Origin of the sequence: Vibrio sp. 2CM40D, assembly GCF_023161825.1 — a bacterium.
Lineage (GTDB): Bacteria > Pseudomonadota > Gammaproteobacteria > Enterobacterales > Vibrionaceae > Vibrio > Vibrio alginolyticus.
The window spans coordinates 517,494-571,478 of the sequence record NZ_JALNTL010000004.1 but is presented as its reverse complement, the minus strand read 5'-3'; the positions used below and the strand labels follow the sequence as shown (position 1 = coordinate 571,478).

General features: G+C 42.9%; 45 protein-coding genes, 1 pseudogene and 1 riboswitch (1 of these 47 cut by a window edge). Of the genes and pseudogenes, 19 read left to right on the top strand and 27 right to left on the bottom strand.

Going from position 1 to position 53,985, the window contains the following annotated elements:
• Positions 1–887 (bottom strand): hypothetical protein (locus MTF70_RS12340; RefSeq protein WP_248394033.1); only part of this gene is annotated, 887 nt, incomplete at its 3' end.
• Positions 888–1,039: 152 nt separating this feature from the next.
• The gene (locus MTF70_RS12335) at positions 1,040–2,476 is read right to left on the bottom strand and encodes an arylsulfatase (protein WP_248394031.1); all 1,437 of its coding nucleotides are present in this window, start codon (positions 2,474–2,476) and stop codon (positions 1,040–1,042) included.
• Positions 2,477–2,722: 246 nt separating this feature from the next.
• Between MTF70_RS12335 and MTF70_RS12330 the strand changes: the two are divergent.
• A pseudogene (locus MTF70_RS12330) lies at positions 2,723–4,239 on the top strand (arylsulfatase).
• A gap of 107 nt (positions 4,240–4,346) precedes the next feature.
• On the opposite strand, the gene MTF70_RS12325 reads toward MTF70_RS12330, so the two are convergent.
• The 3 genes from MTF70_RS12325 to MTF70_RS12315 all read right to left on the bottom strand — a co-directional run bounded on the left by MTF70_RS12325 (position 4,347) and on the right by MTF70_RS12315 (position 7,984).
• Positions 4,347–5,345 (bottom strand): HAD family hydrolase, encoded by a 999-nt coding sequence (locus MTF70_RS12325; protein ID WP_053306484.1) that lies wholly within the window; start codon positions 5,343–5,345, stop codon positions 4,347–4,349.
• 162 nt (positions 5,346–5,507) lie between these two features.
• Entirely contained in the window at positions 5,508–6,605 is a 1,098-nt protein-coding gene (locus tag MTF70_RS12320; RefSeq protein WP_053306483.1) for a hypothetical protein, read from the bottom strand.
• 53 nt (positions 6,606–6,658) lie between these two features.
• Positions 6,659–7,984 carry an anaerobic sulfatase maturase gene (locus tag MTF70_RS12315; RefSeq protein WP_053306482.1) on the bottom strand — a complete coding sequence of 442 codons (1,326 nt, stop codon included), beginning with the start codon at positions 7,982–7,984 and terminating at the stop codon, positions 6,659–6,661.
• 178 nt (positions 7,985–8,162) lie between these two features.
• Here MTF70_RS12315 and MTF70_RS12310 point away from each other — a divergent pair, with 178 nt between their 5' ends.
• Positions 8,163–8,951, top strand: coding sequence for an SUMF1/EgtB/PvdO family nonheme iron enzyme (locus MTF70_RS12310; protein ID WP_053306481.1), 789 nt, complete (start codon positions 8,163–8,165; stop codon positions 8,949–8,951).
• Between the two features lie 46 nt (positions 8,952–8,997).
• Here MTF70_RS12310 and MTF70_RS12305 read toward each other — a convergent pair whose 3' ends face one another.
• Positions 8,998–11,328: a tetratricopeptide repeat protein gene (locus tag MTF70_RS12305; protein ID WP_033905215.1), complete on the bottom strand. Its 2,331-nt coding sequence runs from the start codon at positions 11,326–11,328 to the stop codon at positions 8,998–9,000.
• A gap of 389 nt (positions 11,329–11,717) precedes the next feature.
• Between MTF70_RS12305 and MTF70_RS12300 the strand changes: the two genes are divergently transcribed.
• A complete protein-coding gene (locus MTF70_RS12300) occupies positions 11,718–13,283 on the top strand; it encodes an arylsulfatase (RefSeq protein WP_005377767.1) in 1,566 nt (521 codons plus the stop codon).
• A 176-nt stretch (positions 13,284–13,459) separates the two neighbouring features.
• Here MTF70_RS12300 and MTF70_RS12295 read toward each other — a convergent pair whose 3' ends face one another.
• The 7 genes from MTF70_RS12295 to MTF70_RS12265 form a co-directional block, all read right to left on the bottom strand.
• Positions 13,460–14,881: an aspartate kinase gene (locus tag MTF70_RS12295; RefSeq protein WP_005377768.1), complete on the bottom strand. Its 1,422-nt coding sequence runs from the start codon at positions 14,879–14,881 to the stop codon at positions 13,460–13,462.
• A gap of 86 nt (positions 14,882–14,967) precedes the next feature.
• Positions 14,968–15,354: an ectoine synthase gene (locus MTF70_RS12290; protein ID WP_047100662.1), complete on the bottom strand. Its 387-nt coding sequence runs from the start codon at positions 15,352–15,354 to the stop codon at positions 14,968–14,970.
• Positions 15,355–15,368: 14 nt separating this feature from the next.
• On the bottom strand, positions 15,369–16,634 hold the full coding sequence (gene ectB, locus MTF70_RS12285) for a diaminobutyrate--2-oxoglutarate transaminase (protein WP_017820939.1): 1,266 nt from the start codon (positions 16,632–16,634) through the stop codon (positions 15,369–15,371).
• A 34-nt stretch (positions 16,635–16,668) separates the two neighbouring features.
• Positions 16,669–17,202: a diaminobutyrate acetyltransferase gene (gene ectA, locus MTF70_RS12280; protein WP_047100663.1), complete on the bottom strand. Its 534-nt coding sequence runs from the start codon at positions 17,200–17,202 to the stop codon at positions 16,669–16,671.
• Positions 17,203–17,516: 314 nt separating this feature from the next.
• A complete protein-coding gene (locus MTF70_RS12275) occupies positions 17,517–19,175 on the bottom strand; it encodes a BCCT family transporter (protein WP_005377772.1) in 1,659 nt (552 codons plus the stop codon).
• A gap of 192 nt (positions 19,176–19,367) precedes the next feature.
• Complete coding sequence (locus tag MTF70_RS12270; RefSeq protein ID WP_196363362.1) at positions 19,368–20,114, bottom strand: 3'-5' exonuclease; 747 nt, start codon at positions 20,112–20,114, stop codon at positions 19,368–19,370.
• Positions 20,114–21,994: a DUF294 nucleotidyltransferase-like domain-containing protein gene (locus tag MTF70_RS12265; protein ID WP_005377775.1), complete on the bottom strand. Its 1,881-nt coding sequence runs from the start codon at positions 21,992–21,994 to the stop codon at positions 20,114–20,116. Before MTF70_RS12265 ends, MTF70_RS12270 begins: the two co-directional genes overlap by 1 nt.
• A gap of 438 nt (positions 21,995–22,432) precedes the next feature.
• Between MTF70_RS12265 and proV the strand changes: the two genes are divergently transcribed.
• The 6 genes from proV (at position 22,433) to MTF70_RS12235 (ending at position 28,849) form a co-directional block, all read left to right on the top strand.
• Positions 22,433–23,620 carry a glycine betaine/L-proline ABC transporter ATP-binding protein ProV gene (gene proV, locus MTF70_RS12260; protein WP_005377777.1) on the top strand — a complete coding sequence of 396 codons (1,188 nt, stop codon included), beginning with the start codon at positions 22,433–22,435 and terminating at the stop codon, positions 23,618–23,620.
• Positions 23,621–23,624: 4 nt separating this feature from the next.
• Positions 23,625–24,710, top strand: a complete 1,086-nt coding sequence (gene proW / locus MTF70_RS12255; protein ID WP_005377778.1) for a glycine betaine/L-proline ABC transporter permease ProW — start codon at positions 23,625–23,627, stop codon at positions 24,708–24,710.
• Positions 24,703–25,710 (top strand): glycine betaine/L-proline ABC transporter substrate-binding protein ProX, encoded by a 1,008-nt coding sequence (proX, locus tag MTF70_RS12250; RefSeq protein ID WP_005385703.1) that lies wholly within the window; start codon positions 24,703–24,705, stop codon positions 25,708–25,710. Before proW ends, proX begins: the two co-directional genes overlap by 8 nt.
• A gap of 194 nt (positions 25,711–25,904) precedes the next feature.
• Positions 25,905–27,854, top strand: a complete 1,950-nt coding sequence (locus MTF70_RS12245) for an LTA synthase family protein (protein ID WP_205460933.1) — start codon at positions 25,905–25,907, stop codon at positions 27,852–27,854.
• 146 nt (positions 27,855–28,000) lie between these two features.
• Positions 28,001–28,366, top strand: a complete 366-nt coding sequence (locus MTF70_RS12240) for a VOC family protein (protein WP_017820936.1) — start codon at positions 28,001–28,003, stop codon at positions 28,364–28,366.
• Positions 28,367–28,465: 99 nt separating this feature from the next.
• A complete protein-coding gene (locus MTF70_RS12235; protein ID WP_005377782.1) occupies positions 28,466–28,849 on the top strand; it encodes a hypothetical protein in 384 nt (127 codons plus the stop codon).
• Between the two features lie 90 nt (positions 28,850–28,939).
• On the opposite strand, the gene MTF70_RS12230 is transcribed toward MTF70_RS12235, so the two are convergent.
• Positions 28,940–29,674: a chromosome partitioning protein ParA gene (locus MTF70_RS12230; RefSeq protein ID WP_025998562.1), complete on the bottom strand. Its 735-nt coding sequence runs from the start codon at positions 29,672–29,674 to the stop codon at positions 28,940–28,942.
• A 31-nt stretch (positions 29,675–29,705) separates the two neighbouring features.
• Entirely contained in the window at positions 29,706–29,864 is a 159-nt protein-coding gene (locus MTF70_RS12225) for a hypothetical protein (protein ID WP_005377784.1), read from the bottom strand.
• A gap of 527 nt (positions 29,865–30,391) precedes the next feature.
• A riboswitch (glycine riboswitch) is annotated at positions 30,392–30,491 on the top strand.
• 122 nt (positions 30,492–30,613) lie between these two features.
• Here MTF70_RS12225 and MTF70_RS12220 point away from each other — a divergent pair.
• On the top strand, positions 30,614–31,984 hold the full coding sequence (locus MTF70_RS12220) for a sodium:alanine symporter family protein (protein ID WP_047100667.1): 1,371 nt from the start codon (positions 30,614–30,616) through the stop codon (positions 31,982–31,984).
• Positions 31,985–32,102: 118 nt separating this feature from the next.
• On the opposite strand, the gene MTF70_RS12215 is transcribed toward MTF70_RS12220, so the two are convergent.
• Positions 32,103–32,669 carry a hypothetical protein gene (locus tag MTF70_RS12215; protein WP_005385713.1) on the bottom strand — a complete coding sequence of 189 codons (567 nt, stop codon included), beginning with the start codon at positions 32,667–32,669 and terminating at the stop codon, positions 32,103–32,105.
• Positions 32,669–33,304: a LysE family translocator gene (locus tag MTF70_RS12210; protein WP_017820932.1), complete on the bottom strand. Its 636-nt coding sequence runs from the start codon at positions 33,302–33,304 to the stop codon at positions 32,669–32,671. Before MTF70_RS12210 ends, MTF70_RS12215 begins: the two co-directional genes overlap by 1 nt.
• A 223-nt stretch (positions 33,305–33,527) precedes the next feature.
• Here MTF70_RS12210 and MTF70_RS12205 point away from each other — a divergent pair, with 223 nt between their 5' ends.
• Positions 33,528–35,000 carry a carboxypeptidase M32 gene (locus MTF70_RS12205; RefSeq protein ID WP_005377788.1) on the top strand — a complete coding sequence of 491 codons (1,473 nt, stop codon included), beginning with the start codon at positions 33,528–33,530 and terminating at the stop codon, positions 34,998–35,000.
• Positions 35,001–35,070: 70 nt separating this feature from the next.
• On the opposite strand, the gene MTF70_RS12200 is transcribed toward MTF70_RS12205, so the two are convergent.
• From MTF70_RS12200 to MTF70_RS12190, 3 genes are all read right to left on the bottom strand, one after another.
• A complete protein-coding gene (locus tag MTF70_RS12200) occupies positions 35,071–36,021 on the bottom strand; it encodes an LpxL/LpxP family Kdo(2)-lipid IV(A) lauroyl/palmitoleoyl acyltransferase (protein WP_064369089.1) in 951 nt (316 codons plus the stop codon).
• A gap of 420 nt (positions 36,022–36,441) precedes the next feature.
• Positions 36,442–36,798, bottom strand: a complete 357-nt coding sequence (locus tag MTF70_RS12195) for an SMR family transporter (protein WP_033905208.1) — start codon at positions 36,796–36,798, stop codon at positions 36,442–36,444.
• Positions 36,799–36,900: 102 nt separating this feature from the next.
• The gene (locus MTF70_RS12190) at positions 36,901–37,287 is read right to left on the bottom strand and encodes a DUF6559 family protein (RefSeq protein ID WP_042522536.1); all 387 of its coding nucleotides are present in this window, start codon (positions 37,285–37,287) and stop codon (positions 36,901–36,903) included.
• Between the two features lie 340 nt (positions 37,288–37,627).
• Here MTF70_RS12190 and metA point away from each other — a divergent pair, with 340 nt between their 5' ends.
• The 7 genes from metA (at position 37,628) to MTF70_RS12155 (ending at position 47,739) form a co-directional block, all read left to right on the top strand.
• Positions 37,628–38,569 (top strand): homoserine O-succinyltransferase, encoded by a 942-nt coding sequence (gene metA, locus MTF70_RS12185; RefSeq protein ID WP_005377792.1) that lies wholly within the window; start codon positions 37,628–37,630, stop codon positions 38,567–38,569.
• Between the two features lie 179 nt (positions 38,570–38,748).
• Positions 38,749–39,474, top strand: a complete 726-nt coding sequence (pilW, locus tag MTF70_RS12180) for a type IV pilus biogenesis/stability protein PilW (RefSeq protein ID WP_017820928.1) — start codon at positions 38,749–38,751, stop codon at positions 39,472–39,474.
• A 267-nt stretch (positions 39,475–39,741) separates the two neighbouring features.
• The gene (locus MTF70_RS12175) at positions 39,742–40,671 is read left to right on the top strand and encodes a phosphate/phosphite/phosphonate ABC transporter substrate-binding protein (RefSeq protein ID WP_205460932.1); all 930 of its coding nucleotides are present in this window, start codon (positions 39,742–39,744) and stop codon (positions 40,669–40,671) included.
• Positions 40,671–42,827 (top strand): GGDEF domain-containing phosphodiesterase, encoded by a 2,157-nt coding sequence (locus tag MTF70_RS12170; RefSeq protein ID WP_025766724.1) that lies wholly within the window; start codon positions 40,671–40,673, stop codon positions 42,825–42,827. Before MTF70_RS12175 ends, MTF70_RS12170 begins: the two co-directional genes overlap by 1 nt.
• Before the next feature lie 156 nt (positions 42,828–42,983).
• Positions 42,984–46,160 (top strand): response regulator, encoded by a 3,177-nt coding sequence (locus MTF70_RS12165; protein WP_080773706.1) that lies wholly within the window; start codon positions 42,984–42,986, stop codon positions 46,158–46,160.
• Positions 46,161–46,169: 9 nt separating this feature from the next.
• A complete protein-coding gene (locus MTF70_RS12160) occupies positions 46,170–46,646 on the top strand; it encodes a hypothetical protein (protein ID WP_017633987.1) in 477 nt (158 codons plus the stop codon).
• A gap of 1 nt (position 46,647) precedes the next feature.
• Positions 46,648–47,739: a hypothetical protein gene (locus MTF70_RS12155; RefSeq protein WP_033905204.1), complete on the top strand. Its 1,092-nt coding sequence runs from the start codon at positions 46,648–46,650 to the stop codon at positions 47,737–47,739.
• A gap of 146 nt (positions 47,740–47,885) precedes the next feature.
• Here the strand turns inward: MTF70_RS12155 and MTF70_RS12150 are convergent, their stop codons facing one another.
• The 4 genes from MTF70_RS12150 to MTF70_RS12135 all read right to left on the bottom strand — a co-directional run bounded on the left by MTF70_RS12150 (position 47,886) and on the right by MTF70_RS12135 (position 49,813).
• Positions 47,886–48,197 carry a hypothetical protein gene (locus tag MTF70_RS12150; protein WP_005377799.1) on the bottom strand — a complete coding sequence of 104 codons (312 nt, stop codon included), beginning with the start codon at positions 48,195–48,197 and terminating at the stop codon, positions 47,886–47,888.
• Positions 48,198–48,399: 202 nt separating this feature from the next.
• On the bottom strand, positions 48,400–48,834 hold the full coding sequence (locus MTF70_RS12145; RefSeq protein ID WP_033905203.1) for an Mpo1-like protein: 435 nt from the start codon (positions 48,832–48,834) through the stop codon (positions 48,400–48,402).
• 119 nt (positions 48,835–48,953) lie between these two features.
• Complete coding sequence (locus MTF70_RS12140) at positions 48,954–49,307, bottom strand: MmcQ/YjbR family DNA-binding protein (protein ID WP_017633985.1); 354 nt, start codon at positions 49,305–49,307, stop codon at positions 48,954–48,956.
• A gap of 23 nt (positions 49,308–49,330) precedes the next feature.
• A complete protein-coding gene (locus MTF70_RS12135) occupies positions 49,331–49,813 on the bottom strand; it encodes a MarR family transcriptional regulator (RefSeq protein ID WP_205460931.1) in 483 nt (160 codons plus the stop codon).
• A gap of 110 nt (positions 49,814–49,923) precedes the next feature.
• Between MTF70_RS12135 and MTF70_RS12130 the strand changes: the two genes are divergently transcribed.
• Positions 49,924–50,808: a DMT family transporter gene (locus MTF70_RS12130; protein ID WP_025766728.1), complete on the top strand. Its 885-nt coding sequence runs from the start codon at positions 49,924–49,926 to the stop codon at positions 50,806–50,808.
• A 43-nt stretch (positions 50,809–50,851) separates the two neighbouring features.
• On the opposite strand, the gene MTF70_RS12125 is transcribed toward MTF70_RS12130, so the two are convergent.
• The 3 genes from MTF70_RS12125 to MTF70_RS12115 all read right to left on the bottom strand — a co-directional run.
• The gene (locus MTF70_RS12125; protein ID WP_025766729.1) at positions 50,852–52,348 is read right to left on the bottom strand and encodes an EAL domain-containing protein; all 1,497 of its coding nucleotides are present in this window, start codon (positions 52,346–52,348) and stop codon (positions 50,852–50,854) included.
• Positions 52,349–52,693: 345 nt separating this feature from the next.
• Entirely contained in the window at positions 52,694–53,965 is a 1,272-nt protein-coding gene (gene gabT, locus MTF70_RS12120) for a 4-aminobutyrate--2-oxoglutarate transaminase (RefSeq protein ID WP_025766730.1), read from the bottom strand.
• 14 nt (positions 53,966–53,979) lie between these two features.
• Positions 53,980–53,985, bottom strand: the 3' portion of a protein-coding gene (locus tag MTF70_RS12115; RefSeq protein ID WP_017633980.1) for an NAD-dependent succinate-semialdehyde dehydrogenase. 1,422 nt of this gene lie beyond the right edge of the window; only the last 6 of its 1,428 coding nucleotides appear in the window; its start codon lies off the right edge, out of view; the stop codon is at positions 53,980–53,982.

Genomic DNA, 53,985 nt, shown 5'->3' with positions numbered 1-53,985 from the left:
CAACTTCCACCAGTCACCACCGTTTCTAAGTTTATGACCGCTCCTAACGAGTCGGTTACCGTAACTTGGATACGCTGGCCATCTTCAATGTTTTCAATCGTCCCTTCGAGGCGAGTAGTCGCGATTTCGTACTGATTTAAATACTCATCCCCTCCACCATCAAAATTGACGTTCACCGTTGCAAGCGTATCTTTAATGGTCGTATCGACGGCGTGCAGGTTATTGCCATAAATGTCAGAAACCACAGAAGTCACCGTAAGCGGCCCTTCAGCAAGAGAAGACAGATCAACGCCTGATAGGGTATAAGCCTCATTCTCTACGGTCGTTGTAACAGTAATGGAATTATTGAGGCTGTCGGTAATGGTGATAGTAACAAGCCACTCATCGCTTATCTTGAGTGCGTCACCTTGAATCGTGACACTAGGAACTTCAAACTGGTTTTCGTATCCATCGCCGCCATCAAGAATATCCACCGTTAATATAGCATCGGGATTCAACCGCTCAGGAGCCTGAGTCTCAGAAGTTGGGTTTTCTCTTTCTTGCACTGCTGGCCTAGTAACATAGCCATTAGAAACGAGTTGCTCAGGTAAAACAGCGCGAATATAGGCAACAAAACTTAACCCACCAGAAGACTCACTAAAATCTCGAACGCTCTGATTAAAAGTGGATTCAATACCGTTTTGAGAAGCAATTAAAAGATCATTCGAACTCGATTCATCCTCACTTGTTGTATCTTCATTAAATGCAATATCGAGAATGTCAGTATTAAGAACAACCACCTCTACTTCTGGAACTAATTGTTCGTTAGGCAACATTTGGATCCAAGAACCGTCACTTAAAACCGCCCAAAGAACATTACCGACTTGAATGTAGAGTATTGGCTGCATAATTCGCCCCATATGAAACAACGAACTTTAAGTATGGTCGACGAATGTGACTGTTCAAATGAAACTAGAAAAAACATGGCCCTAAATGGCTCTAATGAGATATTGAACCAAAAACATACCTCATGTATGCGAGAAAGAGCCATTGGGGTAAACTACTTCTGGCGTAACCCATCCACTGGAAATTGATTGAAATTCCCCTTGCTACAATCGGGCTTATATCCAAATGGAGCAGGGAAAGGAATCGTATCGCAGCTTGTTGCAACGGAAGATTCAAACTTTACTCTCTTTCCTATCATGATAGGAAATAACCATGTGGCATTATTTCTTAAATCAAACTCCTCTTTAGGGTCATCAATCAAATTGTATATTTCAGGGATCTGTAATGGGCGCCCTTTCTCCGGCATGATATCTTGATCAATAAAGTGCATCTTGTAATTTTCCCACTTATAAGCGTAGGTTTCAGAGCCATTGTTAACGATAAAACCATCTCGATTAGACTTTTCACTATCTCCCTTTAAAAAGGCCCACTGATCAATACTATCTATTGTTCTATCGCTTGGTAATTTGTATCCACCGACATGAGAAAGTGAGGCAAATAGATCCACAACATGGATAATTTCATCACTCACTCTACCCGGTTTGATGTGGTTAGGCCAAGAGGCAATAAATGGTGTTCGGAGAGACCCTTCAAGAGCCGTAAAGTACGCACCACGCCATGGCCCGCTAGAGCCTTGGTATGGCATATGCCACTCTGGACCGTTGTCAGAAAACCAAATCACTAGTGTATTGTCTTTAATTCCTGCTTTTTCTATTGCACCAATAACTTGCCCAGCTCGAAAATCTATCTCAGCTAACACATCTGAGTAATTTCCTTTGCCTGTTTTACCAATAAAATCAGGATGAGGTAGCGTCGGTAAATGTGGTTGAGTAAAAGTAATTACAGAGAAAAATGGCTTATTCTCTTTCACATTTCGATTTATAAAATCTGTGGCATGTTCAACTAGCTCACTGTCAATCGTTCTACGTGAGTCCAAATTATATTCTTTGACCCCTTTAGGGTCCTGCCCTGCTCTAGCTGAAAGGATTTGAGGTTTAGGTAATATAGCTTTATAACCGGGTTGAGAGCTATATTCTGACTCATCCGTCGTATTTGCAATGCCATACCATTCATCAAAGCCTTGATCCGTTGGAAAGCGCCCTTTTTGGTCTCCCAAATGCCATTTCCCGTAAAGGCTCGTGTTATATCCTTGTTCCTTAAACTTCTCTGCAATGGTTATTTCCCAGTTCACCATACCGTAATGCACTCCCCAAACAACCTTATCTGTCCCAGATCTAAGCGCTCGCCTCCCCGTCATGAATGAGGAGCGAGTTGGCGTGCATTGCGGTTCCACATTAAAATTAGTAAGGCGTACACCTTCTCTAGCAAGTTGATCTAAGTTTTTAGTTTCAACACCTCTGGTACTCCCATAGGAACTTAGTTCCCCCCACCCAAGGTTATCAACCAACATTACCACGACATTTGGTGTCTCTTCCGCAACCACTTCTAACGGGATACATAGAAACAGGATAGTTGCTATTTTATTTTTCATAGTGTCGCCTTTCATTGAAATTCAATCCTGTAAGTGCGTCTTATCACACTTAAAACACACTAAAGTCTAGTCCATGTTAGTTAACATTTTTGAAAAACAGGGATTACTTGGAAGCAACAAAAACCTCTACTATATTCAACTGACTACATTGTCTCATTTGGTGTCATCTCACTCGACTTCGCCATGATGAACACAATTAGTAACGTTATATAACGATAATGGATTCATTTATCGCGGAGGATTTTCATGCGAAACTCGATTAAAAAGGTAATGGCATTGGTCGGTACATTAGCTGCGTCCACAGCCTTTGCTGCCGATAAGCCCAACATCCTTGTGTTCTGGGGTGACGATGTAGGTGTATACAACATTAGTGCGTATCACAATGGTATGATGGAAGGAAGACTCCTAACATTGATAAAATCGCCAATGAAGGTGCCATTTTCACAGACGCTTACGCACAACAGAGTTGTACTGCCGGACGAGCCTCATTTATTCTGGGCCAACATCCGTTTCGTACCGGTCTATTGACTATTGGTATGCCCGGCGCAAAAGAGGGTATTCAATCGAAAGATCCTACTATCGCGGAGTTACTTAAAAATCACGGCTATGTGTCTGGTCAGTTTGGAAAAAACCACCTTGGTGACCAAGATGAGCACCTACCAACTAACCATGGGTTTGATGAGTTCTTTGGTAACCTATACCATTTAAACGCGGAAGAAGAGCCTGAGTCTGAGTTTTATCCAAAAGATCCAGAGTTTCGTAAAAAATTCGGACCTCGAGGCGTGTTGAAGGCGACTGCGGATGGCAAAATCGAGGACACAGGTCCCCTTACTCGTAAGCGTATGGAAAACGTAGACCGAGAGTTCATGGATGCTAGCTTGGCATTTATGGAAAAAGCAGTAAAAGAAGACAAACCATTCTTTATTTGGCATAACTCAACCCGTATGCACGTCTGGACACATTTGAGTGAAGAATATCAAGGGAAGTCAGGTTACGGCTTATACGCCGATGGCATGATGGACCTAGATGATCAAGTAGGTGTGATGCTTGATAAACTTGAAGAGCTAGGCGTAGCAGATAACACCATTGTTGTTTTTAGTACCGATAATGGCGCTGAGAAATTTACCTGGCCAGATGGTGGTACTACACCGTTCAAGGGCGAAAAAGGTACGACTTGGGAAGGCGGATTCCGCGTTCCGATGATGGTACGCTGGCCTGGAAACATTAAACCAGGAACGGTTATCAACGATATCTTTTCACAAGAAGACTGGATGCCAACTCTACTCGCAGCTGTGGGCGAACCAGATGTGAAAGAAAAACTATTGAAGGGTCATAAAGCAGCGGGCAAAACCTTTAAAGCACATTTAGATGGCTACAACCAACTTGATCTGCTGACTGGTAAAGCTGATGAAGGCGCACGCAAAGAAATCTTTTACTTCGATGCTGGTGGTAATTTAAACGCCGTTCGTTATAAAGACTGGAAGATCCACTTCAGTAATATGGAGGGTGCCATTAATGAGGCATACCGCAAAACACCTAGTTGGCCCTTGATTGTAAACCTTCGTATGGATCCATTTGAGGTCGGTCCAGATGCAGCACTTTACGTCAGACATTTTTACGCTGATCAAATGTGGATGTTCGTTCCTGCTCAAGCTATCGTGCGTAAGTTCCTAGAGACATTTAAGGAGTTCCCTGCAACGAAAGGTAGCTCGTTAAGTATTGAAAAAGTGGTAGAAACAATGACACAGCAACCTAGAAACTAGACCCTAGGTATCGAAGCTACTGTGGAATTAACTAAGGCCTCAATTGTGAGGCCTTTTATTTCGTTGCAATTGTTTGGTTGCAGCAATTTATGGTCAAACAAAGATTATCATTTAGTGCTCTCTTTAAACACTTGATTCCAATCTTGTTTCATATCGACAAATAGCCAACCTTGCTCTTCACCTACTTTAAACGATTTATCTAACTTACCAACATGAGAATCTTTATCATACGCCCATTCGCGCTTGTCATCCGTGTGATGGATAATCGCAGAAAATCTTGGACCTGAACCTGCTTTCGTCCACTCTAACATCTGTAAATCACCATCAGAATTACCAAACGCCATGACCGGACGTTTGCCAATGAAGTTTTGGATCGTCACAGGCTTTACTGCTTTGTCATTGACAAAGTCTATTTCCGGCATACGTTGGATGGTAGGTTTTCCATCAACACTTTGATATTCCGCCTTTAACGTCGTTCCCACGATGTTTTGCGTTGGAATGCCGTATACTTCCGGCGCCCAAACGCGCATAAATTCAATTCCGCCTCCAGAAACGATGTAGGTCTGATAGTCGTTAGCTCTTAAATAGTCGAGCAGTTCGAGCATAGGTTGATAGACCATTTCAGTGTATGGTCTACCCGTTGTTGGATGGACAGCCGTTTTCAACCATTCCTTAACTTCTTGATGAAACTGTTCAGTAGACATTCCAGAATGGGTTGCCATAACAAGCTTCATTACACCTTCGAGTCCTTGTTTACCAATCCCCTCCATGTCACCTTTTAATGCGGAAGCAAAGGGTTCGGTTGTCTTCCAATCAGGATGCTCAGAGGCCATTTCTTTTACTCTATCGATCGCAAAAAACAACTGTAGATAAACAGGCTTTTCTGCCCAAAGTGTTCCATCATTATCAAACGTCGCGATTCGTTGGCTTTCAGGCACATAGGAATCCGAACCTTGGGTCGTTGTTTTCGTAACAAACGCCATAATAGCTTGCTTAGCGTCAGTGTTGTTCCATGACGGAAGTGGATCTTGCATATCAGCAGCAACAGAGTAACTAGACAGAGCAAAACCTGTTGCTAAGACAATCGCCTTTAACTTTATAGCCATCTTAATTCCTTATATTGAGGTGCTAGGTGCGAATCCAATCAAAAGTATAGTTCAATTGAAACAGGCGCATATTGAACTGAAATATGCAACGGCCACCAAAAAGTGACAATGTCACTAATCTAGTCCACTATTTTATTAAAATAGAAACATGGAATTTAACGATTAGAGTTTAAATTCATTGGCTTCAACTGATGTAGGGGCACTTTTACGTCCCTTTTTCTGATTGAGCTCTTCAATAACATAGTCGGGAGCGACCTTCGTTAGCTCTGTTAAACAGTCATCCGTTTTAGGGTTGCCGTATCTAACATAGATGTCACACACGGCATACAATTGTTCTGGAGCACCGGATATCAAATACGCTTGCTCAAAAGCGTTGACAGACTTCTTCAAGTCTAACTCTTCTTGCAGAACACCATTTAAGTACCAAAAGTAACTGTTCGTCTTTGCCATCGTCGCAGCTTTGTCTATTTCAAACGCCGCTTCTTTCTTTTTGTCTAATCTAACCAAAGCGAGAGATTTAGAATAATGCAGCGAGGCATCTTCTGAATTTAGCTTGATACCCTCGTCAAGCACGTTGATAGCTTTTTTGTCTAGCTGTTGCGTTCGGAAGTTGTCTGCGTAGCTTAACCAAACTTGAGGGTTGTTTGGCTCAAGCTTAGTTAACTCTGGGTATATCAGCGCCGCTTTATCCCAATCACGATGCCAACGGTAAACGTCTGCAAGTAATAACTTGGAAACATTATCGTTCTTACTGGACAAGTGTGCTGTCAGCTCTGAAACAGGCCCCTCAAGTGACTGCTGTTGCTCCGAACTCAAATTGGCGTAATCTCGAACGAGGTTAATCGCTGCTGTAATTCGCACCATGGCGGCGTCATCACTCAATAATGGTGAAATCAAACGCCAACGGTGCTCAATCATATATGGCTGTGCTCCCACGATCGCAGCTTCGCGAATACCTGCATCTTCATCCTGCAACCCACGCGCAACTGCAACCAATGCATTTTGGCTTGGATAGTTGGCTAACTCACGTAAAGCATCAATACGTTTTTCTGAAGACAACTTTTTATTTTGCGAATCATAAGACAGCTTTTCGACTCGTTGCGCCGGTGTCATTTGAGCTTCTCGTGGAGTGACAACCGCTGTCGGCGATACCTGGTCAGGGTCTAGCAATGTTGTTTCTTGTGCCACTGCTGTTTGACTCGCAGCAATGCCGATCGAGATCACGAGTAATGATTTAGAGAGCAGCTTAATTTTTTGCATTCAATAACCTATATTCTTTCATTTCCGGGCCTGTAGCAGGCGTAGTGACTATCTTAAAACTTCGCTTCAAACACAGACTGTGTTTGAGTAGCTTGCTGGCGTAGAATCTGGTCACTGTATTTACCGTGAACCACTGGGTTACCTGTCGCTCGTAAGACGTACGCCATCGACTGATCAACATGGGCAAAAAACTTCTTCCAACCCGCGCAGAGATAATTAAGACCAGGCTCACCTTGCCTAGTACGGATAAAACGGTTTTTGGGACATTCTCCAAAACATGCAAATTGATAATCACATTGAAGGCACTGTTGGGGCAGCGTACGACTTTTAGCAAACCCAAATTTCTGCTGCTCAGAGCTATAAGCGAGCGTATCGAGCTTTTCGTGATGAATGTTTCCAACCTTATATTCTGGGTACACGTAATGATCACACGCAAACACATCACCATTAGGCTCCATTGCTAAGCCTTTCCCGCAGATTTCACCTAACGTACACAGTGGGTTTTTTCTGCCCATCCAGGTTTCGATACTGGCTTCAAAGTACTGCACAAACACGTTGCCGATATCGTGTAAAACCCATTCATTGAAAATCGCGATCAGAAAATTTCCCCATGCTTCATCCGCAACGCAAAAAGGCTCAACAACGGCATCTTTATGACCTGGGATCAACCGTTTATCTCCTTGCTTTAGTTGCTCGTTTGGCTCCCAAGTTTGAGGGGCGGTTGTTCTGAATGTTTTCTGCTCAACTATTGGAATAAACTGCATTTGAGGGGAGCGTACTTCATCTCGCAAGAATCGGTACACTTCAAGTGGGTTACGGCCGGTCAAGTTGTTAACACAAGTGAGCGTAGCAAACTTTACTTCGTGCTTATGTAATAATTCAACCGCATTCATAACTTGCCGGAATGTGTCTCTACCAGCTCGGTTTGTTCGGTAAGCGTTGTGCATCATTTCTGGGCCATCAATGCTTAAACCGACGAGAAAGTTGTTCGCCTTTAAAAACTCACACCATTCATCGTTAAGCAGTGTGCCATTAGTCTGGAGATCATTGGAGATCGTAATGCCATCGGGACGGTATTTATTCTGTAGCTCAACAATTGTCTTGAAATAATCCAAACCTAGCATTGTCGGCTCACCACCCTGCCAAGAGAAAATGATTTCAGGTGTATTCTGTCCCGCTATATATTGACGGATATAGGTCTCGAGCGTTTCCTCATCCATGACTGGTGAGCAGCCTGGCTTGTACTCAAGTAAATCTTGTTTGCTTAGGTAGTAACAATAGGTGCAATCGATATTGCACACTGCACCGATAGGTTTCGCCATGACATGTAATCGCTTGGATGCTTTTCCATTGAACTGCGGACCTTGAGTTATGTGCATTCATCACCTTCTTAGTTGCTAGCCTGCGCCCAACGGCGTTAAGACTAATCATTAAGTTAATCGCCTAGTGTGATGATAATGTTCAATTATTCGTGGCGCTTGTTATAGTGTGTATAACTGTTTTTCATAGACTTGCCTGATAAAATTTTTTGATCATAAATGTTGATGGAGCTCCCCTATGAAGCATTCCAAAAGTAATACTCTTTACCTTGGTGCCACTATTTCGATTTCGCTAATTATGACTGGATGTGCAACAACACAACCTAGCCCTCTTGCTCAAAAAATCGATCAAGATATGGTTCTTATTGAAGGTGGACCATTTACGATGGGCTCGGATAATCCATCAGCAAATAAATCCGAGCACCCGGCTCGCACCGTTCGCGTGGATGATTTCTATTTGGCAAAATTTGAGGTAACCCAAGAGTTATTCGAATCGGTTACAGGCTCTTCTCTGAGTTATTTTAGAAACCCAAATACGCCCGTGAATAACATTAGCTGGCAACAAGCCAATTATTTTATAAAGAAATTGAATGAAAAAACGGGAGAGCACTATCGTTTACCCACCGAAGCAGAATGGGAGTTTGCAGCGAAAGGGGGGAATCTAAGTCAAGGATTCACTTACGCGGGGTCTGATGATATTAACGACGTTGCCTGGTATGCCAGTAACTCAAACAATAAGGCACACAAGGTAGGTCAGAAAAAACCGAATGAGCTTGGCTTATACGATATGACGGGTAATGTTGGTGAGTTTGTTATTGATGCGTTTGATGAAGGCTATTACAAATCAGCACCAAGTGATAATCCGGTAAACGCAAAAGATGAAAAAGAAAGCCTTGCACACAAGTCTGTACGAGGTGGTAGCTTTGCCTATAATGCTGACGAATCCGAAAACTATCGTCGCGATTTTGCTAGCCAGTCAGTCATCATGTCCGACATGGGGCTGAGATTAGCGAAAGACGCTGATTAAACTAAGTAAGAAAAAAGTGGAGCGATAAAAGCTCCACTTTTGGTAATTAGCTCCTATTGACCCCAACAATAGAGGCTTTAAGCTGATCAATAGCTTGCTTAGGTGCATAGTGACTAAGCTCTTGTATGCACCTATCGAAAGCAAAAGCGACAGCACCTTTTTTATGATTTCTCGCTAGAACCTCGCATTGAGCAAACAAGTGTTGTGGATTGCCACCGACTTCAAATGCTGTATGCAACGCTTTACTGGCTTCTAGAACATCGCTTTTTTCTAGAGCTAGACCGTACACGTACCAATAATGAGCATTAGTTTCACCAATTTCTGCGGCGCGTCTAAGTAGCTTTTTCGCATCATCAGCTTTGCCTTGACGCAACAAAGAAAGACCTGCGCTGTATGGTAACGTGCTGGATTTAGGTTGAGCTTTCATCCCTTGTTGTAGCACCGTGAGCGCAGCTTCTTCTTTACCTAGGTGACGATACAAATCTGCTAGGTTAACGTAGCTATTTTCGAAATAGGGTTCGATGCTGATCGCTTGTTTATACAGCTCGGCCGCTTTGTCGATTTCACCTAAGCTGCGGTACACATTCGCCAAATTGGTTCTTCCGAAACCACGATCGGCATTAAACTCTTGAATTTCCATGTACTCTTCTAAAGGCGATTTAATGATATCTTTTTGTAAAGGGGTCATTTGTGCGTAGTTCGCTACCAGCACCGAGGCAGCTTCCGCTCTCACTGAAAGCACCGGGTCACCAAGCAATGGCTCTAGAATCCGCCACCGATCATGAAATTCATAACCAGACGAGCCTGAAATTGCCCCTAATCGAACCATTTCATTCTCATTCTTAACGGCCCTAGCCAAAGATACTGTTGTATTTTGGTCAGTATTGCCCCCCATTCTCTCCAGGGCTGAAGCACGAATAATGTCTTTTAACGACGAATCCTGAGCAGAGTATGCCAACGCATTTGCTGCTCCTTGATGACCAATTGAATCCGCATAAAATGCGACAGCAAAATGTTGCTGATTACGATACTTCGAATTCGGGTACCATTTTGCTATCTGTTCATCGGCCCATTGATTGCTTTTATCTTCATGGCATGACATGCAAACATTGGGCGTTCCAATATGTTTGCTCAAATCCGGTCGTGGAATATGCCAACTGTGGTCTCTACGAGGATCGACTTGCATGTAAGTCGTTTCTGGCATGTGACAAGTCGTACATTGCGATGCTTCAGATCCAGCCTTATGAAAGGTATGCTTTTCAGGTGTATATTCCGATGCAATATGGCATTGCGAACATACTGCCTCTTCTGGGATCGTCAATTCTGCCGTGTGTGGATCATGACAATTAGTGCACGTGACCCCCTTCTCCGCCATTTCAGATTGAAGAAACGAACCATAAACATAATCTTCGTCGTAAATCTGTCCATCATGATAGTAGAGTTCAGGTGTTATAAGACTTAAGCGATATTTATCAAAAAAGGAACCTTTAACATGATCACCTGTTTCATTTAACTGGGTTCGGCGACTATGGCATTGAGCGCATGTTTGCACTTGATTGGTTGCTTCAATTGATTTCGGCTGTAACGTACTATGGCCTTCCTCAAACACCCAATCCGACACTGCTTTAGACAAATTTCGATCAAAGCCATAATGGCTGTCATGCTCAAAAGACGTGCCAGCATTTTTGTATTTCTTGGCCAGTTCTATGTGCTGACTAGCGGGACCATGGCATGCTTCGCATCCCACATTAATCTCTGACCATGAGCTGTTGTAAGTGTTTTTGTCTACGTCGTAATTCTTCTTTAGGTTCGTTGAATGGCAATCAGCACACATGAAGTTCCAATTTTGCCCGGTATTGGTCCAATAGAATTCATCCGTTGTTGTCGTTTCTGGATAAAGATGAAACCAACGCTGTCCCCCTTCAACTTTAGCTCTTGTGTCCCAAGCAAAAGGAATAAGCTGCACGCGTCCATCTTCAAACTCGACCATGTACTGCTGTAATGGCTCCCAGCCAAATGTATAGCTGATCTTATAGTCATGCCATTGCCCGTCAGCACCTTGAATATTGACCCAAAATTCGTCGCCTTTTTTAAAAAAACGATTAGGCATTCCTTTGTGCGTTACAACATGGTTATCAAAATCACCACGTACAGAGGTTGTACTTGCATGCTTCATGGCCATATCGTGATGTGACCCTTTCCAGGCCGCTACCTCGTTTTGGTGGCAATCTATACAAGCTTGTGTGCCAGCATATTCCGGATTTAAGCCTGAAGGAATATTTGGTTTCTCTATTAATAACTCTTGAGAAAAAGCCATAAAACTGACAACAACGTTGACCAGCAATAAAATGCGAATCCGGCCTGCCCACTGACTCATAGATATCCTTATATTTATAATGTACAACCTAAATCAATATAGACACTAAATCACTGGTTATACAAATAATTACAAGCAATACATAACGACTTTAGTATTGCTTTAGGACCGTAAAACAAGCTAGCATCCTATTGTTTTTCATTTCCATCCCCTCTTCTACTACGCAATAAAAATAAGGCTCTTAAGTGATCTAAATCTACTTTACGAATCTCTACAAACTAACAGGACAACCCTATTTCTTCTTAATTAACAAATGGTTACTACCTAGCAATAACTTATGGTTATATCGAGTATAAGAGGATTTTTTCTATATACATCATTAACTTATGCAGCAACTAAGCATAAGGCTCACTTGTGCTTATCTTTACTCTCAACAATCTGGAGTTTTTATGGCAAATCAATTGAGCAAAATCGCTGTAGGCGCAGGACTGTTAGCGGCGTCCAGTGCTGCTATGGCAGCCGACAAACCGAATATTCTGGCAATTTTTGGTGACGATATCGGCTACTGGAATATCAGCGCATACAACCAAGGTATGATGAGTTACAAAACGCCAAACATCGACCGTATCGCGAATGAAGGTGCGTTGTTCACAGATCACTACGGACAACAGTCTTGTACTGCTGGTCGCGCTGCCTTTATTACGGGTGAAGAGCCATTTCGTACGGGTTTGTTAACAATTGGTATGCCAGGATCTGACCACGGCATACCTGATTGGGCGCCAACCATTGCAGACCTGTTAAAAGAACAAGGTTACATGACGGGTCAATTTGGTAAAAACCATTTAGGTGACCAAGATAAGCACTTACCGACAAAACACGGCTTTGACGAATTCTTCGGTAACTTATACCACCTAAACGCAGAAGAAGAGCCTGAAACTTATTACTACCCTAAAGACCCAGAGTTTCGTAAAAACTATGGCCCTCGTGGTGTCATTAAGTCTTATGCCGACGGTAAGATTGAAGACACTGGCCCGATGACACGAAAACGTATGGAGCACGCAGATGAAGAGTTCCTAGAGAGCTCTTTGGCATTTATGGAAAAAGCAGTTAAGGCGGATAAACCCTTCTTTATTTGGCATAACGCCACTCGTATGCACGTTTGGACTCGCTTGCAGGAAAAATACCAAGGTAAATCAGGTGTAAGCATTTATGCCGATGGTATGCTGGAACATGATGATCATGTAGGTGTTTTACTCGACAAGCTGGATGAGCTAGGTGTTGCAGACAACACTATCGTTATCTACTCAACGGACAACGGCGCAGAAACCATGACTTGGCCAGATGGTGGCGCAACACCATTCCATGGTGAAAAAGGTACAACTTGGGAAGGCGGTATGCGTGTTCCTCAACTGGTTCGTTGGCCAGGCGTCATTAAGCCAGGAACCAAGATCAATGAAATGATGGCACACCAAGACTGGTTGCCTACATTATTGGCAGCTGCTGGCGTACCTGATGTAAAAGAAAAACTGGCAGAAGGCTACAAAGCAAATGGCAAAGAGTGGCGTGTACATTTAGATGGTTATAACTTCATGCCATACTTTGAAGGTAAGGAAGAAAAAGGCCCTCGTGAGTCGCTGCTTTACTTTACGTCTAATGGTGAATTAAACGCTGTCCGCTGGAATGACTGGAAACTTCACTTTGCAACGCTTGAAGGGAACCTAAGTAACGCAGTTCGTTTTGCTCCGAACTGGCCTAAAATCATCCACCTACGCGCTGACCCATTCGAAAAAGGCCCAAGCGAATCACAAATGTACTTGCGTTGGATGGCTGACAACATGTGGCTATTTGTACCTGTTCAAGACGTTGTGGGAGAGTTCTTTAAAACACTTCCAGAATACCCAATGCAACGTGGCACAGCGATGAACCCTGCTTCACTAAACTACGACTCTCTAAAAATGCAAGAGAAGCTGCAGCAACTAGACAAAGTTGAACAAGAAATCAGCAAGTTTAAGTAAACTAAGTTAACGTTAGTTAATCAGTAACATTAAGCCAGCAGACCATTCTGCTGGCTTATGTGTATCGCCACATAGGAACTTACTTAAATCGTCTGTTTAGACTATGCAAAAGTACAAACTGAAAAACAAAAAAGGAGAGCTAACCTGCTCTCCTTTGTATTTTAACCGTGGATAAACTAAGCCACATTAACCGATTTAGCTAAACTGCTACTTTGGAAAAACTCATCATGCAATGCGCAAATCGCGTGCTGGTATTCCTTATCACCGACAACAAATTGAACATTTACATTTCTCAATGATGAGTGCAGTGCAACTGGCGTAACGCCATTATTCATCAATGCAAGCACACCTTTCGCCAACGTCTTGTTGGTATCAATTTGAGAACCGATGGCTGAGATAAGCGCGACCATACGACCTTTAATCGAGGCATTCGGATAACGTTTCTCGGCTTTATACAATACTTTGTTTAAGCTATCTGTACTGCCACCTAGATAGTAAGTAATAGAGTTAGCGTTCATCTCTTTACCAACCAAACTTACACGAGCATCGGAGATGATTTCCATCAATTCGTAACTAACGTTATCGGCTTTTCCTACCATTGCTTGGTCAAACAAATGCAGTGCAAATACTTTCTCTTTACCTGCGATGATCTCGACTTTGTCTTCTTCTGGGCGGTAGCTTGAAGAGATCAAAGTACCTTCGTGTTCAGGTTCGAATGTATTTTTAATCTGTAGCTCAATACCACTTTCACGCAAACCCGCAGCGGCATTTGGGTGAATCGCTTCCATGCCAAGGTTGGCAAGTTGGTCTGCTACGTCATAGTTTGTACTACCAATTGGTAATACTTTTTCAGGGCCAACAACGCGTGGGTCCGCTGAGCTCAAGTGGTACTCTTTGTGAATTACTGCTAAATCCGCTTTTGTTATTGCTGCAATTCGGCTAAATGTCATCTCACTATAACCCCGGTCATAAGTGTGCATTAGGCCCTCTTTACAGTAAGCATAACCTGTCACGATTGGCAGTTCTTTTGATACATCGATATCAGCAAACGCGTCACTGATCGACTCATCAAGGCTTCTTGGCGCTTGATTATCCCAACCAGACAGGTCAACGAACTTAGCGTTAATACCCATATTTTTTAGTTTTAGTGCTGTGTTGTAAGCACTATGTGCCTCACCGATAGACGAGAGAAACTCTCGAATTTGAGGCAAGTACTGGCGCAACGAAAATTGACCGTACTGACAGGTTTCTAAAATATTCGCGATACAGTTTTTCGCTTCAGCAATGCGGGAGCGAATGAATTTATCCGCACGGATACGATTCATTGGGTCCGCAAAAATATTTTCATTGGTCAGCAACATACGGCTTTCAACGTACGCTAACGCTTCTTCCCATTTGTCGTCGCGTTTCGCGATAAGCTGATAAACGCCTGGTTTACTGGTTTTTTTACACTCGAGCAGCGCATCGGTCATGCCACCGTATGCAGATACGACAAAAATACGATTGTATGGTGTTTTGGGACGAAGAATAATATTGTCGAGAACAGCATCAAATGCTGTCATTGATGTACCGCCGATTTTTTCTACGGTAAATGTCATGATAAGCCTTTTTTGATTGGTAACTTTAAAAAGAAAAAAGAAGAGATAGTAAAGTGTGGGGTGGCAAAGCACCCCACCATCATCTTTTAGTCAACGAGAGGATAAACACCGTTTTCATCGTGCACTTCAGCGCCAGTAATCGGTGGGTTAAACACACACGCCATTACCATTTCTTTATTCTTATAAGCTCTCAAGTAGTGCTCATCGTGTTTATCAAGGATGTATAATGTACCTGGTTTGATTGGGTACGTTTCTCCACCTACAACTTCAATCTCACCTTCACCACTCATACAAAACACCGATTCAAGGTGGTTTTGATAGTGAATATGAGTTTCTGTATCTTCATAAATCGTTGTGACGTGGAAAGAGAAACCCATGTTGTCGTCTTTCAACAACATGCGGACACTTTCCCAGTTATCTGAAACAACACGTCGTTCGCTGTTGCGGCATTCATCTAGAGTTCTGACGATCATAATTAAAATCCTTATTAAGATGCTTGTTTGAAATGTTTCGCAGCGATAGTCTCTACTGCATTTTCAAAGATGCTTAGTCCTTGATCTAGCTCTGATTCGCTGATGGTTAGTGGACAGAAGAACTTCACAACTTCATCGTCTGGACCCGCTGTCTCTATCACCATTCCATTCTCGAAACAGTTTTTCGCGATTTCAGATGCCATGTCACCATTGATACATTCAATACCAACCATCATGCCGCGGCCTTTTTTCTGCACAAACATTTGTGGAAAGCGACGAACACAACGGTCAATAACAGCACTTACCTTGTCTGAACACTGCTTGATGTGTGTTTCAAAATCATCGTTTGCCCAGTAAATTTCTAGTGCTTTTGCAGCGGTAATAAAGGCGTGATTATTGCCACGGAACGTACCGTTATGCTCGCCTGGCTTCCACTGGTCAAGCTCAGGCTTAAGTAATACGACAGCCATCGGCAAACCGTAACCACCGATCGACTTCGATAGCGTCACGATATCCGGTTGGATACCAGACGGCTCGAAACTAAAGAAAGTACCGGTACGTCCACAACCTGCTTGAATGTCATCGACAATCACAAGAATGTCATTGGCTTTACAGATTTTGCTCAAACGTTGTAACCACTCGTTTGAAGCAGCATTTAAACCACCTTCACCCTGCACAGTTTCAAGAAGTACAGCGGCTGGTTTATCCATACCTGCAGAGTTATCATTTAGCATGGTTTCGAACAGCGCGAGACCATCTACGCCAGCGTAACCTTCAAATGGAATACGAGTGACGTTACTTAGACTAGAACCATTACCTTGTCTGTGATGCTGGTTACCCGTTGCAGCCAGTGCGCCAGCAGTACAACCATGGAAGCCGTTAGTAAACGCAACGACGCTGTCGCGGCCTTTTACTTTTTTAGCCAGCTTCAATGCCGCCTCAACAGCGTTAGTACCTGTTGGGCCCGTAAACTGAACCTTGTAATCCAAGTTTCTTGGTTTAAGGATGTAAGTATCCAACGCTTCCAGAAACGATGCTTTCGCTTCTGAGTGCATATCCAAACCGTGAGTAATACCGTCCATTTCAATGTACTCAAGCAACGCTTGTTTTAGTACTGGATTGTTATGGCCGTAATTTAGAGATCCCGCTCCAGCAAGGAAGTCTAAGTATCGTTCACCTTGTTCTGTTTCTAGCCAGCAGCCTTTCGCTTTACGAAAAACGACCGGGAAATTGTTTGAATATGAGCGTACGTTGGATTCCTGCTTTTTGAAAATATCCATGATGAGACCGTTTTTAATTCCTATTGTTTGAGGATTATTTGAGAGGAATGCGATACAAATATTCTGTATCGTGTTTGCCTTTAAAGTGGGCTTCTTCATCCAAAAATGTGCTTACTTGGCCAGAATTGCCGTTAATCGCATCTAACTTTTTGAACAGTGCCCAAGAGGCTTTATTATCTTCCGTGATGGTAGTTTCTACCGATTTAACACCGCCTAATTCCTCTCGGGTGAGAAGTTCTTTCAACATGCGGAATGCTAAACCATGACCTCTAAAGCGAGGTGAGACTGCAACTTGCCAGACAAATAAAACGTCTTGCTCGTCTGGTTTCTGATAACCGGAAATGAAACCTGCGATTTCGCCTTTTTGCTCAACCAAAATACTGGTTTTGCTGAAATGCGTAGACTGTAGGAAATTGCAATAAGATGAGTTCATGTCCAATGGAGGACAGTCTGCAATCAAGCTGTAAATGTCGTCACCATCAGAGATTTTAGGCTCACGAAAAATCCATTTTTTACTTGAGTCTTCTCCAATCTCTGGATAAAGGACCCAAGGTGCTGATGTGATCATGTGAAAATACATATCCTTTGAGGTCTAATTAAATTTCCTTTTTATTATGGGCATCCCTCGCGACTAAAAATCAAATAATCCGCCTTTTTATCGGTATTTTTGTGATATGGATCACAAAAATAAACCTATTAACCAAAAGTTAAAATAGTTCGAGGTCTAATTTATTAAATAGTCACCTAAATGCACAGTACAAAAAACAACCAGAATAAGACCATTTTCCATGCTGTTCATTTCTCAGAGAAAAATAGAAATCCAAAAAAAAGCGGCATGCTTTCGCATACCGCTTTTATCAATAATTTAACTGCTGATACTAGTTATTTTGATTTCTTAGAAACCGCCTTTGGACGAGGTTCATCCATCAAACCTTTTATCAAAGATACCGTTGCAACAAGCAAAACAATAGTAAATGGTAAACCAGTCGTCACCGCCATTGCTTGAGCAGCAGCTAGACCACCACCCAACATCAATGCAATCGCAACCAAACCTTCAAACGTACACCAGAACACGCGTTGTGGCGTTGGTGCATCGACCTTACCGCCCGCAGCAATAGTATCAATAACCAGTGATCCTGAGTCAGAAGAGGTAATGAAGAACACCACGACTAAGATAATGCCGACAAAAGATGTTATCTCAGCCAATGGCATAACATCTAACATGGCAAAAAGTTTTAAAGGCAGTTCTGCGTTAAACACCGCCTCATAGCCATCATTAACGTATTGGCTAATTGCGTTACCGCCAAAAGCCGTCATCCATAACACACAAACTGAAGATGGGATAAGAATAACGCAAATAATAAACTCACGAACCGAACGACCGCGAGACACACGTGCGATGAACATACCCACAAATGGTGACCAAGAAATCCACCACGCCCAGTAAAACGCCGTCCAGCCTTGAGAGTAATTCACATCCTCTCGTCCAAATGGCATAGATAAGGCAGGGATATTAGCCACATAGGAAACGATGTTCTCGAAGAAACCAGTTAAAATCGCAATCGTCGGGCCAACAACAATAACAAATAGCAATAGCAGTGCTGCAAGACCCATATTGATTTCAGATAAGATCTTCACGCCCTTATCGAGTCCAGCCACAACAGAGATTAAAGCGAGCGCAGTAATACCAATAATCAATATAACCTGCGTCGTATTGGTCATTGGGACATCAAACAGGAAGTTCAAACCCGTTGCGGCTTGAGATGCACCGTAGCCTAGCGATGTTGCTAAACCAAAAACCGTCGCTACCACTGCAAGAATATCGATAATATGACCAGTCCAACCCCATACACGCTCACCAAACAAAGGGTAAAAAATTGAGCGCATGGTGAGTGGCAAACCTTTGTTAAATGAAAAGATAGCCAGCCCAAGAGCCAAGAGCGCGTATATTGACCACGGATGAAGTGCCCAGTGGTAAATCGTCGCAGCCATCCCTAATGCCGAAGCTGCAGTTGCATCGCCCTCTGCACCACCTAGCGGTGCCCAGTCAGTACGTACACCATTCTCAACGCTCACGCCACCAATCGCAGAACTAAAATGGGACATCGGTTCTGATACACCGAAGAACACGAGACCAATGCCCATACCTGCAGCAAATAGCATTGCCAACCATCCGGCATAGGAGTAATCCGGTGTTGCTTCAGTACCACCGATTCGCACACGGCCCAATGGTGTGAAGATCAATCCGACACAGACAATGACAAAAATATTACCTGAAGCGAGAAAAAACCAGTCTAAATTGTGCAACAAACCCGCTCGTAGGTCTGCAAAAAACGGCTCTACCTGTTCTCGGAATAATAGTGTTATCACAACAAACATGACGATTGCTAAGCCAGAAATTGCAAAAACACGGTTGTGAATATCAAGGCCAAATGGGCCTACCTTTAGCGCAACGTTATCCTGACCAATTTGATAGTCAGTATCTATTGCGTTTACTTTTCCATCGGGGCGTTGAATGCCACCGTTATTATCGGTGCTCACGGATAATCTCCTTAAAAATACGTGACCAAGTTTAAATTACTTTCGTCGGAGTTCGAGTAATGAAACGTCTTCATCACTACCAAGCACATGTTCATAAAACATTGTTCTTATAAGCGGTTACTCAATCCGCCATCATAATCTTAAAGCCCCCTATCTCTCATTGCATTTTATTGTTTTCACCATAAATAACGCCTATTGCCAAACCGAAGATATTGGCATGTTTCGATTAAAGTGATACTGCAGTTGTGCTTGAAACAGCTCCGCAGTTGCTAACGCATCCGTCAGGGCATGGTGAGGTTGATAAGCAGGGAGGCCATATCTTTCACGAGCGTGCCCTAATCGTACAGAACCGGGTTTCTTGCCTTTCAACTTATTGATAAAACCTCTGCATTCACGGCGTTGTATCGCATACTCAATATCTAACGTATCAACGACAGGAAACTGTATCCCCTCTCCGATGCTATTTAGCAAGGCGTTATTAAAGAACTGCCTTTCAATGTTCTTATAGTGAACAAGTACCACTTTGCCTGACAACGCATCCAATATTTCACCCAAGATCTGAGACAGCTGCGGCGCGTTTTTTACCTCTGAGTCAGTGATACCGTGAATAATGACAGACTCGTGGTTTAACTCTCTGTTTGGGTTAACGACCCAATGAGCAGAGCCATTACATTGAACACGATCAATAGTAAACGGCACAAGTCCGATCGTGAGAATGACATCCTCTTCCGAGTTCAATCCTGTTGTCTCAAAGTCTACCGAGACAAATGGCACTTGTTCAATTGGTGTTTCCCCATTAACCATCGGTGTCGAATAATAGCGTTTGAGCCTCTCGTCTTTCGCTTCTTTAGCGAGTTGTTTGAACAACATTGACCACTCTGGCGTCTGGGATGTATCCAACAACGGTTGTTCTTTTTCTACATTTTTTGAGAACCACATTATTTGCTACTTCTCTGGTATCGAAACTTAATGAAGTTCTGAGCGTTACTTAGAATTTGAAATGCTGCTTTTAAGTTTCGACGTTCAAATTCAGACATGTTCTCCGGCTCAATATTGTTGTCTGGCTCTTCTCCATTTTCTATATCAAGGGCTTGGTGACGAATTCGAACCATGTAGATTAGCTCCATCGCATCCCTTAAATCCAAACCTCGACCTTTCGGTAAAATGCCAGCATCATTAATGTCATCTAAACGGTCGAAAGAGTTTTGCGATCGGGAACCGATTGCCAGAGAATGCACCCGTATTAAATCGGCCAACGGAGCCGTCCCCCTTCGCTTCAAGTTAATCGAGTTGCGATGACGACCATCTTTCTCCATCACAAAGTCTTTGAAAAAGCCCAGTGGAGGCGTCCTACGTATTGCGTTATACGCCATACAAGCAAGAAAGCGGTTATTTCTTTTCGCTCGTCTCACAATAAAGCTGCTTAATTGCTCCGCCCATTTCACTCGCCCATGCACACCGAGGAGATCAAAAAAGATATTACTATTTAACAATCTCTCAGGGGTTGGATTGTCTATCCAGTTTCCAAAGCATTCTTCCCATTCTGCACGAGTTTTTCGCCATTCTGGGTTGGTAGCCATAATGTCTCCAGTACAATAAGCATAGCCGCATGCCGCTAAACCATCACAAACAAATTTAGCAAACTTTTCAAAGTACTCTCCGTGAATCTCAACGTCATAACTGTTATCGAGAATAAGCGCGTTATCTTGATCCGTTACAATTAGCTGCTCATCCCTCGCCATTGAACCCATTGCGACTAAACAATAAGGAATGGGCGCTGGGCCGAACTCTTGCTCAGCTAATTCAGCGAGGCGTTGTTTGAAACTACTGCCTATAACCGACATGGCTCGACCAATCATGTGCGCGTTGGCATCTTCATTGACCATTCTTACGAAACAGTCTTTTACTTGTTCAGAAACCTGCTTGAGATCCTCGACACTGGTTTGCTGAAAAATAGAGCTCACTAGCAATAGGCTGTTCTGAGATTCGTAACGAACGATGTCCGTCATGCCAATAATTCCTATCGGCTTTTTATCTTTTAAAATTGGTAAATGATGCACGTTGTAACGCAACATGGTTAACATGGCCTCAAACACATAGGCGTTATAATCCAATGAAACCACGTCATAACTCATGACCTCACTCACTGGAATATTGGTATCAATACCTTGAGCTAGTACGCGAATGCAAAGATCGCGATCAGTCAATATTCCAAGCAGCTGCTCATCATCTTCTTCTGTGAGCTCCTCTGTCGGGCGAATAATGAGCAGAGAGGTGACATTTTCCTCTGCCATTAGTATCGCAGCTTCCTGAATTGAAGCCGTTGCCTCCAGAGTTACTGGATCTCTTGCTAAGATTTTACGTGCCTTAGCGGTGGTAAAGTCATTGCTTTCGGAGCGGCTAGATATTGCGCTTCGCAAACGCGCGCTATCTTCCAGTTCCATGTAGTCCGCAAAGTTTTCAAACTCATCACAAAGTTCATTGAAGATGTTTTCCGGAATACAGTAAACGAGAGTGTCTTCTATCGCTTTGGCTGGCATACGTACGCGGTTGTTCATCAACAACCCCATCTGACCAAACAGTCCACCAGCATCAATCCTGTTGTAAAGTTCACCTTTACGTCGATAAATCTCTACCGCCCCACTTCTCACCATATACAAGTCGCGGATCGTATCTCCGAAGTTAAGAATTTTTGTTCCTTGCCGAAAGTATGCAACCTCGGCATTGAGAGCAATTTTTCTAAGCTGCTCTTCAGGTAGGTCATCAAAAGGTGGGTACTGGCTAATGAAATTGAGCACTTCTAACTGTTCGGCTTCCATTTTTTATTCCATACGTTGCCTAAACTACAGCGATAAATATCACCCTGAGTGAAATCAAGCAATAAATAAATCTAAGGATAACAGTACCTAACCGATTTCACAGGACCAAGCCTTAACCAAAAATTAGAGCTCTAACCTTTTTATATGTAGAGTTCTAAGCTATCACAGCTTATATCTATGCAAGCGAGTTGAGTTGAAATGTACAAAAAAATTCAAAATAAATTCAACCCTACGTCAGGGCAACGTTATGGCGGATAAAAACACATCACAAGCAATTGTTTTAAATATAAAAAATAAGAATTGAACATACCTTGCTCAACGAATTCTCTATGCACGGCAGAACTAGTTAACCAACCCCCTTTCGTTGAAAGTTGAACTAAAATTAATTAGAGTACAAATCGTTAAACAGTTATAAACACACGAAAAAGGACAGATAACATGGATCCCATACTGGAAGTTAAGGGACTGTATAAAGTGTTTGGAGAAGACCCAGAGAGAGCCTTCTCGCTTATCGACAAAGGCGTCGATAAAGACGGTATTTTTGAACAGACAGGTTTAACAGTCGGCGTAAACGATGTATCTCTCACCATAAATGAAGGGGAAATTTTCGTAATCATGGGCCTTTCTGGCTCCGGGAAATCCACCCTTGTTCGACTTCTTAACCGGCTCATTGAGCCAACTAAAGGTAGTGTTTATCTCAAAGGAAGAGATATCGCCCACATCTCCGAGAATGAACTTCGAGAAGTTCGTCGTAATAATATCTCAATGGTGTTTCAAAGTTTCGCACTCATGCCACACATGACGGTGATTGAAAATGCCGCCTTTGGTTTAGAACTTGCCGGCATCGATGTTAATGAGCGTCAGAAAAGTGCCCTTTCCGCCTTAGAAAGAGTGGGTTTAGACCCTTATGCAGAATCTTTCCCTGACGAATTATCCGGTGGTATGAAACAGCGCGTTGGTTTAGCGAGAGCGTTAGCCTGTGATCCTGACATCCTATTAATGGACGAGGCGTTTTCCGCTTTAGACCCATTGATCCGTTCTGAGATGCAAGATGAGCTTATTCGTCTACAGAACGATGACAAACGCACAATTGTCTTCATTTCTCATGATTTGGATGAAGCAATGCGCATTGGCGACCGTATCGCCATCATGCAAAACGGTGAGGTTGTTCAGGTTGGTACACCTGATGAAATATTACACAGTCCAGCAAATGATTATGTCGAAGCGTTTTTCCGCGGCGTAAACATCGCAAGTGTCTTGACAGCAAAAGATATCGCGCGCAAGAAGCCAGCGGCTGTTTTTAAGAAATCGGAAAATGACGGTCCAGGCTCTGCGATGCAGATTCTGATGGATCACGACCGTGATTACGGTATTGTCGTCGATAAATCTAGCCGATATTCCGGCATCGTATCTCTTGATTCACTACGTTTGGCTCATAAAGAAAACCGTTCGTTAGCCAGTGCTCAATTACCGGATGAAGTTACTCTTCAGCCTGATCAGTCAATTAATGACATTTTGGGTCTGGTTGCTGGTGTTCCTTATGCCGTGCCTGTCGTAGATGAGAAAGGAACTTACTTTGGTGTCGTGACTAAATCACGTCTTCTACAAACACTAGATAAGGATTAACACGATGTCTTCAGAGCAAACTAACAATGATCCCTGGTCAAATACTGCTCCTGCGCAAGATGATCCTTGGTCGCAAGGTACAGAGGCCGCGCCAAGTAATGATTGGCTCAACTCAGAAACTGTCGAGCAAGCACCATTCGATATTATGAACCCATTCCAAGATGCGGTTTTACCCCTCGATAGCTGGGTAGAGTCCGGTTTGAACTGGCTGGTGGAACATGGTCGACCTGTTTTCCAAGCAATACGAGTTCCAATCGACTTTATTCTAACGTCGTTTGAAACTGCTTTGGTGTCTACACCTGCGCCTATAATGGTACTCATTTTATTTTTGCTAGCGTGGCAGTTTTCCAATGTAAAACTTGGTTTTTCTACTCTTGTATCCCTTGTTTTCATCGGCCTAATTGGTGCGTGGTCACAAGCGATGACAACGCTAGCACTGGTGTTAACCGCCGTTTTCTTCTGTTTGCTTATAGGGCTACCAATGGGGATATGGTTGGCAAGGAGCCAAACCGCTGCCAAATTTGTTAGGCCAATATTAGATGCAATGCAAACGACTCCCGCGTTCGTTTACCTTGTGCCAATTGTTATGTTGTTTGGTATTGGTAACGTTCCTGGCGTAGTAGTAACGATCATTTTCGCCCTGCCTCCCGTTGTGCGCCTGACTATTTTGGGTATTCAGCAAGTACCTGAAGAGCTTATCGAAGCTGGCCACTCTTTCGGGGCAAACAAAAAACAGATGCTTTATCGCATCCAGTTACCGTTGGCGTTACCAACCATCATGGCAGGTGTAAACCAAACCTTAATGCTGTCACTTTCTATGGTAGTGATTGCTTCAATGATTGCTGTTGGCGGCTTAGGCCAAATGGTACTTCGTGGTATTGGCCGACTTGATATGGGTCTTGCTGCCGTTGGTGGCTTAGGCATCGTTATTCTTGCGATTTTGTTAGACCGTATCACCCAGGTGTTAGGGGTTAATGCGGGCAACACTAAACTTCGCTGGTATCACACAGGTCCTGTTTCATACCTATTAAAACTGAAAACAAAGACGAACCAAGACGATCTAAAACTTAGGAGAAACATCAATGAATAATTCATGGAAGAAAGCGCTCTCTGTTGGAGCTCTAAGTACTATCGCATTTTCAACTTATGGTGTGGCAAGTGAACTACCGGGTGAAGGTGTCACTGTTCAGCCTGTTCAATCAACCGTTGCAGAAGAAACATTTCAAACGTTGATCGTAAACCGCGCACTTGAAGAGCTTGGTTACGATGTTAAACCGACCAAAGAAGTGGACTACAACGTAGGCTACACCTCTATTGCTAAAGGTGATGCTACTTTCTTAGCGGTTGGTTGGTTCCCTCTTCACGCCGATAAGTACACGATGTCTGGCGGTGATGATAAGTTCTTCCGTAAAGGCCAATACGTAAGTGGTGCTGCGCAAGGTTATTTGATCGATAAGAAAACCGCGGAAAAATATAACATCACGAACATTGGTCAGTTAAAAGATCCAAAATTGGCGAAGCTATTCGATGCAAACGGCGATGGCAAAGCGGACTTAACTGGCTGCAACCCAGGTTGGGGTTGTGAAATGGTTGTTGAACATCAGTTGGATGCTTTCAAACTTCGTGACACAGTAACACACAACCAAGGTAACTACGCGGCGATTATCGCTGATACAATCTCACGTTACAAAAAAGGCGATCCGATTCTTTACTACACTTGGACACCGTACTGGGTAAGTGGCGTTTTAGTTCCAGGGAAAGATGTTGTGTGGTTAGAAGTGCCATTCTCTTCACTTCCTGGTGAGCGTAAGGACATTGATACGACACTAGAGAACGGGAAGAACTACGGCTTCGAGATGAACTCTATGCGCATCGTTGCCAATAAAGAGTTTACAGAAAACAACCCTGCTGCTGCAAAGCTGTTTGAAATCATCAAACTAAATATCAATGATGTTAGTGCTCAGAATATGATGATGAGCCAAGGTAAGAACAGCTCAGCGGACATCGAGTCTCATGTAAATGGCTGGATCAAAGCGAACCAGAAAAAGTTCGACGCATGGGTCGAAGAAGCGAAGAAAGCCGCAATGTAATCATGCCTTTATCAATCTCTAGAGCCAGTTGGTGTTATCAACTGGCTCTTTTTTTACACAAACGCCCCTCCCCCTTACATAGACATACCAACACTTACACTACTCGACCATAAACCCACATTATAATTCACGTTTATTTCACGCTTGCTTTGCTAAAAACAACACAACATAACAATTAAGCTATTCGAATAAATATGAAAAACTTATCAAAGAGCTCTGTGTGGGGGCCTTTGCAGCCAATTGCTGCCTTTTCTTTGTTTTCGCTTCTATTTCTGTCTATCTCAAGAGTTTTGCTAGCTTTTTGGCAGATTGACCGTATTGACTCTCTAAACGACTTAATTTACATCCTAGGTCAAGGTTTGCGCGTAGATATTGCAACGCTTTGCTGGTTATTTATTCTTCCAGCACTGTTTTCAACCTTCATGCCATTAACCGGTAAGATGGGAGAGTGTTGGAAGCGAATATTACGCATATGGATGGTTTTAGGGCTTTGGGTGCTTGTATACATGGAGCTAGCAACAGCGCCATTCATTCAGGAATACGACCTACGTCCAAACCGCCTGTTTGTGGAATACTTAATCTACCCAAAAGAAGTCTTGAGTATGCTCTGGACTGGCTACAAATTAGAACTGTTTATTGGTGCGTTAGGTACAGTTTTAACCATCACTTTAGGTTGGAAGTGGAGTAAGAAACTGACCGATAAGGCGCAGCAGGTCAACTGGAAATGGCGACCACTATTGGCACTTTTCGTTGTTCTTTTTGGGGTTGCAGGTGCTCGATCATCTTTAGGGCACCGCCCGCTAAATCCTGCTATGGTCGCCTTTTCTAACGATCCACTGCTTAACGACTTAGCACTGAACTCATCTTACTCATTGTTGTTTGCGGTTAATAGCATGAAGTCAGAAAAGAGCGCGGAGCAGTTCTACGGAAAAATGGACACTCAAAAGATGTTGGAATTAGTTCGCACTTCATCAACAAAGTCCGACTTCACCCCTTCATTACTCCCAACCATGAACAGTAACCCCGCGACTTACCAAGGTAAACATAAAAACTTAGTGATTTTGCTACAAGAAAGCTTAGGCGCCCAATTTGTCGGTGCTTTGGGTGGTTTCCCTCTAACACCAAACCTTGATGAACTCATGAAGGAAGGTTGGCAGTTCACACAAATGTACGCCACTGGTACTCGTTCTGTTCGTGGAATTGAAGCCGTAACCACGGGCTTTCCTCCATCTCCATCTCGCGCGGTAGTGAAGCTGAGTAAAAGCCAAACGGGTTTCTTTACCATCGCGGACTTACTGAAAGCTCAAGGCTATCACACGCAATTTATTTACGGCGGTGAAGCCAACTTTGACAACATGAAAACTTTCTTCTTTGGTAACGGTTTTGATCAAATAGTAGAAGAAGATGATTATAACAACCCAAGCTTTGTTGGCTCTTGGGGTGTTAGTGATGAAGATCTATATAACAAAGCAAACGAAGAGTTTGAACGCCTTTCAAAAAGCGACAAACCTTTCTTTAGCTTAGTTTTTACGTCAAGTAATCATAGCCCTTATGAGTATCCGAAAGGCAAAATTGAGCCATACGATTCAGAATATATGACGCGTAACAACGCCGTAAAATATTCCGATTACGCTTTGGGCACTTTCTTTGAAAAGGCGAAAAAGTCATCTTATTGGGATGATACCATTTTCATTGTAATTGCAGATCATGATGCACGTGTTTCTGGCGCTAACCTTGTTCCGGTTAAGCACTTTCACATTCCAGCATTGATCCTTGGTAAAGGCATTCAACCACGTAAAGATGACCGCATAGCAAACAACATAGACATGCCGCCTACACTGTTATCTCTGATTGGGGTAGATGCTAAAACACCGATGATTGGTCGTGATTTAACGAAGCCACTGGCTCGCGAAGATGAACGCGCAATGATGCAATACGACAAAAACTTTGGTTATTTAACGCGCGACAATCTCGTTGTGCTTTCCCCTGGTGAAAAGGTATCGACCCTGGCGTACGACTTTAAAGACCAAACCATGGAGCCGCTAGAGGTGGACGAGTCTATTGTCGAGCGTGCAAAAGCAAACGCATTATTTGCATCTAAAGCGTATCAAAACAACTGGTATTCCTCCAAACACACTCATTAATACCAATGATTGCGCTGATAAAAAGGAGCTAAACGGCTCCTTTTTCTTATTCTTTCACTTACCTTCGAGAATGTTCTACTGACAACTCCTGTCGTTCCTTTCCGTTAGATTGCCCCTACTACTTCTAATTGATTAAGGAACAAACCATGCTGACTATCAATTCATTCGTTCTCTACGTTGAGGACATCCACATAAGCCAAGTTTTTTATTCGAAACTGTTCGAACGCAAAGTCACGCAGTTGTCTCCAACCTTTGCCGCTATTCCAATGACCGAAGGCTTAACGTTGACACTCAAGCAAAGAGATAATCTTTCACCCCACAGCGGAATTAGAGGTGGTGGCACCGAGCTGTCTTTATCAGTGCCCAACAGGCATACGTTAGAGCGCATTTACAAGCGCTGGAAAGACCTAGGTGTTGAGTTTGTTCAACCACCAGCGACATCAGTGTATGGGTTAAATTTTATGGCTATCGATCCAGATAAGCATCGCATTCGTGTTTTCATAAATGAATAAAAATGCGTTAAAAATGCTTTTTACCCATTCCCAATGTGACTTCAATAAATTAGACTCAAGGAAACATTAAAAGCGGCGTAGTAATAAGAAGGAATGCCCATGAGCTCAAGTATGATCCTTAGCGAATCCCTAATCGAGAGCGGAAGAGATATCCCCCTCAAAGAACTGCTTTATGCAAAGCGCGTGCTGGATAACTACATGGCAGTAGCCAAAGAAAGTAGCCCGCTTGAGCTATTAACTGAGATGAAATCGGCAGCAAAGCAAGTAGAATACTTTACAACGACGAGTAACCCGTGTGAGGCTCGTAATGTCATCAGTCAGATGATTGATAAAATCGACACCGCGGAATCTTTTGCTTCGTTCAAAGCATTAGCAGGTAAGCCATCTCAAGCACTCAATGAACTAATTGAAGATCGAGCTCAGCTGATTAAACACGAACGAGAGCTCCTGCTCGCCTCAGGCTATGACGCCTCACGAATCTAATATACGCGACAGGCTAAAAGTCATAGCTAACAACGAAAAAGGAGCTCTTAAAGAGCTCCTTTTGCTTTTCAAAAATCGGATACAAAAGACTTAAAGGCCGATATCTTCCGTTATTGCTTTGATTTGTTTGAGGTCCATTTTATAGACTTCAATCATTTGATCGACCTGACTTAGTCGTGAATTAGCTTCATCATGTTTATCACACGCGTCCGACTTCACGTCCCAAGATTTGCCTTCTAAAAATACGTCACACTCTTTCTTGAGTTTCTCAATCTTAGGTAATAATTTCGACCGTTCTTTCTCGAGAGACTCTAATTCTTGCGAAATTTTTAGCTCTTTCTGGAATACTTCGCGGGACCGCTCAAACATAGTCGCTTGCATATCCGCTTGACGACTCAACTTCTCATTTTCTGACTTCGTCGTGTTGATCTTATCTGCCTGCTGCTTCAATTGAGACTCTAGTGACAAGTTGACCTTCTCGACCTCAGTCAATTGCTTTTGCAACTTCTTAAGTGCTTTCTGATGAGCTTCATCTTTCGCGGCGAGTAACTCACTAACTTGGTTTTGTATTTCTTGGTCGATCGCCTCTTCACGCACTTTTACTTGAGATGCCAACTGGGTTTTATCTTGCGTTAGTGCTTGATACTTTTCTTCTAATACGTGGTAAGTCGATTCCCACTTGTTCGCAGTGACAACCGATCCAACAAGGCCACCAAATGCCAAGCCTAACACCGCAGCGATTGCGATATAGATATGCGTACGTTTGTCACGCTCTTCAATGACAACTACGTCGTCTTGCTCTTCCATTTTGTTCTGAGAACTCACCGTATACTACTCCAAGGACTCTTTTACTTTGCTAGCGGATCAATTCCGCAAACATAATTGATGCTGTATAAATCAGAAATGCGCCAATTAATGTTATAACGGTCGCTTTTTGGACTTTTTCATTGGTTCGATAACGAAACAGCACAAATGCTACTGCAATCAACACCGCAATGGCTAATAATCTGGTCATACCGCCTCCTTGTCCACTCATGAAAAACTGCCTAGGTCCGTAGACTGTTTCACAAAGGTTCATTGTAACCCATTTATACGTACCATAAGGTCAACTTAGCGTAGATTTTAAAATAAGTGCTCCGATTTTAATCAATTTTGTGTCCTTAATTGAATAACTTATGTCGTAACAATCGAAACACATTTATCGTTCTGAAGTGTTTTTGGGTTCCATTCCCTAACCCAATAAATTTTATTTATGCCGTGACTCGCACAAAAAGATTGGCAAACATACCTTCATGAAAATAGATGAGGTTATTTCATTGAAAATAAATTGACATAGGGTGTTGAAATGGACCAAAAACATGATAGAGTTCACACGTTAATGATGACCAGCATCATTAACTAACCTTTACTCATTTAATTGAGTAATTGTTCCGATGAAGACTGCAGGAGAGTGGTTATTAATCAAATTTTAACATTTGATTAGCATAACTCGCCGAAGAATTAACTATTTCAGGTGCTACCTAGGTAGCGGGGACTGTAGTTGGAGGAACCTCTGGAGAGAACCGTTAAATCGGTCGCCGAAGGAGCAAGTCTTGCACTCACGCAAGGTGAAACTCTCAGGCAAAAGGACAGAGGAGTGGAAAGTTACAACCTAACTATTTTGCTTGGCCTTCCCGCCTACAACCAATAGCTTAGTTCTTTTAGAGATCGTTGATCTCGTCCTTTCCCTCTTCTCCTTATTAGTTGTTTTATTAAGGGGAAATCATGAACAACCTACAATCTTTACTACAAACCATCGATAATTTTGTCTGGGGTCCACCGCTGCTTATTTTGCTAGTAGGTACAGGTGTTTACTTCACTTTTAGCCTTGGTTTGATCCAGTTTAAACACCTCCCAACAGCGCTAGCGATGGTATTCAGTAAAGATAAGTCATCTAATACTCAAGGTGACGTTTCTAGCTTTGCAGCTCTTTGTACTGCGCTCTCAGCAACAATTGGTACTGGTAACATTGTTGGTGTTGCCACAGCAATCAAACTCGGTGGACCAGGCGCTCTATTCTGGATGTGGCTCGCTGCCCTTTTCGGAATGGCGACTAAATACGCCGAATGTTTGTTGGCGGTTAAGTACCGAAGAGTCGATGATAAAGGCCAAATGATTGGTGGCCCAATGTATTACTTGCAATACGGTGTTGGCTCAAAAGCTCTCGCGATCATGTTTGCAGTGTTTGCTTTGGGTGTTGCTTGTTTTGGTATCGGTACGTTTCCACAAGTAAACGCGATTCTGGATGCAAGTGAGATATCTCTTGGTGTTAACCGTGAGCTATCTGCCTTCGTACTAACTCTTTTGGTTGCTTTCGTAACTTTGGGTGGCATCAAATCCATTGCTAACGTTGCAGGAAAAGTGGTTCCTACCATGGCTGTATTTTATGTGTTGGCGTGTTTAAGCGTGATCATCATGAATGCAGACCAATTGTTCAATGCCGTTGAATTAGTGCTGGTTTCAGCCTTTACATCAACAGCAGCGACTGGTGGTTTTCTAGGTGCAAGCATCATGTTGGCAATCCAATCAGGTATCGCTCGCGGTGTGTTCTCAAATGAATCAGGTTTGGGTAGCGCGCCTATGGCAGCAGCAGCAGCGAAGACAGACTCTTGTGTTAAACAAGGCCTAATTTCAATGACGGGTACCTTTTTCGATACCATCATTATTTGTACCATGACAGGCCTTGCTCTAATCCTGACCGGTGCATGGCAAAGTGACCTTGCTGGTGCCGCGATGACGACTCATGCTTTTGCGGTGGGTTTAAATGCAGATACATTTGGCCCTATGCTCGTCTCAATCGGTTTGATGTTCTTCGCTTTTACCACCATTCTTGGTTGGAACTACTACGGTGAGCGTTGCGTTGTGTTCCTGTTCGGAACTAAAGCTGTGCTTCCATACAAACTGATTTTCGTTGGCTTGGTGGCATCTGGTGCATTCCTTCACCTCGATATGATTTGGCTACTGGCTGATATCGTAAACGGTCTGATGGCAATTCCTAACCTGATTGGTTTGATCGCACTGCGTCACGTCGTACTGGCAGAAACCAAACTGTTCTTTAGCTCAACATCGCAATCAGGTGAAGCAGTGAAAGCTTAGTGAAACGACAGCTGTTCGGTCACAAACTACCAGTAACGGAGAGCAAAGCACATTAGAAATGGTAAAAACATAAAGCCCGCTATTATTTAGCGGGCTTTATTTATCTTCGGTTAAATGGTTAATCTCTCAACCATTGATGCTCAACGTTTTCTCCACGTTCTTCAAAAAACTTCGCATTTTTTTGCTTGAATTGATCCGCTTTCAACTCTGATAGCGGCCAGTCTAAAAATGCTTCTGTTACAAACGAGTCGCCGACACCAACCTCAATCGATTCCAGATGTTTCCCGATGTAGCGATAAAAGTAGCCTTGCCCAAACGCATCGCACACCATAGGTACATGCCTGACACGTTGATGATTGACAGAGACCGAAGCCCAAGTCGTCGTTTTAGGTTCACAGGTTTGCTCTTTTACAACGTCGACCTCAAATTTATTGTCCATAGTTGTCGAAACAAAAACGACAATAGCGTCATGCAAATACACACGCCTGAGCAATAACTGTTTAGTGTCTTGAGTTCGCGTTTGTTGTATTCCATTAGCAAAAGGTTCGAAGTAGCCCCAGTGCCAAGACCAGATCATGCCGCGTTGCGCAAACTGTACTTGTGGCCACGTATGCCAAGCAACAGCGGCACCTATCCCCACAATAAATACAGCGAGTAGTATCAACAATCGATAAATATTACGCATTAAACGGGTTTTTCAATTAATAACTTCACACCAAGTGCGACTAATACTGCGCCCGTCGCGCCTTCCATCCACTTCATAAAGCTTGCATTCTTTAGTAGATTTTTAGCCGAGTTAAGCGCGCCAGCTAAACCACACTGCCAAACCATCGCAATAGCAAAGTGTACAGATGCCATCATCATTGATTGAAGCAAGGGTGAACCTTCTGGATTCACAAACTGTGGCAAGAAAGCCAAATAGAAGACCGCCGTTTTCGGGTTCAAGACGTTAGAAAGAAAGCCCTCTCTAAAAGAGCGCTTACCATTAAACACTTCGTGAATCTGCTCGGTCACGGTCAATCCATCTTTCGACGACATTAGCGCTTTTAAACTGCTCAAACCAAGCCAGATAAGATAAGCTGCGCCAATCATTTTTACGATTTGGAACAACTCTGCTGATTGCGCAAGAATCGCCGAGATACCAACCGCAGAAAAAAAAGCATGTACGAATAAGCCAAAGCAAATCCCTAGACTGGTTGTACATCCATCTTTTAGGCCCGATCGGCTAGTGTTACGGATAACAAGTGCAGTATCTAAACCTGGCGTTAACGTTAAAATCGTAATGGCAATAATAAATGCCTCGAAATTCAAAATATCCATATTATCGTGATAATTAATTGTCAATCCTTCATCAATACCGCCAATCCACAAGATTCGCAAGCTTCTTTTTTAAGAGAGCTATACAACTGGGTGAGTTTATGGACAATGGGTTGGAGTTAATTGTTAATTATTAGTAAATTAACGCAGGTTGCTTAGTGCAACACCATATGAAGGACCCGTTATCGGGTGTTTAGGGAAAGAACAAAAGAATAAGAGTAGTCACATGAACGCATTTACAAAACTCGTTGAACATTCCAAAAAAGTGGCAAATTTTGAGCATCTATCAGCCATCATAGATTGGGATCAAGCGGCGGTCATGCCACCTGGTGGCGCTGAAGCACGCTCGAATGCCACGGCAGAGCTCGATGTACATATCCATTCTTTAATGACTCAACCGCACTTGGGAGAGCTTTTCGCTCAGGCAGAAGAAGAGACGCTGTCTACAAAAGAAAAATCTATCCTAAGAGAAATGAAGCGTGGGTGGCAGCAAGCTAACTTACTACCAGAATCATTAGTTCAAGCTCAATCTCTTGCTGGCTCCAAATGTGAACATGCATGGCGTACGCAACGTGGAGAAAATGACTGGGCTGGTTTTGAAAAGAACTGGGCTGAAGTCGTAAAGCTATCGCAGGAAGAAGCGCAAATTAGAGCCGAAGCAAATGGCACGACTCCTTATGATGCCATGCTCGATGTTTATGAACCTGGCACAACGTCTGCGTCGTTAGACATTCTTTTTGCTGACGTGAAAACCTGGCTTCCTACTTTGATCGATGAAGCGCTTGAAAAACAACAATCAGACAACATCTTATTGCCAACTGCACACTACCCTGCGGAAAAGCAAAAAGCGCTCGGTTTGGAAGTCATGAAGCTACTTCAATTCGATTTTGAACACGGTCGACTTGATGAGAGTACCCACCCATTTTGTGGCGGTGTACCGACAGATGTGCGTATTACGACACGTTATAATGAAAACGAGTTTGTCCAATCATTGATGGGGATTGTCCACGAAACTGGCCATGCTCGATACGAGCAAGGGCTACCAAAAGATTTATCAGGAACACCCGCGGGAGAAGCTCGCTCTATGGGTATTCATGAATCACAATCACTCTTCTTTGAAATGCAAATAGGACGAAGCAGCGCGTTTATCGATCACCTCGCTCGACTGGCTTCTAACCATTTTTCTGGTAGTGAATTCGAAAAAGACAATTTAGCCAAAATTTACACTCGCGTAGAAAAAGGCTTTATTCGCGTAGATGCTGACGAACTAACATATCCTGCTCACGTTATTCTTCGATATGAAATTGAGCGAGATCTCATGAACGGCGTCATCAAACATACAGATGTACCAGAACTCTGGAACGAAAAGATGAAAGCGTACTTGGGGCTATCAACCGAAGGAAACTTCAAAAATGGCTGTATGCAAGATATCCATTGGACAGACGGAAGTTTTGGCTATTTCCCGTCCTACACGCTCGGTGCGATGTACGCTGCACAATTTATGGCAGCGATGAAACAAACCGTCGATGTAGATGCGGTTATTCGTTCTGGCGACTTAGCTCCGATATTCAATTGGCTCTCGGAAAACATCTGGAGTAAAGGTAGCTTATTCACCACTGATGAGTTGGTAAAACAAGCCACGGGTGAAACACTGAATGCTAAACACTTTCAAGCTCACCTAAAAGATCGCTACTTATAAAGCGAAAAGAATAGAAAGTAAAAGCCCAAGGTTCGTACGTTCCTTGGGCTTTTTTTAGGCTCTCTATGTGTTATGCCAAGCTAGGGATGAGCCTAGGCTTGTACAAACAGTCCTCACCCTCTGGTCTAGTTTTAAACCGACGATGAAGCCACATATACTGGCTCGGACTTGCCATGATTGATGTTTCAACTATTTGATTCACGAATGCGGCGGCGCGTTGATGATCCTCTTTCGGGAAACCTTCGACGGGCGCACTAATGGTTAGGGTATAGTGTCCGTCTTTTCCTCTTACCATCGTAAAAGGCACAATGGCGCAATCTGTAGAATCAACCAACAAACTTGTGCCTGTCGTAGTACAAGCATTTTTAACGGCAAATAACGGTGCAAATGTCGAGCGTCGGTTACCATAATCGTGGTCCGGTGCATACCAAACCCGCTCACCCGTTTTAAGTGCTTCAAGCATGGCTTTGACGTTTTTACGATCAATCAGTGTACGATTAGAGCGAGAGCGTCCCTTATACTGAAAATAATCAAAGCACGGATTATTGTTTGGGCGATAAACACCGGTTCCAGACTTTTTAATGCCAAAAGCTCGAGCACCTAACTCTAGATTCATTGAGTGTACGGCCAACATTAATGCACCTTTGCCTGACTTCTCTAAAGCCTCTAGATGCTCCATGCCTTTTATCGTGACGTGTTTGTTTACCCGTTTATCTGACCAAAACCATGCCATTGCGGTCTCAAAAAGTGCGATGCCAGTATTGTCGATGTTGTCTTTTAGAATTGCTTCGCGTTGGCATTCTTCCATATGAGGGAAGCAAAGCTCAAGATTGCGTCTGATCGTAACTTGACGTTTTCTCATGAGTCGCATAGCTAAACGACCAATGTTGCGTCCCAAAGCTAGTTGAACTTTAAAAGGAAGGAGGCTAAGTAAGTACATCACGCTAATGATAATTAACGTTCCCCAGTAACGAGGCAAAAGAAATTCGGCCTTGAATGCAGGCTTTTTGTATTTGTTCATGTAAGTATTGTCAGATGTGCCCATCTATAAGTGATAAAAACAATGATAATGGACTGCACTTTTATCATTGATAACGCTAATAACATAAATTAAAGCGCGCGGATTCTATGGTTCTTCGACACACTACACAATAAGAACTTTGCAGAAATATGTAGGGAATGAAAAAGCAGTAAAGATGAGTCGCCACGTTAACATCTATCGGAGTGATTTATCTACTGCCCTTTCCTAAAGTTTGAAGAAACATAACTTTGTATTTTCAATGCGCTAAATAATGCCTGTTTTTCAATCACATAATGCGACCGTGATGAATGCAACAATAAGACATCATATCAATACTCGCCATTAGCGATTGAATTTGCACTAAAAAGCCGCAGCAATTTCTCGCTGCGGCTTCTTATTCACTTAACAAGTAGAGTGGCGTTATTCGTACCCTACTGTTTTGGATAATAAATTTACGATCAACACACCAGCGATAATAAACCCAATACCAACTAGGGCTGGTAAGTCTAGACGCTGTCCGTAAACAAAGTAACCAACCGTCGCAACCAAAACGATCCCAGCACCACTCCATATGGCATAAACAACCCCGACAGGCATTGTTTGCACTGTGACGGAAAGCAAGAAGAAAGCGATGCCGTAACCAATCAAAACGACTGTGCTCGGCATTACTTTCGTAAATTGCTCTGTTTTGGGAATATAAGAAGTGGCAATCACTTCACATACAATCGCTATCGACAGCGCCAACATTGGTGGCATAGAGACAAGCATTTTGAACATAAGGCATTAACGCTCAACAGAAATGTAACCGACAACATGTCCGGATAATTAGGCCGCGCATTATACCCAACTCATCTCACGATGGAATACCACTAACGATGTTTACACACCATCACTTTCGCTTACTTTTTGATGACCAGGTGAAAGGCTGACGTTTTGGTGCTGACGAGAAATTTCAAAGTAGATATGCATATCAATCGGCTCAGGTGTATTGAGTAGCATCTTACCTACTTCACGTTGGAAATGACCATAATTACCTAGCTCATCCGTTAGTTCTAGGAGCTCGTAAGAGGCTTCATCGGCAAACATTCCATACGCATACTGATAATGACTCACATCCTTGCTCTTATCATAACCCAGCTTTTGAAGAACTTGATCAATCTCTTCCGGCGTATAAATGTCTTTATCACCAAACGAATGCAGTAGCACGCAAGGAACTTCTTGAGCGATGCTCTGAATCTTTGTCTTTCTCTTGAAAATACCGAACATAATGTCCTCCACTGACGATGTTTCCAAATATGCACATTAATGCAAAATGGTGAGCTGATTGTTTTTAGTATGGCTCATTAATTTGAGACTTCCTTACTACGAAGTCACCTTCACATATTAACGTGATCGCATAATTACCAGCAAATAGTACACACTGCGTTTCAAACCTATCTCATCAGAAACTCTGCTTTAGTCACAATTGTGTGACAACCCCGAGTACGGTTTACCATAATGTAAAGAGTAGATTGAAAAGTCGGATTTCGTATCGACATCTAAACTTAATTAAGTTAGCTTTAGAAGTATAGACGTCTAGATTGACTATACTTAGGGAGAGAAAGTCGTGCCAATTAGAATTCCAGATCAATTACCAGCTACCGATGTATTAAGGACAGAAAACATCTTCGTGATGAGTGAAACGCGTGCAGCGAGTCAGGAAATACGTCCTTTAAGAGTGCTGATCCTTAATCTGATGCCAAAAAAAATAGAGACTGAAACTCAGTTTCTGCGTCTACTCTCAAACAGCCCACTACAGGTTAACGTCGAATTACTGCGCATTGATAACCGCCCGAGTAAAAATACGCCAACTGAACATTTAGACACGTTTTATCGCCAATTTGAAATGGTGCGAGATAAAAACTTCGATGGCATGATCATTACTGGGGCTCCATTAGGTTTGGTGCAATTTGAAGATGTCATTTATTGGGATCATCTCAAAACCATCATGGAGTGGGCAAAAGATCATGTGACATCTACTCTTTATGTTTGCTGGGCTGCGCAAGCAGGGTTAAAGCTACTCTACGATCTACCTAAAAAAACGCGTAAAGAAAAACTTTCAGGCGTGTATCATCATCAAATCCATCATCAATTTCACCCTATCTTACGCGGATTTGATGACACGTTTTTGGCTCCTCACTCGCGTTACGCAGATTTTTCGCCTCACTTTCTAGAAGAGCATACTGACTTAGACATTTTAGCGACATCGGATGTCGCAGGTGTGTACTTAGCCACCACAAAAGACAAACGCAATGTCTTTGTCACAGGACACCCTGAGTATGATTCTCACACCTTACATAATGAATATATCCGAGATTTAAGCGAAGGTATGGAGCCCGCTATTCCTGTCAACTATTACCCAAACAACAACCCAGATAACCCACCAATTGCAAGCTGGAGAAGCCATGGACACCTCCTCTTTTTAAACTGGCTGAACTACTGTGTTTATCAGCAAACACCGTACGACCTCGATCACTTCAGTGAAGATGCTTTCACTAAAGACGATTAGCTTCAAAATAAGCAAACAAAGCACTCATCATTACCGAAATGTAATATGTGAACCAAGCCGCCATATGGCGGCTTTTTCATAACAGTTTGCAAACCTGATCGCATAGTGTTTTTTCCTCAATAGGCTTTTGCTAAGTAATTCATATCATGCAGAAAGATTCAGGGATGTAGGGATAAAGAATGAAAACAGCAAAGCTCGGTGCACTAATATTATTGTCTCAGTTTGCACTCGTGGGTTGCGTGACGGTGAAAGAAGATGGAAGCCCTGTCGTTAAAGCCGATCCTGTGGCAATGGCAGAATCACGTATCGCACTTGGCCTAGGTTATTTAGACGGCGGTAACATGATTCGCGCGCATGATAACTTACAACAAGCCTTAAACCACGCACCTCAATACTATCGCGCGCAATTATCTATGGCTCACTACTACGAAACGGTTGGTGAAGATATTAAAGCCGAACAGATGTATAAACGCTCTCTACGCCAACACACTAAAAACGGAAATGTGCTCAATAACTACGGTACTTTTCTTTGCAAGCGAGGTGACTTCGAAAAAGCCGATCAGATGTTTAATCGAGCCATTGAGCAGCCTTATTACTACCTTATTCCAGCGAGCTATGAGAATGCAGCTTTTTGTGCTCTAAAATCACAAGATAAAGACAAAGCGAGATACTACTTTACTAGAGCCATCGATCATGATCCCCATAGACCAAAATCGATTTTGCAACTCGCTAAAATAGAAATTGATAGCGGTGATTATACTGAAGCTAGAATTCGATTAATGAGATTCAATCAAATGTATGGCGTGAAGAAGCCCTCTTTGCAACTCATGATTCAACTTGAACGTGCAGCAGGCAATGAAGCTCTCGAGAAAAAGTATCAAAAACAATTGGAAAAATTTTCTTAGTACAAAATAGCGATACAGATGGCGCATTAGCTCACAGCCAATACAGCGCTTGACCAAGAATCCAGTGAATTCAGACTCACGGTGATACATTCATCCTGTACATAAACGTCAAATTCGGTACTATTTGAACGGAATAAGTGACCAAGTCACATTATAAAAAGTGCGCACACAACGAAATTTGTACATCATACTGTTTTTAAGATTGATTTCGGCACATTGATAAATACTAAATACTACTGACATGCACCAGAAGGAAGTTGAAGCCGGATGAAACCTGCCTGCACTCTGTTATTACTCACTTTGCTGAGTTCACCTTTTGTCGTCAGTGCACAAGAAAATATTGAGAAAACATTCACGTTTGGCATTGTGTCCAATAAAGCCCAAAGCAAAATCAAAAAAGCGACGCCCCTTACTCAGTATGTAACTGAAAATATGTCTGAATATGGTTACGCAAAAGGGGCAGTAAAGGTATTTAAAAATTATCGTCAGCTCGCGGTTGCGCTTGAAAATGGCACCGTTCAAATTGCAACGGCGACCCCCTTTAATGCGATGACCTTAGAAAAGGAGTCTAATAGCCAAGTTCTTGCTATACGATGGAAAAAAGGCCTGCAAAAATATCATACGGTGTTCTTTACTAATAAAGAGAGTGGCATTGAGTCATTTTCTGACCTGCGCGGAAAAACGCTTGTTTTCGAAAAGCGCACGTCTACCAGCAGCTATTACCTACCTGCGATTACATTGCTGAATCACGGAGAAAAACTGCAATACCTTCCCTCTCCTGATGACAAACCGGCCAAAGACAGTATTGGTTATTTATTCCTTGATGAGCAACTCGCTCAGTCAAATGAAATCAACCTATCTGTATGGGTATATAAACAGAGAGTTGCAGCAGGAGCATTCAGTAACTTCAACTGGAACAATCCCAAAGATTTGCCAGAGAACATGAAAGACAAACTAGCGATTTTTTCTCGTTCTGTTGAAATACCCAGGGATTTGATTCTCGCTTCTCCAAGCATGAGCCTAGAGCAACAGCGTAAAATCACGTCAGTACTGCTTGATATGGATACAACTCACGAAGGCTCTCTCGCACTTAAAAAGTTTCAGAACACCAAAAAATTCAGCGCGCTTACTCCAGAAATGCGAGCCTCCTTAAGTACAGTGCGCAAGTCAGTTCACTTATTACCGAAGGTGGATTGATGTTTCAAAAGCTCTCACTCGAAACCAAATACATTTGCTCGACAATGTTCGTTGTCTTGTTTGTTGTGGTGATAAATCTTGCGTTATACATGCACGGTTACGATGCGTATTCAAATAGCTTAACTCAACAAATCACGAACAACTCTCAAGAAAAAACAGAATCTTACGTTAAGCAAAAAGGGTTGGTTTATGCAGAGCTATTATCAAAACAGCTTTTTGATCCACTCTATACAGACAATATCAGTCAAGCGTATGAGCAAATTAAGGCAACATTGAGCCAGCCAGATGTCTCGAAAATACATGTTGTTGACAATGAAGGGCTAATCTTTCACGACGGCACTACTCAGCTAAGGATGTTTGCCCAACCTCATTACCGCTCTCCTTTTATTTTGAAAGCAATAGAAGAATCCAGAACTCTCGTTTCCTTTTCCAAGCATCAGTTGGAGATCGCAGCGCCGATTCAGCAATCAAACATAACTCTTGGGGCGGTATATCTTGAGCTTAACTTGATACATCTACTGGAAGAGAAAGAACAGAACATTGAACAAGTCCAAGCGATTACCTCAAACGATAAACAGAAGATGTTTAACTTGCTGCTAACGATCAGTGGGATATCCGTTCTATTCGGTAGCATCATCGCTTATGCTTTGGGGCGGTCGTTAACTAAGCCACTCAAGCAACTAAAAGATCAATTTTCAGAGTCAAATACCCAAGCGCTGCCAGTCACCGACATACAAAGCAAAGATGAAGTGGGAGAACTTATTTCGGCGTACAACAAAATGTCAAACAAAGTGAACCGATACACCAGCCGAGTTGAGTTCATGGCGTACCACGATATTCTGACTTCCCTGCCAAACCGAGAAAAGTTACTCATTGATATTCAAACGCAAATAACTGACCACAAATCCCCCTCACTCGCGGTTGTGTTTATTGACTTGGATGACTTTAAGCACATTAACGATAACTATGGACATAACATTGGGGATAAATTGCTAGGCCATCTTGCCTCAGAGCTTCAAGGCCGTTTGCCGAGTTATTTTAAGCCGCTTTACCGCCTTTCTACCATCGTAAGTCGAGTAGGTGCGGATGAATTTGTACTGGCCTTTCCGTGCTCGGACAATCATGAAGCTAGAGAAAAAGCGAACGATATTCATCGCCAACTACTCTCTCCCTTTAGTTTGGAAGAGAACGATATTCAAATTACGGCAAGCCTCGGAATTGCTGTGTATCCAGAATTTGGTTCAAACGCTGAGTCTCTTTTACAGCTTTCCTCTCTTGCGGCGCAGGAATCTAAAAGACGCGGTAAAGACATTATGACGATATACGATTCCACGTTTGATGAAACGATTAAACAACGTTTATACATAGAACGAGAACTGCGTCGTTCAGTACGTGACTTGTCTCAATTCGAGCTGTGGTATCAACCACAATTTGATCTAAAAACCTATCGCCTAATTGGGGTCGAAGCATTGGTTAGGTGGAATCATCCCGAGAAAGGCTATATCAGTCCAGAATCGTTTATCCCGATCGCAGAGCAAAGTGATTTAATATTGGAGCTTGGAGAACATATCATTGAGACGGCAATTGCTCAGCGGGCAATGTGGGCAGAACATTTCGGTACGGATTTTCACATCGCATTAAACTTGTCCCCAAGACAAATCTATCGCCAAGATTTAAGTCAATTATTTTCTAAGTATTTACGACGACATGATGTCGCCCCTCAAACCATTCATGTTGAAGTGACAGAGTCACTTTTTATTGATGATACAGAGAAAGCTCAATATGTGCTTAAAAAACTACAAAGTATCGGAGTGGAAGTTTGGCTAGATGACTTTGGTACGGGGTATTCAGCCCTTGCCTACCTACAACATATGGCTTTTGACGGGCTCAAGATTGATCGTTCATTTATCGCTCAAATCCGAAAAAGCGATCAAGACGATTCATTAGTTCGCGCGATTGTATCCATGGCTCACAACCTAAGAATGAAAGTAGTAGCCGAAGGCGTAGAAACTCAAACTCAACTCACACGAATGGAGTCTCTCCACTGTGACGTCGTACAAGGTTTTTTCTTAGGTAGACCTGTACCTGCCGAGGAATTGATTGCATTTGAATACCAACGAGGGAGTGGCGCTCAAAGCGTCAATCACTTTGCTTAGAACGCCGTTTTGTTAACTATTGCCGCTTAGCGCGTTAGTACTCGTAATGCAATATCGGTCACACTTCCCCCACCTCATTAATATGAATTTTCTCTTAAAATCTAACATCTGAGATAAATAAACTACACTTTTCATATCAACTTCTTGGATATGGAAATGCGCGTGGTAGGAATCTTTTCTTGGAACAACCTGTCGGTAAAACAAAAGCTATTTGGGTTGGTTTTGCTGCCAATTTTATTGTTGCTTGTCCTCGCGGGTAAACATGTACAAAGCCTTTCTATCCAGGCTCAGGAACTACAAAAAGCACAGTTATTCTCTGTCTACATAGACCGCGTATCTTCGCTTTATCACCTACCGAATAACCCTGATGTAATAGATAAGCAACTAAAAACTCAGCAGATATCTCAATTGTTACGCGACACTGCAGCACCAGTATTCGGTGAAAACGCTGAGATACTAAACCAGTTGACAAGCTTTGAGGAAGCAACCCTCTCGATGCTCTCTTCGCAAAATCAAGAAGAAAAGTTAGATGCGGCAGAGTGGCGCGCTGATACGTTCAAAGAAATCCTCATGAGCTTAGACAAAGTCTATTTTAGAAATGTGAGTTATGAAACAAACACTCACCTTTCTTCTTTGATGCAACTTGAATGGTTGATGTTTTGGTCCACTGAAGAGCATAGATTAAGCGAATATTTGATTCGATCTTCAGAGGAAAATAACGAGTATGACCTCACAACACAGGCTTCTATCCAATCTTTAATCCAGAACCAACAACTATTTCTAGAGCGTTTTGTGACGCTAAATGCCAATCAACAACAAGTAGATCTGCTCATTGAGACGTTTACGGGTGAAGTCTTTATCAAAAGCCAAGAGTTTCGTGCTTATTTATTGCAACCAGCTCAACTCAAATCATTAACCCCGGATGAGATTGATGCGGGGTTATCTGCACTCAACAAACGCTTATCGTTATTACAAAGTGTTGACGACAAAATGGAACAGCAGCTGAGTGATGATATATCAAAGACAATCAACACGACGACACAGCACCGCTTTACCTTTATCGCAATGATGAGCCTTTTAACGCTGTTGGTCGTAAGTTTAACGCTAAGATTGGTGCGAAAAGTTACTGGAAACTTGAATCTAGTCCTCAAATTTCTCAGTAACGAAAGCAATGAACAAAGTAACACTGAAAATTCACCTCTTGCTCAACTAATAAAGGGTAAAGACGAGCTGAGTAAGTTTGCTCGAGAGGTAAAAAAGCTTAGTGATGAGCGGATGTTGTCCAGACTAAAGCTCACACAAGCTAAAGAAGATGCAGAACAAGCAAAAGATGATGCAATTAAGGCGAGTAAAGCCAAAAGTAGCTTTTTGGCCAACATGTCCCACGAGATCCGCACGCCGCTAAATGGCGTTATTGGTATCTCTGAAGTCTTATCCGATACTTCCCTGACTGCCACACAACGCGATTACGTCGATACGATTGAAACCTCCTCCCAACTGCTTTTGAGTTTAATTAATGACGTTCTAGACTTCTCAAAAATTGAATCTGGGATGTTGCTCATTAGCCCACATTCAACTTGTGTTCGAGAGTCTATCTATGACATTGCTTCTATCATTTCACCGAAAGCAAAGGAAAAAGGCATCGATGTGCAAGTCAACATTAGCCGTAACACGCCTTACCACGTAATGTTGGATGACCATCGTATACGCCAAGTTGTCATGAACTTCATGTCTAACGCGGTAAAATTTACCGAACAAGGCAGTGTAGAGCTATCGGTCATCACCCGCGAAATAAAAAATGGTGAAGCGGTCATCGAGTTTTCCGTTAAAGATTCTGGGATTGGTATTGATGCCCAGCAGCAAAAGAAAATATTTGCTCCATTTGCCCAAGAGGATAACTCTACTACCCGACAATTTGGGGGAACTGGACTTGGGCTTGCCATTAGCACGCAATTAGTTGAGCTAATGGGTGGAGAAATTCAACTTGAATCCGAGAAAGGTAAAGGCAGTCGCTTCTTCTTTGAACTAACTGCTCCTGTTGTGACGCAAGAGTTTAACGCTTATCACGCTCTGAATCACAACGACATATGGATTGTATGCAGCAGTACTCAACTAGAACAAAAACTGCGTAACGAGTTAAGTTTTTTCAACATCAATATAACGCAGTCAGTAGATACCTTAAGTGCGTTGCCAACGTGGATTGATAACGAGCGCGTTATCGTTATTCATGTAGAAGGATCACCAAATGCAGCGGCGATGCATATCGATGAGATAGAAAGCCTTTGTAAACGAAACATTCGTGTCTGCCTCATCAAGCACCTTCATAGCCCACAATTCGACTTTAGAAGCAGTATCAGCGCCTTGGTCACTCAGCCACTACTAGGGCAGCGCTTAATTAAAGCACTTGAAAGTTGTGCGGCAAATTTCTCGCACGCACAACAAGAGAGCATTTCAGCGCAACATGTTAAATCTTTGCCGAAAATTTTGGTCGTTGATGACAATACGGTCAATCAAAAAATCGCGGGGCTACACGTCACAAAAGCTGGCTTCGACTTTGATGTCGCAGTAAACGGACAAGAAGCGGTTGAGAAATTTCAACAGAATCAATACAGCCTAATTTTAATGGACTGCATGATGCCCGTAATGGATGGATTTGAAGCCACCCAAATAATTCGTCAAATAGAAGTAAAAGAAAAACGCGCTTTCAGAATTCCGATTATTGCTCTAACGGCAAGTGTGGTCGATGACGATATACAAAAATGCTTTGACGTTGGAATGGATGACTATGTGCCCAAACCGTTTAAAGCAGGGTTGCTTAAAGAGAAGTTAGATAAGGCAATTGGGTTACGTGTTTCCAACACGACGCCTGCTGAACCACACCAAGAGAACACTACTCTCGATACAACTCATAAACTACCTGCGAGTTCAGAGCAACCAGAAGCAACGGTAACGCCTATTCGCTCCGAACGTATCTTGCTTGTCGAAGACAATAGAGTGAACCAGAAAGTGGCTTCTCTATTGCTATCTAAAGCAGGCTATCAATTCGAAGTCGCAGAAAACGGACAAATTGCAGTCGAAATGTTCCAAAAAGATGGAAAGTTTGATGTTATTTTGATGGATTGCATGATGCCCATAATGGATGGGTTTGAAGCTTCTAGGCAAATTAGAGCTTATGAAGCGAGTAAAGGATTAGCTAAGACGCCCATTATCGCATTAACAGCAAGCGTCGTTGATGATGATATTCAACGCTGCTTTGATTCAGGAATGGATGCCTACGTACCAAAGCCTGTGCGCAAAGAAAAACTGTTGTATCAAATTGAACAAGCAATGTAGGTGGATTCTATGAGTAGAAATCATTCTCGCGTTGCTTTTCCTTTGCGTTACATAAAACGCTATCTGTTTATTCTGATTGCCCTTCTTTCATTAAATTGCCAAGCTCTCGCTGCAGAGAGCTACGCCGTTTTCTCATTTAATGACGAATTCTCTCCGCTCACTGTCAATAAAGCGCGAAAGTTGTACAGAGGGAAGACGCAACTTTTACAAGGCCAGCGAATTGAACTCTCTGACTGGCCTGCGACATCAACAGAAAGAGCTGAGTTCTATCGTTATCTTCTCAACAAAAATTTAGCGCAAATGAACGCGCATTGGGCAAGCTTGTCTTTTTCAGGTAAAGCTAGACCGCCAAAAGTGATTGCACGCTCCAGCATTGATGACCTCATAGCATGGATGCAAGAGAAGCCGAATAGAATTGGTTATGCCCCAACATCGAGCGTCCCTAGTAATGCTCACGTTTTATGTGTGGTTAGCTCGGAGAATTGATATGAAAAAATATTTAACCATGTTATCGCTGAGTATCGCGACCTTTCCGAGCTCAGCCACGATTGAACTAACAGAACAACTTTCTTTAAGTGGTTTTGGCTCTACTTCGTGGGCAAAATCCGATAACCCAACTACGTTACTAGTTAACCGCTTTATTGGCGATGAATCTTGTTTCGATTGCGATACCACTTTCGGCATGCAGCTCGATTATTTTCACAAGGCATTTCGGGCATCCGCACAAGTCGTAAAGCGCCCGCAAGACCATTGGAGCTCGCCTCAGCTCGAGTGGGCGTATTTGGCTTATACCTATCAAAACATAGAAATACGAGGAGGACGCTTAAGACTGCCACTGTTTTTGATGTCTGAGTACAACTATGTCGGCCACGCTTTTACCCAAGCCCGCCCACCGAATGAGGTATATGACAGCATTCTAGGTATCACGGCTTATAACGGCCTATCTGCACGCTGGATTCATGACCTCAATGAGCAAGTCGTACTTACTGCCATGCCGTTTGTCGGGTTTAAAGACAATAGTGACGTAACCATCAATGAACGTACTGAATTGGAAATTGAGTCAAACAACACTGCAGGGATGAACTTAACGCTAAGCGGAGAGAGTTATCGTTGGAATTTTTCCTACCTCCACGGCGATTATGATCAAACAACGACGCTCTCTAACATTGAGCAATCCACTCCCGGTGGCGGAACCACAATCATTGACCGTCTAGTTGAAACAGAAAAAAACAACACGATCGATCTGTTTTCTCTAGGGTTAAGATACGAGCTCGATAACATTGTGATTATGGCAGAAGGACAGACCAGCAATCTTTCCTCATCTTGGTACGCGACAACAAGTTATAATGTAAACAAGCTAACTCCTTATATTGTTTACGGTCAGCAGTTTAATAATCGGGATAAAAAAAGTGGAGACAGTTTCTTACTCGGGTTGAGATACGACCTAGATTACAACGTTTCCCTGAACGCAGAATGGCAAAGGTTCAACGCCTACAATAATAGCTCTGGCGCGTTTTCATCAGCCCCAAAGGATGACAGTGCGAGCCTTTATACGCTAATGCTCAACTTCGTTTTTTAATGTTTCTTACAGTACCAATTTCCACAACACTGGGGGCTGTTGTATTAAGAAGGCTTTTTGCAACACGTAACTAAACGCTAAACGACTGGAAGGGATAGAATCGATCAGATAGGTAAGTGGCAATCCAAACAGAGACAAAGGTTACTCTATTTCGGTTTGTTTTGATTGCCTTTTAACCGCTTTTCTTTGCGTCGCAGTGCCCGGAAAAACTTTGACTCTTCGTGGTACCAACCAAGGACACTAATTGGGAAGCCCACGAGCATCATAATAAAAACATCCGCAGGGAGTTGTTCCCAAATGTCGCTTAAAGAATGCAGCTCTCCAAAAATGAACAAACCGATGACTTTACCAAGCAGTAATGCACAACAAATCATAAAGAAGGACTTTAATATATAGTGCCATTTGCCTTTTTTACGCTCTTCTCTCCAATAGGCATATTTATATTGTCGGTCGTACATTCATCCCCCTAAAGTAAACTTGCCGTAAGTTTAAGTATCTCGATAGCGTAAAGTGCGTTGGCACCTCTTTAATCATAGTGCGTATCTAAAGTGAATGCTTGTCGTGGCAATAAGAAGGAGAGGTATTCTGTAGTAAGAGCTACAAAATCTCTGAACGTTATATGTCTTGTGTAATTCGGATGATGCCTGATTTTGCTTATCGCTAGTGTTTTCTGAACACCCAAACCGGGCCGATGAGTAGAAACTGTAAATCCTCAAAAAACGACGGTTTTTTACCTTCAATCTTGTGACCGATAAATTGCAATATCCACAATACGCCAAACAAGAGCATAGAAATATGCAGAACGGGCAACATCAATACCTCTAGCGACCAAATAAGGCCAATGCACGCTAATGTGTAGCCGATCATCATCATGAATACACTCAGAGACAAACGAAAATAGAAAACCCAAGTGGGGATCACCGCTACCCAAACCCAATTAAGTTCGAAGCCTAATAATGAAATCTGGGGAATCGACCAAATAAGTCCAACCACAGAAAGGTAAATACCTGGAACTGCGATTGTGTGAATCTTTTGGTTGATAGGGTTTTGGTGACTCTCCCCGTATTCTTTTAGCCATTCAGATAATGCTCGCATATCATTCCCCTTTTCCACCTTCTTATTCTTATATAGCCCGAGGATGAAAAAGGTGCGAATTTTTCCGTAAAGGCTACGAGCAACGAGCGACAAAACAACAGAGGCCAGTGCGTTGCCGATTACTCACCAAGCAACGCTCGTTGTGCTTTCGGCAGCTTGGCAACGACAAGAGCATAAGAGCGTTCACACAAGTCTTGAATCAACCCATCCTCGACATCACCGTTAAAATAAACCGTTATCCAATGACGCTTATTTAAGTGATAACCTGGGATAATGTCCGTAAACTGCGACGTTAAGACTTCCCCATCTTCTGGTTTTACTTTTACGCTGACATACTCCCGACCGTTTCTCTCTGCAATGATGGCAAACATCTTGCCTTTGATTTTGTAAACAAGCGCTTCAGGCCCAAATGGGAAATCGCTTTCTGCACACATGAAGGTACTTAAGTATTGTTCTAGTTCTTTGCTTTTCATATCCCCTACCTCCTTCTGCGTTCTCACTCAAATTGTGGCAATAGCAATTTTAACGCGTGGTTAACCTGCTCTTTTTCATTGCCTTCTAAACCATGCAATAACGATTGCTGAACGTCTACATGCTCCAAAATTAGCTTGTCAATTAAGGTTAAGCCTTGCTCTGTTAGTTCAACGGTGACGCTACGTCGGTCTTCTTTACTATGGGTTCTGGTAATAAACCCTTTCTTCTCAAGTTTATCTAAGCGATTAGTCATCGCACCCGAAGTGAGCATCATCGACTCTATTAACGCTGAGGGAGTAAGACAATATGGTGAACCAGCTCGACGCAGTGTCGCTAACACATCAAATTCACCCATTTTCAGGTCGTACTTCTTATGTAGCTCGGCGACCCTAGATTCCATGTGTTTTGCAATTCGCATTAGTCGACCCATTATTGCCATCGGTTCAGTGTCGAGGTCTGGCTTCTCCCTAGCCCACTGCTCTACCACTCTATCAATTGCATCCATTATTTCTCTCCAAACATCATATATTTTTTATTTTAACATAAAGATACTTTACAAAAAGCCACCTTACCGATATCGTTACATTTAATTATCTCTACATAAAGATATTTAACATGAACATTTTACTTGCGATGATTCCTGCCTTTTTTTGGGGGACGACTTACGCTGTTACTCAGTTTACTCTACCGGATTGGCCTCCCGTTTTACTTGGCGCTCTAAGGGCACTGCCTGCGGGTCTTTTGTTGCTGGCAATAAAGCCGTCGTTTCCGAAAAGAAGTGAGTGGAAGGTGCTGCTTGTTTTAGGAACCATCAACATCGCTTGCTTCTTTGGTCTCATTTTTGTCATGGCGTTGACGCTTCCTTCTGCCATCTCTGGTGTTGGTATGGTTTCGGTCCCCGTTTTTGCGATGCTGTTTGGTTGGGCGGTCTACAAACGCCAGCCTAGTGGCATCCAAGCTATAAGCGGCGCAACTTTGATTGCTTTAGCTTGGTTCTTATTTGATCCTAGCTCTATTTCTCTCGACCCCGTGGGATTACTTGCGATGATCTCCGCCATTATGTGCATCGTGATAGGAAGTAGCGTAACAAAGTCACTAGGTACAAAAATGCACTGGTGGACAGTGTTAACATGGCAGCTCATTTTGGGTGGCGTGATTATGTCTATCGCAACAAGTGTGCTGGCGATAAACAATCCAGAGCCATATGTTACTGTCGTTCAGGACGTATCCATGACGAATATTCTAGGGTTACTTTGGGTAATTATTCTGAACACCGCATTAGGGTATGGCATGTATGTATGGTTATTACAGCGGATGTCGGTCGTAGATTTTACCTTTGGTGGTATTGCAAACCCAGTCGCAGGCATTGTTTCGGGCCTACTGCTATTGGGGGAAACGTTCACTCCTCTGCAATACAGCTTAATGCTAGGAATGATCGTAATGTCATTACTACCTCAGCTCATTACGTCAATCAAAACGAAAAGAGCCGCGCTAACCTAGGAAACTGGCACCTTTAAAGCGGGATGTTATGACGTTATGGCTGTTAAGCGCTTGCAAGGTTAGTCAGGGGCTCTGGTTTAGCGTAAACATAACCTTGAATAAGGTAAATCGCATGCTGAGCCAGATATTCGACTTGAGCCTGGCTCTCTACACCTTCTGCAATCATCTCACATTCCGCTTTGTTCGCTGCAGACACAATTGAGTCCAGCACTTTCAACTTTTGATCGTCAGATCCTATTGGATCAATGAACATCTTATCCACTTTTACACACCGGATGCCCAAATCTTGTAGGTAAGAAAAGCCACCATATCCGGTACCAAAATCGTCAATTTTGAACTTGTAGCCTTTATTCGTTAAATACAAAATCTCTTTTTTCGCGGCCTCAGTGTCTTTTACTGGTATTCTCTCGGTCAACTCAAAATGAATTCTATTCGAGATTGGCCAATTTAACTCCGACAGCAACTTCGTTAATACGCCTGACTCTAAATGGGAGGAAACAATATTGATGCTGACCCACGTATGCTCGGGCAAGTCACTTAAGTCTTGTATGATTTTACGAATGAGCTGATTGGTCATCGGGATAATCAGGCCACTTTCTTCTGCAGCACCAATAAACATATTTGGTGGCACCATTCCATCACGTCGCGACCATCGAATCAGAGCTTCATATCCTACTGTCTTACCATCGCGACTATCGACAATCGCCTGGTAGTAAGGAATAAATTCTGTATTACTAATCCCATTTTCAATTAGACCTGTAATGGATTTTCTCAAGCTTTTACCAGATATGTATGCAAAGGCAGTCACAAGACCAGCAAGCACACTTACAAGACCGCCCCACAAAAGTACTCTTTCCTGAGCATAATGTTTAAGTTTTTCACCGCTGTATATCTTTATGAGCATGTTGGCTTGAGAATCTCCTGAAAAGAAAAACTCTTTTGACAGTGCGTTTTCTTCTCCTGCAATATTCGCTTTGCCACGGCTTATCGTTAAATCACCAAATATTGGTTCATCATACTTAAACTCTACAAATAGGCAGTCTTTGCAAGGCGTTTTTATTACCTCGTTAACCCAACTGTTATCAAGTACCCAGAAGACTTCAACGTGTTCATTATCATAAATGACCATCCACTCTATTTGGTCATTCTGTTGCGGCAAAATAAGTGATGCGAAAAAGTTTTCATCCATCTGAAATCGTTCACTACTAGATGGGCGAGACACTTCACTACCAACCGTGGAACACGTTTTTCCGCCTTCTGTGGTCATCGCAATAAAACGAATGTAACGGTTATAAAAACGTGGGTCGCGTAAAGTTCTTACATCACTATCACTACAAGTAAAATCTAACTGAGCAATCTGCTTCACTATTGCTCCGTCCAAATAGGCAGACCTTTGATTTAAATAATCTACGTAAGCATCTATTTTCGACGCTTTTACCGAGTTGACGTAAAAGTTGGTTATCGAATGAAAGGCCACTACAAATATGGCGATGGGAACTAAGCCGAGTAAAATGGCATACCTTGTATTCTTTGTTATCAAAGTTCGTCCTGCTAATCTGTCAAGCAACCTAAGTGGGATATGAATACTATCTCATTTTTATAGTCCAAAAAGTGAGGAATGACGCTCAATAAAATTATAGACTCAAGTGGCTTTCAGATGTCGGGATTTAGAATGTGAGCACCAAACCACATTCGAGGAGAACAAAGTAGCGACTAAGTGGAAAGTAAGAACGAGCCCAATTGTTAAGTCATCCGTAATAAAAGTGACGACTTGGAGCTTGAGCAATACTTTTTAGATAGGCAGCAGATACGCTAAAAAACAAAAAGGAAACGATTGATACCAACCGCTTCCTTGATTTGTTATTGCTATTTAAAAGCGCGTGAATTACGCCACTTCAAGAATCACTTTTTCCAACTTATCTAAACCTTCACTAAGCACTTCAGGCTCAATGGTTAGCGGCGGCAACAAGCGAATCACGTTCGCTTTTACCCCACAAGAAAGCAAAATCAGACCATTTTCTTGCGCTTTAGAAATCACCGCTTTGGTCATCTCTTGTAGCGGCTCACCCGTTTCAGGATCAGTAAATTCAATCGCCATCATCGCACCTGTAGTACGGATTTCACCGATAGCAGGCACTGACTGTTGCAGTTTTGTCATACGAGCATTGACCACTTCACCGATACCCATTGCTTTAGCACACAAGTCTTCTTCTTCGATAATTTTCAGTACTTCAAGACCAGCAACACAGCCAAGTGGCGAGCCCGCATAAGTGCCACCTAAACCACCAGGTAGTGCAGAATCCATCACATCCGCTTTCCCAACTACCGCTGAGATTGGGAAACCACCAGCAATGCCTTTCGCCATTGTCATTAGGTCAGGTTCAATGCCTAGGTATTCTGTTGCAAACATTTTACCGGTACGAGCAAAACCCGTTTGGATTTCATCGGCAATCAGCATAATACCGTGCTTATCACACAGCTGACGCAAGCCTTGTGCAAACGCTTCAGGTGCTTTGTAGAAGCCGCCCTCGCCTTGTACTGGCTCGAAGATGATCGCCGCAACGCGTGAAGGTTCAATATCGCACGCAAATAGGTCGTCGATCGCTTGTAAGCTTTGCTCAATGCTGATGCCGTGGAACGCATTTGGGTACGGCGCGTGGTAGATTTCATTCGGGAAAGGACCAAAACCTGCTTTGTACGGCGCTACTTTACCGGTTAACCCCATCGTCATATTTGTGCGACCGTGAAAGCCGCCTTTGAACGCTATCACGCCGCTACGACCAGTATGAGCGCGCGCTACTTTCACTGCGTTTTCGACCGCCTCGGCGCCAGTGGTTAGAAAGATCGCTTTCTTCTTAGTCTCACCCGGTGCAAGTTCTGTCAGCTTTTCAGCCAGCTCTACGAATGACGCGTATGGCGTAACCATCGCACACGTGTGTGAGAAATTGTCCAGCTGAGCTTTTACCGCTTCGCTAATGCGCTTGTGAGAATGCCCGGTGTTAGTTACCGCGATGCCCGCTGCAAAGTCGATGTATTTATTGCCTTCAATATCCCATACGTAAGCGTTTTCTGCTTTCTCGACGTAAAGTGGGTACAGTGCGCCCATACCTTGAGCGATAACTTGGCTTCTTCTTTCGTGTAGTTGTTGGTTTGTCATTGTTTTGTCCTTAATTAGTT

Excerpts from the sequence above, each read along its gene's own strand:
- MTF70_RS12335 (WP_248394031.1), bottom strand. The coding sequence starts at position 2,476 with ATGAAAAATAAAATAGCAACTATCCTGTTTCTATGTATCCCGTTAGAA.
- MTF70_RS12325 (WP_053306484.1), bottom strand. The coding sequence starts at position 5,345 with ATGGCTATAAAGTTAAAGGCGATTGTCTTAGCAACAGGTTTTGCTCTG.
- MTF70_RS12320 (WP_053306483.1), bottom strand. The coding sequence starts at position 6,605 with ATGCAAAAAATTAAGCTGCTCTCTAAATCATTACTCGTGATCTCGATC.
- MTF70_RS12315 (WP_053306482.1), bottom strand. The coding sequence starts at position 7,984 with ATGCACATAACTCAAGGTCCGCAGTTCAATGGAAAAGCATCCAAGCGA.
- MTF70_RS12310 (WP_053306481.1), top strand. The coding sequence starts at position 8,163 with ATGAAGCATTCCAAAAGTAATACTCTTTACCTTGGTGCCACTATTTCG.
- MTF70_RS12305 (WP_033905215.1), bottom strand. The coding sequence starts at position 11,328 with ATGAGTCAGTGGGCAGGCCGGATTCGCATTTTATTGCTGGTCAACGTT.
- MTF70_RS12300 (WP_005377767.1), top strand. The coding sequence starts at position 11,718 with ATGGCAAATCAATTGAGCAAAATCGCTGTAGGCGCAGGACTGTTAGCG.
- MTF70_RS12295 (WP_005377768.1), bottom strand. The coding sequence starts at position 14,881 with ATGACATTTACCGTAGAAAAAATCGGCGGTACATCAATGACAGCATTT.
- MTF70_RS12290 (WP_047100662.1), bottom strand. The coding sequence starts at position 15,354 with ATGATCGTCAGAACTCTAGATGAATGCCGCAACAGCGAACGACGTGTT.
- ectB (WP_017820939.1), bottom strand. The coding sequence starts at position 16,634 with ATGGATATTTTCAAAAAGCAGGAATCCAACGTACGCTCATATTCAAAC.
- ectA (WP_047100663.1), bottom strand. The coding sequence starts at position 17,202 with ATGATCACATCAGCACCTTGGGTCCTTTATCCAGAGATTGGAGAAGAC.
- MTF70_RS12270 (WP_196363362.1), bottom strand. The coding sequence starts at position 20,114 with ATGTGGTTCTCAAAAAATGTAGAAAAAGAACAACCGTTGTTGGATACA.
- MTF70_RS12265 (WP_005377775.1), bottom strand. The coding sequence starts at position 21,994 with ATGGAAGCCGAACAGTTAGAAGTGCTCAATTTCATTAGCCAGTACCCA.
- proV (WP_005377777.1), top strand. The coding sequence starts at position 22,433 with ATGGATCCCATACTGGAAGTTAAGGGACTGTATAAAGTGTTTGGAGAA.
- proW (WP_005377778.1), top strand. The coding sequence starts at position 23,625 with ATGTCTTCAGAGCAAACTAACAATGATCCCTGGTCAAATACTGCTCCT.
- proX (WP_005385703.1), top strand. The coding sequence starts at position 24,703 with ATGAATAATTCATGGAAGAAAGCGCTCTCTGTTGGAGCTCTAAGTACT.
- MTF70_RS12245 (WP_205460933.1), top strand. The coding sequence starts at position 25,905 with ATGAAAAACTTATCAAAGAGCTCTGTGTGGGGGCCTTTGCAGCCAATT.
- MTF70_RS12240 (WP_017820936.1), top strand. The coding sequence starts at position 28,001 with ATGCTGACTATCAATTCATTCGTTCTCTACGTTGAGGACATCCACATA.
- MTF70_RS12235 (WP_005377782.1), top strand. The coding sequence starts at position 28,466 with ATGAGCTCAAGTATGATCCTTAGCGAATCCCTAATCGAGAGCGGAAGA.
- MTF70_RS12225 (WP_005377784.1), bottom strand. The coding sequence starts at position 29,864 with ATGACCAGATTATTAGCCATTGCGGTGTTGATTGCAGTAGCATTTGTG.
- MTF70_RS12220 (WP_047100667.1), top strand. The coding sequence starts at position 30,614 with ATGAACAACCTACAATCTTTACTACAAACCATCGATAATTTTGTCTGG.
- MTF70_RS12215 (WP_005385713.1), bottom strand. The coding sequence starts at position 32,669 with ATGCGTAATATTTATCGATTGTTGATACTACTCGCTGTATTTATTGTG.
- MTF70_RS12210 (WP_017820932.1), bottom strand. The coding sequence starts at position 33,304 with ATGGATATTTTGAATTTCGAGGCATTTATTATTGCCATTACGATTTTA.
- MTF70_RS12205 (WP_005377788.1), top strand. The coding sequence starts at position 33,528 with ATGAACGCATTTACAAAACTCGTTGAACATTCCAAAAAAGTGGCAAAT.
- MTF70_RS12200 (WP_064369089.1), bottom strand. The coding sequence starts at position 36,021 with ATGAACAAATACAAAAAGCCTGCATTCAAGGCCGAATTTCTTTTGCCT.
- MTF70_RS12195 (WP_033905208.1), bottom strand. The coding sequence starts at position 36,798 with ATGTTCAAAATGCTTGTCTCTATGCCACCAATGTTGGCGCTGTCGATA.
- MTF70_RS12190 (WP_042522536.1), bottom strand. The coding sequence starts at position 37,287 with ATGTTCGGTATTTTCAAGAGAAAGACAAAGATTCAGAGCATCGCTCAA.
- pilW (WP_017820928.1), top strand. The coding sequence starts at position 38,749 with ATGAAAACAGCAAAGCTCGGTGCACTAATATTATTGTCTCAGTTTGCA.
- MTF70_RS12175 (WP_205460932.1), top strand. The coding sequence starts at position 39,742 with ATGAAACCTGCCTGCACTCTGTTATTACTCACTTTGCTGAGTTCACCT.
- MTF70_RS12170 (WP_025766724.1), top strand. The coding sequence starts at position 40,671 with ATGTTTCAAAAGCTCTCACTCGAAACCAAATACATTTGCTCGACAATG.
- MTF70_RS12165 (WP_080773706.1), top strand. The coding sequence starts at position 42,984 with ATGCGCGTGGTAGGAATCTTTTCTTGGAACAACCTGTCGGTAAAACAA.
- MTF70_RS12160 (WP_017633987.1), top strand. The coding sequence starts at position 46,170 with ATGAGTAGAAATCATTCTCGCGTTGCTTTTCCTTTGCGTTACATAAAA.
- MTF70_RS12155 (WP_033905204.1), top strand. The coding sequence starts at position 46,648 with ATGAAAAAATATTTAACCATGTTATCGCTGAGTATCGCGACCTTTCCG.
- MTF70_RS12150 (WP_005377799.1), bottom strand. The coding sequence starts at position 48,197 with ATGTACGACCGACAATATAAATATGCCTATTGGAGAGAAGAGCGTAAA.
- MTF70_RS12145 (WP_033905203.1), bottom strand. The coding sequence starts at position 48,834 with ATGCGAGCATTATCTGAATGGCTAAAAGAATACGGGGAGAGTCACCAA.
- MTF70_RS12140 (WP_017633985.1), bottom strand. The coding sequence starts at position 49,307 with ATGAAAAGCAAAGAACTAGAACAATACTTAAGTACCTTCATGTGTGCA.
- MTF70_RS12135 (WP_205460931.1), bottom strand. The coding sequence starts at position 49,813 with ATGGATGCAATTGATAGAGTGGTAGAGCAGTGGGCTAGGGAGAAGCCA.
- MTF70_RS12130 (WP_025766728.1), top strand. The coding sequence starts at position 49,924 with ATGAACATTTTACTTGCGATGATTCCTGCCTTTTTTTGGGGGACGACT.
- gabT (WP_025766730.1), bottom strand. The coding sequence starts at position 53,965 with ATGACAAACCAACAACTACACGAAAGAAGAAGCCAAGTTATCGCTCAA.